The 49,485-nt window shown below is 60.5% G+C and carries 57 protein-coding genes and 2 pseudogenes (1 of these 59 running past the window's edge); 7 read left to right on the forward strand and 52 right to left on the reverse strand.

Annotated elements, in window-relative coordinates:
• The 42 genes from NKH16_RS20095 to NKH16_RS20300 form a co-directional block, all read right to left on the reverse strand.
• Positions 1-417 carry the 5' portion of an SGNH/GDSL hydrolase family protein gene (locus NKH16_RS20095; protein ID WP_352901388.1) on the reverse strand. 1,005 nt of this gene lie to the left of the window's left edge, so 417 of the gene's 1,422 nt are visible here — the first part of the coding sequence; the start codon lies at positions 415-417; the stop codon falls past the left edge of the window.
• Positions 418-494: 77 nt separating this feature from the next.
• A complete protein-coding gene (locus tag NKH16_RS20100; protein ID WP_352901391.1) occupies positions 495-752 on the reverse strand; it encodes a hypothetical protein in 258 nt (85 codons plus the stop codon).
• Entirely contained in the window at positions 753-1,019 is a 267-nt protein-coding gene (locus NKH16_RS20105) for a DNA packaging protein (protein ID WP_352901394.1), read from the reverse strand.
• Positions 1,016-1,192 carry a hypothetical protein gene (locus NKH16_RS20110; protein WP_352901397.1) on the reverse strand — a complete coding sequence of 59 codons (177 nt, stop codon included), beginning with the start codon at positions 1,190-1,192 and terminating at the stop codon, positions 1,016-1,018. Before NKH16_RS20110 ends, NKH16_RS20105 begins: the two co-directional genes overlap by 4 nt.
• Before the next feature lie 32 nt (positions 1,193-1,224).
• On the reverse strand, positions 1,225-1,650 hold the full coding sequence (locus NKH16_RS20115; protein WP_352901400.1) for a hypothetical protein: 426 nt from the start codon (positions 1,648-1,650) through the stop codon (positions 1,225-1,227).
• Entirely contained in the window at positions 1,650-2,996 is a 1,347-nt protein-coding gene (locus NKH16_RS20120; protein ID WP_352901403.1) for a phage tail fiber domain-containing protein, read from the reverse strand. Before NKH16_RS20120 ends, NKH16_RS20115 begins: the two co-directional genes overlap by 1 nt.
• Positions 2,997-3,066: 70 nt before the next feature.
• A complete protein-coding gene (locus tag NKH16_RS20125; protein ID WP_352901405.1) occupies positions 3,067-6,732 on the reverse strand; it encodes a phage tail tip lysozyme in 3,666 nt (1,221 codons plus the stop codon).
• A gap of 54 nt (positions 6,733-6,786) precedes the next feature.
• Positions 6,787-8,733 carry a hypothetical protein gene (locus NKH16_RS20130; protein ID WP_352901408.1) on the reverse strand — a complete coding sequence of 649 codons (1,947 nt, stop codon included), beginning with the start codon at positions 8,731-8,733 and terminating at the stop codon, positions 6,787-6,789.
• A gap of 216 nt (positions 8,734-8,949) precedes the next feature.
• The gene (locus tag NKH16_RS20135; RefSeq protein WP_352704384.1) at positions 8,950-9,465 is read right to left on the reverse strand and encodes a virion core protein, T7 gp14 family; all 516 of its coding nucleotides are present in this window, start codon (positions 9,463-9,465) and stop codon (positions 8,950-8,952) included.
• Positions 9,466-9,470: 5 nt separating this feature from the next.
• Entirely contained in the window at positions 9,471-9,929 is a 459-nt protein-coding gene (locus NKH16_RS20140; protein ID WP_352901411.1) for a phage protein Gp13 family protein, read from the reverse strand.
• Positions 9,929-12,412: a phage nozzle protein gene (locus tag NKH16_RS20145; RefSeq protein WP_352901414.1), complete on the reverse strand. Its 2,484-nt coding sequence runs from the start codon at positions 12,410-12,412 to the stop codon at positions 9,929-9,931. Before NKH16_RS20145 ends, NKH16_RS20140 begins: the two co-directional genes overlap by 1 nt.
• The gene (locus tag NKH16_RS20150) at positions 12,412-12,996 is read right to left on the reverse strand and encodes a phage tail tubular protein A (protein ID WP_352901417.1); all 585 of its coding nucleotides are present in this window, start codon (positions 12,994-12,996) and stop codon (positions 12,412-12,414) included. Before NKH16_RS20150 ends, NKH16_RS20145 begins: the two co-directional genes overlap by 1 nt.
• Positions 12,997-13,308: 312 nt before the next feature.
• Complete coding sequence (locus tag NKH16_RS20155) at positions 13,309-14,241, reverse strand: major capsid protein (RefSeq protein WP_352901419.1); 933 nt, start codon at positions 14,239-14,241, stop codon at positions 13,309-13,311.
• Between the two features lie 242 nt (positions 14,242-14,483).
• Positions 14,484-14,966, reverse strand: a complete 483-nt coding sequence (locus tag NKH16_RS20160) for a hypothetical protein (protein ID WP_352901422.1) — start codon at positions 14,964-14,966, stop codon at positions 14,484-14,486.
• 207 nt (positions 14,967-15,173) lie between these two features.
• The gene (locus NKH16_RS20165) at positions 15,174-15,500 is read right to left on the reverse strand and encodes a hypothetical protein (RefSeq protein WP_352901425.1); all 327 of its coding nucleotides are present in this window, start codon (positions 15,498-15,500) and stop codon (positions 15,174-15,176) included.
• A 204-nt stretch (positions 15,501-15,704) separates the two neighbouring features.
• Positions 15,705-16,091 (reverse strand): M15 family metallopeptidase, encoded by a 387-nt coding sequence (locus tag NKH16_RS20170; RefSeq protein WP_352901428.1) that lies wholly within the window; start codon positions 16,089-16,091, stop codon positions 15,705-15,707.
• 80 nt (positions 16,092-16,171) lie between these two features.
• Entirely contained in the window at positions 16,172-17,032 is an 861-nt protein-coding gene (locus NKH16_RS20175) for a capsid assembly protein (RefSeq protein WP_352901430.1), read from the reverse strand.
• Positions 17,032-17,166 carry a hypothetical protein gene (locus NKH16_RS20180; protein ID WP_352901433.1) on the reverse strand — a complete coding sequence of 45 codons (135 nt, stop codon included), beginning with the start codon at positions 17,164-17,166 and terminating at the stop codon, positions 17,032-17,034. The genes NKH16_RS20175 and NKH16_RS20180 overlap by 1 nt, the downstream gene beginning before the upstream one ends.
• Positions 17,159-18,736 (reverse strand): portal protein, encoded by a 1,578-nt coding sequence (locus tag NKH16_RS20185; RefSeq protein WP_352901435.1) that lies wholly within the window; start codon positions 18,734-18,736, stop codon positions 17,159-17,161. Before NKH16_RS20185 ends, NKH16_RS20180 begins: the two co-directional genes overlap by 8 nt.
• 416 nt (positions 18,737-19,152) lie before the next feature.
• A complete protein-coding gene (locus NKH16_RS20190; protein ID WP_352901437.1) occupies positions 19,153-19,674 on the reverse strand; it encodes a deoxynucleotide monophosphate kinase family protein in 522 nt (173 codons plus the stop codon).
• Positions 19,675-19,742: 68 nt separating this feature from the next.
• Positions 19,743-20,225: a hypothetical protein gene (locus NKH16_RS20195; RefSeq protein WP_352901440.1), complete on the reverse strand. Its 483-nt coding sequence runs from the start codon at positions 20,223-20,225 to the stop codon at positions 19,743-19,745.
• Positions 20,207-21,019 carry a hypothetical protein gene (locus NKH16_RS20200; protein ID WP_352901443.1) on the reverse strand — a complete coding sequence of 271 codons (813 nt, stop codon included), beginning with the start codon at positions 21,017-21,019 and terminating at the stop codon, positions 20,207-20,209. The genes NKH16_RS20195 and NKH16_RS20200 overlap by 19 nt, the downstream gene beginning before the upstream one ends.
• Positions 21,016-21,234 (reverse strand): hypothetical protein, encoded by a 219-nt coding sequence (locus NKH16_RS20205; protein ID WP_352704355.1) that lies wholly within the window; start codon positions 21,232-21,234, stop codon positions 21,016-21,018. Before NKH16_RS20205 ends, NKH16_RS20200 begins: the two co-directional genes overlap by 4 nt.
• Complete coding sequence (locus tag NKH16_RS20210; protein ID WP_352901445.1) at positions 21,234-21,572, reverse strand: MazG-like family protein; 339 nt, start codon at positions 21,570-21,572, stop codon at positions 21,234-21,236. Before NKH16_RS20210 ends, NKH16_RS20205 begins: the two co-directional genes overlap by 1 nt.
• A 21-nt stretch (positions 21,573-21,593) precedes the next feature.
• Entirely contained in the window at positions 21,594-22,001 is a 408-nt protein-coding gene (locus NKH16_RS20215) for a GIY-YIG nuclease family protein (RefSeq protein ID WP_352901446.1), read from the reverse strand.
• Positions 21,928-23,946, reverse strand: a complete 2,019-nt coding sequence (locus tag NKH16_RS20220; RefSeq protein WP_352901449.1) for a DNA polymerase — start codon at positions 23,944-23,946, stop codon at positions 21,928-21,930. Before NKH16_RS20220 ends, NKH16_RS20215 begins: the two co-directional genes overlap by 74 nt.
• Positions 23,943-24,164: a hypothetical protein gene (locus NKH16_RS20225; RefSeq protein ID WP_352901451.1), complete on the reverse strand. Its 222-nt coding sequence runs from the start codon at positions 24,162-24,164 to the stop codon at positions 23,943-23,945. The genes NKH16_RS20220 and NKH16_RS20225 overlap by 4 nt, the downstream gene beginning before the upstream one ends.
• 147 nt (positions 24,165-24,311) lie before the next feature.
• Positions 24,312-25,823, reverse strand: a complete 1,512-nt coding sequence (locus NKH16_RS20230; protein ID WP_352901452.1) for a toprim domain-containing protein — start codon at positions 25,821-25,823, stop codon at positions 24,312-24,314.
• A 121-nt stretch (positions 25,824-25,944) separates the two neighbouring features.
• Positions 25,945-26,127, reverse strand: coding sequence for a hypothetical protein (locus NKH16_RS20235; RefSeq protein ID WP_352901455.1), 183 nt, complete (start codon positions 26,125-26,127; stop codon positions 25,945-25,947).
• Positions 26,124-26,369, reverse strand: a complete 246-nt coding sequence (locus tag NKH16_RS20240) for a hypothetical protein (protein ID WP_352782134.1) — start codon at positions 26,367-26,369, stop codon at positions 26,124-26,126. The genes NKH16_RS20235 and NKH16_RS20240 overlap by 4 nt, the downstream gene beginning before the upstream one ends.
• A complete protein-coding gene (locus NKH16_RS20245; protein ID WP_352901458.1) occupies positions 26,369-26,629 on the reverse strand; it encodes a hypothetical protein in 261 nt (86 codons plus the stop codon). Before NKH16_RS20245 ends, NKH16_RS20240 begins: the two co-directional genes overlap by 1 nt.
• Positions 26,626-26,823 carry a hypothetical protein gene (locus tag NKH16_RS20250; RefSeq protein ID WP_352901461.1) on the reverse strand — a complete coding sequence of 66 codons (198 nt, stop codon included), beginning with the start codon at positions 26,821-26,823 and terminating at the stop codon, positions 26,626-26,628. Before NKH16_RS20250 ends, NKH16_RS20245 begins: the two co-directional genes overlap by 4 nt.
• A 58-nt stretch (positions 26,824-26,881) precedes the next feature.
• A complete protein-coding gene (locus NKH16_RS20255; RefSeq protein WP_352901464.1) occupies positions 26,882-27,151 on the reverse strand; it encodes a hypothetical protein in 270 nt (89 codons plus the stop codon).
• Positions 27,151-27,330: a hypothetical protein gene (locus NKH16_RS20260; protein WP_352704334.1), complete on the reverse strand. Its 180-nt coding sequence runs from the start codon at positions 27,328-27,330 to the stop codon at positions 27,151-27,153. The genes NKH16_RS20255 and NKH16_RS20260 overlap by 1 nt, the downstream gene beginning before the upstream one ends.
• A gap of 2 nt (positions 27,331-27,332) precedes the next feature.
• On the reverse strand, positions 27,333-27,566 hold the full coding sequence (locus NKH16_RS20265; RefSeq protein WP_352704332.1) for a hypothetical protein: 234 nt from the start codon (positions 27,564-27,566) through the stop codon (positions 27,333-27,335).
• A complete protein-coding gene (locus NKH16_RS20270; protein WP_352704330.1) occupies positions 27,563-28,024 on the reverse strand; it encodes a hypothetical protein in 462 nt (153 codons plus the stop codon). Before NKH16_RS20270 ends, NKH16_RS20265 begins: the two co-directional genes overlap by 4 nt.
• 30 nt (positions 28,025-28,054) lie before the next feature.
• Positions 28,055-28,870, reverse strand: a complete 816-nt coding sequence (locus tag NKH16_RS20275) for a hypothetical protein (RefSeq protein WP_352901468.1) — start codon at positions 28,868-28,870, stop codon at positions 28,055-28,057.
• A 163-nt stretch (positions 28,871-29,033) separates the two neighbouring features.
• Positions 29,034-29,711, reverse strand: coding sequence for a hypothetical protein (locus tag NKH16_RS20280; protein WP_352901471.1), 678 nt, complete (start codon positions 29,709-29,711; stop codon positions 29,034-29,036).
• Positions 29,708-29,974 carry a hypothetical protein gene (locus NKH16_RS20285; RefSeq protein WP_352901474.1) on the reverse strand — a complete coding sequence of 89 codons (267 nt, stop codon included), beginning with the start codon at positions 29,972-29,974 and terminating at the stop codon, positions 29,708-29,710. Before NKH16_RS20285 ends, NKH16_RS20280 begins: the two co-directional genes overlap by 4 nt.
• A gap of 69 nt (positions 29,975-30,043) precedes the next feature.
• A complete protein-coding gene (locus tag NKH16_RS20290; RefSeq protein ID WP_352704322.1) occupies positions 30,044-30,241 on the reverse strand; it encodes a hypothetical protein in 198 nt (65 codons plus the stop codon).
• 76 nt (positions 30,242-30,317) lie between these two features.
• Positions 30,318-32,840 (reverse strand): DNA-directed RNA polymerase, encoded by a 2,523-nt coding sequence (locus NKH16_RS20295; protein ID WP_352901476.1) that lies wholly within the window; start codon positions 32,838-32,840, stop codon positions 30,318-30,320.
• Between the two features lie 153 nt (positions 32,841-32,993).
• Positions 32,994-33,314 carry a hypothetical protein gene (locus NKH16_RS20300; protein WP_352901479.1) on the reverse strand — a complete coding sequence of 107 codons (321 nt, stop codon included), beginning with the start codon at positions 33,312-33,314 and terminating at the stop codon, positions 32,994-32,996.
• A gap of 558 nt (positions 33,315-33,872) precedes the next feature.
• Here NKH16_RS20300 and tig point away from each other — a divergent pair.
• The 5 genes from tig to NKH16_RS20325 all read left to right on the forward strand — a co-directional run bounded on the left by tig (position 33,873) and on the right by NKH16_RS20325 (position 38,805).
• A complete protein-coding gene (tig, locus tag NKH16_RS20305; RefSeq protein WP_352746113.1) occupies positions 33,873-35,348 on the forward strand; it encodes a trigger factor in 1,476 nt (491 codons plus the stop codon).
• Between the two features lie 160 nt (positions 35,349-35,508).
• Positions 35,509-36,030: a hypothetical protein gene (locus NKH16_RS20310; RefSeq protein WP_352746054.1), complete on the forward strand. Its 522-nt coding sequence runs from the start codon at positions 35,509-35,511 to the stop codon at positions 36,028-36,030.
• Between the two features lie 212 nt (positions 36,031-36,242).
• Positions 36,243-36,596 carry a c-type cytochrome gene (locus tag NKH16_RS20315; protein ID WP_502894937.1) on the forward strand — a complete coding sequence of 118 codons (354 nt, stop codon included), beginning with the start codon at positions 36,243-36,245 and terminating at the stop codon, positions 36,594-36,596.
• Positions 36,597-36,743: 147 nt separating this feature from the next.
• On the forward strand, positions 36,744-37,676 hold the full coding sequence (locus NKH16_RS20320) for a heme o synthase (protein ID WP_352451372.1): 933 nt from the start codon (positions 36,744-36,746) through the stop codon (positions 37,674-37,676).
• Positions 37,677-37,992: 316 nt separating this feature from the next.
• Positions 37,993-38,805 (forward strand): DUF2189 domain-containing protein, encoded by an 813-nt coding sequence (locus NKH16_RS20325; RefSeq protein ID WP_352746058.1) that lies wholly within the window; start codon positions 37,993-37,995, stop codon positions 38,803-38,805.
• A gap of 65 nt (positions 38,806-38,870) precedes the next feature.
• On the opposite strand, the gene NKH16_RS20330 is transcribed toward NKH16_RS20325, so the two are convergent.
• The 10 genes and pseudogenes from NKH16_RS20330 to NKH16_RS20375 all read right to left on the reverse strand — a co-directional run bounded on the left by NKH16_RS20330 (position 38,871) and on the right by NKH16_RS20375 (position 46,666).
• Complete coding sequence (locus tag NKH16_RS20330) at positions 38,871-39,344, reverse strand: aminoacyl-tRNA deacylase (protein ID WP_023678905.1); 474 nt, start codon at positions 39,342-39,344, stop codon at positions 38,871-38,873.
• Between the two features lie 144 nt (positions 39,345-39,488).
• The gene (locus tag NKH16_RS20335) at positions 39,489-39,893 is read right to left on the reverse strand and encodes a cytochrome C oxidase subunit IV family protein (protein WP_352451370.1); all 405 of its coding nucleotides are present in this window, start codon (positions 39,891-39,893) and stop codon (positions 39,489-39,491) included.
• Between the two features lie 10 nt (positions 39,894-39,903).
• Positions 39,904-40,626 carry a heme-copper oxidase subunit III family protein gene (locus tag NKH16_RS20340; RefSeq protein ID WP_352901483.1) on the reverse strand — a complete coding sequence of 241 codons (723 nt, stop codon included), beginning with the start codon at positions 40,624-40,626 and terminating at the stop codon, positions 39,904-39,906.
• Positions 40,627-40,639: 13 nt separating this feature from the next.
• Positions 40,640-41,344 carry a cytochrome c oxidase subunit 3 gene (locus NKH16_RS20345; protein WP_352746060.1) on the reverse strand — a complete coding sequence of 235 codons (705 nt, stop codon included), beginning with the start codon at positions 41,342-41,344 and terminating at the stop codon, positions 40,640-40,642.
• Positions 41,341-43,110, reverse strand: coding sequence for a cytochrome c oxidase subunit I (ctaD, locus tag NKH16_RS20350; RefSeq protein ID WP_023678901.1), 1,770 nt, complete (start codon positions 43,108-43,110; stop codon positions 41,341-41,343). Before ctaD ends, NKH16_RS20345 begins: the two co-directional genes overlap by 4 nt.
• Before the next feature lie 91 nt (positions 43,111-43,201).
• The gene (gene coxB, locus NKH16_RS20355) at positions 43,202-44,017 is read right to left on the reverse strand and encodes a cytochrome c oxidase subunit II (RefSeq protein ID WP_254818347.1); all 816 of its coding nucleotides are present in this window, start codon (positions 44,015-44,017) and stop codon (positions 43,202-43,204) included.
• Positions 44,018-44,185: 168 nt separating this feature from the next.
• A pseudogene (locus NKH16_RS20360) lies at positions 44,186-44,342 on the reverse strand (efflux RND transporter permease subunit); the annotation flags it as partial.
• Positions 44,343-44,384: 42 nt separating this feature from the next.
• A pseudogene (locus tag NKH16_RS20365) lies at positions 44,385-45,729 on the reverse strand (PQQ-dependent sugar dehydrogenase).
• Positions 45,729-46,178: a DUF2231 domain-containing protein gene (locus tag NKH16_RS20370; RefSeq protein ID WP_352451367.1), complete on the reverse strand. Its 450-nt coding sequence runs from the start codon at positions 46,176-46,178 to the stop codon at positions 45,729-45,731. Before NKH16_RS20370 ends, NKH16_RS20365 begins: the two are co-directional and overlap by 1 nt.
• Positions 46,179-46,309: 131 nt before the next feature.
• Positions 46,310-46,666 carry an SPW repeat protein gene (locus tag NKH16_RS20375; protein ID WP_352451366.1) on the reverse strand — a complete coding sequence of 119 codons (357 nt, stop codon included), beginning with the start codon at positions 46,664-46,666 and terminating at the stop codon, positions 46,310-46,312.
• A gap of 493 nt (positions 46,667-47,159) precedes the next feature.
• Here NKH16_RS20375 and NKH16_RS20380 point away from each other — a divergent pair, with 493 nt between their 5' ends.
• Together NKH16_RS20380 and NKH16_RS20385 are read left to right on the forward strand one after the other, a co-directional pair.
• Positions 47,160-48,254: a glycosyltransferase family 4 protein gene (locus NKH16_RS20380; protein WP_352746065.1), complete on the forward strand. Its 1,095-nt coding sequence runs from the start codon at positions 47,160-47,162 to the stop codon at positions 48,252-48,254.
• Between the two features lie 237 nt (positions 48,255-48,491).
• Positions 48,492-49,358 (forward strand): class I SAM-dependent methyltransferase, encoded by an 867-nt coding sequence (locus NKH16_RS20385; RefSeq protein ID WP_023678894.1) that lies wholly within the window; start codon positions 48,492-48,494, stop codon positions 49,356-49,358.
• The last annotated feature ends 127 nt before the right edge of the window (positions 49,359-49,485 follow it).

A 49,485-nucleotide genomic window follows, 5' to 3' on the forward strand; every position in this document is an offset into this window, starting at 1 on the left:
GGTGAAGTTCTCTTTGGCGACGGTCGGGCCGGTGGTGCAGGCCGTGAACTTCGAGCTTTGGTTCTGGACCAGTGCTGAGCTGTCGAACGAGATCGACGGTGCGCCATTGTAGAGGACCTCGGGGAAGACGCCCGGCTGGTTGACCTTGGTGGCCTGCTCCTGATGGAAGCCATTTCCAGTCTGATCGTACCACTTGCGAAGCCCCAGAGCGCTGGCACCACGGAACGATGTGGCGGCGGCGGTGTCAAAGTACTTCGAGCCGAAGCTGATGTCCTGCTCAACGTCGTCGACGGCGCGCTGCACCCGGATCGCTGGGCCTGAGTAGGCAGCGACAAGCCTCGTCGTTCCATAGACGACTGCTGGGGCTGTCGAGAGCGTCGGCAGATAGGTCGGATCGACAACGACCGGAGGTGTCACGGGCGGAGCTGCGACCGAGGTAGAGGACCACAGGACGTCGCTTAGGACGCCCCTGAAGAACATGTAAGGGACGCCCATTAGTATATTGCAGCCACGATGGTGCCCGAGGTGAACTCTCCGGTCTTCACGCCAACGCGGAAGTACCAAGCCGAGCCGGACACGCCCGTCTTCTCAGCGGCAGCCGTAAACTTGTCGAGGTCGAACCATGTAGCGGCGTCCTTGGACCGCTGGACGGTCACTGTTGCGACGAATGTGCCGCTGATCGAGACGTCAAAGATGTTGCCGGACTGGATCAGGACAGCGGGGGTGAAGGTGTTCTGTGCGGTGATGTTCACTTAGTGTCTCGCTTGCTCGTCATGTTCAGAGCCGTCGAACGGGAGGCTCGCGGCGATGTCGTTGACCACCTTGTTGGTGTTCGGGGCGACGGTCGTGTTGGTGTCCTTGAGGAACTGTCGGATCACGTTCAGGGAGGCGGCGTCAGGGCTTAGCCGAACGATCTCGCCTTCCTTGTCCATGACGGTCTTGCCCTCGGTGATGAGCTTGCTCAGCTCACCAGCGAAAGCATCGAACAGGGCGCTCAGGGCCTTGTTGTCGGTCTTCATTTGCTGTCCTTACGGAGGATGTCTTTGGTTCTTCCGATGATCTGAACAACGAGCCAGATCGTGCCCAGGATTGGGGCGATGATCGCGGCCCCGTCAGACACGGAGTGGAGCATGGGAAGCCAGACAGGGCTCGCGACAGCAGAGATCGCCACGCCTGCTGTGGTGTTGTCCAAGATTGTGTTTCCTACGATGAGATTGGGAGCCATTAGATGGCCTTAGCGAACACCCACAGGTCGTCTATCTGCTCGGGGGTGATCGAGAAGACGGCTCCCATGGTGTTGATGAGTGGGTGCTTGCGAGAGAATGTGGTTGCCCACTTCCACTCGATCTTTCCCTCAGGGTCGTTGACGACGACAGCTTCGATGGCATCCTCGGTGATCCCGATGGACTGGAGGGTCAGCCTAAGCTGCCTTGGCGTGATCGAGGGCATCGCCGCGCGGCGCTCCTCAATCGTCGGATCAGGGGGCGAAGCATACGGAGCTGCGATTGCCCTGGTGGAGGCGTAGAGCTGCCTGCCAAGAGCCTCATGGTCACTCGGGGATGCGGTGAATGGTATCCACCCATAAACCGAGTGATTGATCTCCATGTCGATAGAGCCGATGGCGTTGAGCTTCGGGGAGCGATAATCCATTAGGCAATCCTCATGAACAGAGTGAAGCGGGCGTAGTTAGTTCCGGCGGCGTAGTTGTTCCGACCCATAGCGCGCCATGTTCCAGACAGAGCTGACCCACCCTTCATCACCACGCGGTCCCCAGATGGGGCATTATCGTCAGCGAAGGCTGAGGTGGACCCACCCATACCAGCAGGCTGGATAGACGAGCCTGCGTAGGTCCCGTTCTCAACAATGCCGGCGTTGTAGATGTAGCCAAGCACGGGTGAGCCAACAGCGCCGTATGCAATGCCAGCGATGGCTAAGCCGACTGCGGCTGAGGTTATTGTAGCGTCTGTGCCGGCTGGGCCTTGCGGGCCAGTCGGACCAACGGGACCCTGCACACCCTGGATACCTTGGTCGCCCTTGGATGACACGAGGTTCCAGTAGGTCGCATTGGTCGGGAGGTTACCAGTCGAGGCCAGGATGTTGATGTAGGCCGCGCCGTTGTAGGCGACGACATCCTTCGGGGTGTAGGCCGTCGGGCCTGCGTAAGCGCCACGCCAGATCATCCCTGGGGTGCCAGCCGCTCCGGTTGCACCAGCCGCGCCCTGCGCACCAACTGGGCCTTGAATGCCTTGGATGCCCTGAGCGCCGGCACCAAAGGCGATCCCTGCGGACCAATCTCCTGAGGTTGCGCTGAGCTTCCAGTAGAGAGTGCCCGTTTGGATATCGAGATAGGAGAAGCCAATAGCCTGAGCGTTGAACGCAGATCGGCCTGCGGTCAGACCTTTGCCATCCGGGGAGTAGTTGTCGCCGGCTGGACCTTGTGGACCTTGAAGGCCCTGCGTACCCTGAGGACCAACTGGTCCCGGGGCGCCTACATCGCCCTTGTCACCGGTCTCACCCTTGGGCATGTCCGCCGGGGAGTAGGCGCGGAACTGGCCCTCTGCGTCGAAGCCGAGTGCGTTGTTCCTGCGGCTTTCGATTGATGGGAACTCCAACGCCACGCGGCCTGCGTCACTGTCGGGAGGCACGAGAGCGCTGGCCTTCACAAGGAGAGCTGCGTCGGCCGCTTCCTGCGCCACATACATGGCCTGGAGGGACTGACGATTGAGGTCCACCGAGCGGAGAGATGTGCCGTCGCCAATGGTGACCAGGGGGCTGTCGCCGGGTGTCTCGCGGGCGATCTTGATCTTACCGGCGAGCGTCGGAAGGGTGGTGTTGGTACGGATGGAGAAAGGTCCAACCCACGCGAAGTCGCCATAGCCGACACCATCAACATAGACTTTGACGTGGTCTCTGGAGAGGTACGGGAAGCTGAAGGTGAAGTCCCTCGTGACGCCATCGGCATCATAGAAAACGAAGGACTTGATTGGTGAGGTCATTGTGATCCTTGAATAGAAAATGGCCCCCAGGGGTTAGCCTGAGGGCCTGCTTAGGTGACCGTTGGTGGAGCTATTTGCTGTCGCGTGGAGCGAACCGTGGGAGGTTCCCAACCATGGCGCTGACGGCAGTGGTGACGGGCAGCGAGTTGCCGAATGGAAGGACCCGAGCGAGCGCCCGAGCTTCCTCTTGCGACCATGCGCGATCCTCGGCCAAACCGGCGATGCCACGGAAGGCCTGCGCTATGTCGTCCAAGCCACCCGTCGTAGGGTTGCCGAACATCATGTTGCTTGCCTGACCGGTGGTGCGGGTATGGCTGAAGAGTGCGTTCTGCCCGGTGAAGTAGGCTCCGGTGTCGATGAGCATAGGAATGATGGACGACGCGCCGGCCCTTGCGAACGCGGCCTCGCCGATCTTGTCCCAGCCCAGCCTCTCTTCAAGGTAGGCATCCCTGTCCGAACGCCCGATTGAGGCGATCTTGGATTGGATGACGTAGGAGAGGCCGGCGAAGCCCATGGACGCGGCGAGTGCCTTGGCGGCAACCGGATCACGCATGTGCATCGACTTGAGGGTGTTCTTCTCGTAGGCACCGACCATGAACGAGCGGAACTGCATGAGCAGCTTGGCGGCGGGATGAGACATCCACATAGCCATGTTGCCGATGTCGTTCTTCTGGATCACCGTCGTGCCCAGGCGATAGGCTGCCTGACGGAAGGCTTCGGCTGCCTCTTTGTCCTTCCACTTAGCGAAGTGTGCGCGGGCGACCTTCTTCTTGGTGAGCAGGCCAGTCTTGTACTCGAAGTTGCCTGGTTCCTTGAACGCCGCGAGGACGCGCTTGGTCATGGCCGGATCGAGACCGAGGTCGGCGAACCGAGCCCCGCTGAACAGCTTGCCACCGTGCGCCATGTCGGCGAAGCGCTGGACGATGGAGGCCGCCGCCCACCTGTTGAGGGCGACATTGGCCGTGGTCAGGCCTGAGGTCTCCGAAGTGAACCTTCCGGCCACGTTCAGGGCATGCTCAGCCTTGTCTCTCCAGTTGCCTGAGGGTGCATCGTGGATGCCCGTCAGGTCGTCGAAGCGGTACTCTGCGGACGGCGTCAGGCGCTCGCCACCAAACCCTGACCAGACTTCGATGTCGTCGGCCAAGCCAGACCTGAGAATGCTCTCACCGTCCATGTTAACGACGCGCCTGAAGGCTGGCATCTGGGAGAAGGAAGCCTTCACGCCGAGGTGAGCGATAGGCATTCCGACTTCAGAGACCTGAGCGAAGCCCACTTGGTTCATGATGCGAGCGAAGTTGAACTTGCGGATCAGTCGACCCCAGTGCCCAAAGGCGGTGTTCTCGGCGTCGTTGACTGGCCGGCCCATGATCGAGCTGTAGGCGAAGTTGAGCCGCTTGATGTCGGCCTTACCCTCTGCCTCGGTGATCTGCCCAGCCTTGATGAGGTCGGCGTTCTTCTGGATCGTCTTGTCGATGAGCTGACGCCACTCACCATCGCTGGTGATGCCGTTGACCAGCAGCTCGCCGGACACAGGGTCCTTGAAGCGGTATCGGGACAACGCCACGCGACCCGAGGTGGGACGGATGTAGCGGTTGAAGTTGCCGATTGCGTCCTGCGATAGGAGGTCCATGACGCTCAGGCCCTTCTCGTCGACGGTGCCCAGCTTGGTCATCGGCGCGTTTGCACCTTCCAGCTTGTAGGTCTCGTCGAGGAGCATGCGTCGCTTCAAAGGTGCATCGCGGCCGGCATCGCTCTTGGGCGTCTTGAAGGACTTGAGCAGTGCGTCGGCGTCTTCACGGGCGAGACCGCCATGGTTCATGAGGGTCTGGACCAGCTCCTCCATGTCTTCGAGACCGACGTTGCCGTGGGCCATTGCTTCGAGACCGTGGGCGCGGCCGATGATGGCCTTGGTGAAGCCAGCCGCGAGGCGGGTCGCTAGGCCCGGTTCAATGTCAGCCTGGGCCGACTTGATTGAGCCCTCAATGAGGCGCTCGATGGTCCCGTCAGCGTAGTCGCTGTGGGCCAGGATGAGGCGCTGATCGTCCCAGTATCGGGGACCAGACCAGTTGGCGTCAGCCTTGATGTCGAGAGCGCCGGCCACAGGACGACCGACCATTCCTTCGCGCTCGAAGGGGTTCTTCATGAGCCCGAGGGTTTCGTGATACAGCTCCTGCATCCGCTTGGCTGTGATGACCACAGACTTGGGATAGCGGGTCGCTCGGTCGGTGCCCTTGTCGAACAGGTACTTGTTGATCTCGACACCAAAGTCATGCTCTGCGCGGCCAGACAGCCGTGCCTTGGCTCCGATGCCCTTCTCCTTGATCCAAGCCTTGAGCTGGGGGTGAGCCACGCGGCCCAGGTTGGTCGAAAAGTAGGTGACCAGACGGTCCTTGTCCTCGGACGCGGCGATGGCATTGACCATGCCACCCTTCTTGCCCACGCCGTCCTGCACAAGACCAGCTAGGCCACGCGTCACGACATTCTTGGAGGTGTTCAGGTATGCCGAAAGGGACACTCGGGCTTTCCCGAAGGCGGTCTCCTGCATGTCCTTGATGTCGAGGAACTCGAACGCTCCATCCTTGAGGAAGGTGTCGTTGAGTGGGTTCTTGGCTGCACCGACGGAGCCGGCGTTGATTGCAGAGCCTGACACGCTGTCCTCGTAGGAGGCGACCTGACGCTGCGCGGCGCGCTGGATCATGGCACCTTCAGCGATAGTGTCAGCCTTGCGCATGAGGCCACCGGCCAGACCGCCGACGCCAATGCCCATGACTGCGCCATAGAAGACGTCAGCCTTGTGGTGGTTCGGGTTGAACTCTTCCTTGATGCCTTCCGACGCCACGGCACCCAAGCCACCACCAACGGCACCCGCCAGGACACGTCCAATGCGGTAGCCACGCTTGGCCAGGACCAGCTCGGGAAGGACTGAACCAACCGCGATGTCGGTGCCAAGGGCAATCGGATCGAGCATCTGAGCGGTGATCTGAAGGGCAGCACCGGTCATCCCGGCTTGGCTCAATCGGACGATCCTATCGTTGTTGACTGAGGCAGCCTGAAGGTTCTCCTGATAGTGAGCCTCGGAGTGGCTGGTGTCGATGTAGTCGGTGTTCGTCTCGTCGACCGGCAGGCCGCGAGCAGCGAAGTCAGCCTTGATGCGATCAGGCGTGAGGATGAAGCCGGGGTCTTCCTTGGTGTCCGTGCGGTTGGCGAAAGGGTTCGTTACCTCGGTCGCCACGGCGTCCTTGGTGGTCTGCCATAGCGAGGGAGCGACCGGGTCGGGCAACTGGACCTGCTTAGCGGGACCCTCAGGAATCTCCATGGCTGCCGAGCTGAGATCAGGAGCGGAGCCGCTGTTGTACTTGGCCGCACGTGCAGCACCGAGGTCAGCCCGAGGGCGCTCCCAGTGGTTCACGAAGGCGACCGCAGCGGTCTGAGCCGAGGGTGCCGCCATGACTTTCGCCCATGCTGCTGCCTCAGGGCCTGCGTTCTCCTTCATGAAGAAGTCGAGCTGCGTGTTTCCGTCGTCGACAGACTTGCCATGAGAGGCAGCGAAGCTCTCTAGGTTGGCCTTCCTCTGACCATTCCACTGAGCGAGCCCGATAGCGTTGCCGTTGTCGCCAACTATGCCCGTATCAAAGCCGCTCTCGTCGCGGAAGTTCATCGCAACGCCCTGGGCGACGTGGGTAGGTACGCCGCGCTTGATAAGGCCAGCGACGACTTGAGCTTCTGTCAGCCTCATGGGGCTCCTTTGGTGAATTGAGGACCCCCAGGGGTTAGCCTGAGGGTCTGGGGATTATCGATTGGAGAGTGGGGAAGAGATGCGTCTGCCGGTCGGCTTCCACACTGGAGCTGACGCCCCGTCAGGGAAGTCGAACTTCATGATCTCGCCAGTCTTGCTATTCAGCCACCCGGTCTCGCCGGATACTGCTGGCAGTCGGGTGTAGCCCTTGGAGGCCGCACCACTCTCCACGGCGCTGTCTCGCAGCACCTTGGTCTTACGCTCGTTCTCCTTGATCGCGCCGCGCTGGCGGACCTGACCCGTGGTAACGAACGACATGTTGCCCTGGTCGTCTAGGACAGGGCTGAGAGTGTCCTTCTCGACGACGATGAAGCGGCCACCTGAGGGTCCACTGGTGCCGCCGCCTGCGGGAAGAACTGCAAGGTCGCTCTGGGATAGGCCGTTGCGCTGCATCACGAGGGGACGGTTCTTGGCGTAGTCGCCGAGCTGCTCGTCCAAGACCTCAGAGAAGTTGTCAGGGACATGCATGCCCTGCAGATCGAGCAGGACACCGTTGTACGTTGTAGAGGTCGCCTTGACCGCCTCAGAGGCCATGGTGATCGCCTTGTCCATCGGGACGCCGTTGGCGTTCATGATGCCTAGAGCGAGCTGTGTGACCCGCTGCTCGGCCACCGCGGAATTGGCGGGCTTGGTGTCGTTGGTGCCCCAGAACCAACCCGGCTTGGAGCCCAGGCTGTTGACCGCCGCGCGGACCTGTTCGTGCTGCTTAGGCGATATGCCTGGCAGTCCCTCAGAGCTGATCTTGGTGGCCCTTGTGGCGAAGTTGATGGCTTCCGAGCTGTCCATGCCGAGGTACTGCTGACCAGCCAGATAGGTCTCGGCGAAGTCGCGGTCCTTCTCGTCCTTAGCGTGGGACAGAAGGGACTGGGTGCTTTCGTTGCGGAGCCACTTGTAGGCTTCGAGCTTGCTGACCAGCTTCTTCTCAGCTTCGGGGTCCTGGCTGATGCCGGCGTTCGCCATCTGGAAGATGCCAGAGACTTGCTTCTCCAGCTCGGGGTCGTTCTTGTTGCCCATTCGGAAGACGCGAAGCTCACGAGACATCCGTTCAGTCCCGGTCTCCCGGTTCTTCTCGGCGATCTGGGCACTGGTCTTCATGTAGCGGTAGATGACATCGTCGCGCTGGCTGTCGGCCGTGATGACCTTCTCCTCGCCAGTGATCGGTGAGGTGTAGCGCCGTTCCTCAATGCCATCGAGATTTCCAGTGGCCATGAGTTCAGCGTTCTGGGCTGCCACCCCGTCGAGGAAGACTCCCTCTGCCTTCTTGCCAATCGCCTTGCGGGCAACTTCCTGGATTTGCAGGATGCGGTCGCGCTGAGCTGGATCTTGGGCGAGCGAGGTAGTTGCGCCGCCACGGCCCTTACGGGTCGCAGAGATGAGCGCTAGGGCCACCTCAGGCTGCGTCTCGGCACGACGTGCGGCTGCGTTCAGGCGTTCCTGATCGAGCTTGTCGAAGTCGACACCAAGGACACCATCCTTGCCGAGTGAGGCATAGCTGCTCATGACATCCTTGGCGATGTCGTCAGGGTCTCGGCCGTTCTGGATGCCAGCGTTGATGACGGTGTCGAAGCCTGCGAAGGCTGCACCGAGCTGGTCCTTGTTGAAGGCGTCGACCTTGCGGTTCTCGACCACGCCCTGAGCCTGCTGACGGCCCTGGTCCATCTGACGGAGGTACTGTGCGACGAAGTTGGGATCGTTGCCGTACTTCTCCATGTCAGCCTTGATGGCCTCGGCGTACAGCTTGTCGGGATCGCCAGTCCAGTCGTGGGTCGTGTTGAGGGTGTTCTGCAGCTCAGCCGCGCGGCTCTGGCCATAGGACGAGCCCCACAGGGAACCCATGCCCTTCTGGACGAAGTCGTTGGCGTAGGCCGGCATCTGGCCACCCTCAACAGCCTTGCGCTGCTCCTCGATGGTCATGCCCGAGAACTTCTTCTGGGCCGCCATCAGCTCCAGCTCATTGGACTTTGACTTGTCCTGAGTGACCGCAGCGTAACGGCCGAGGGAGCCAGAGAAGGAACCAAGAGCGTCCACTAGGCGGGCTAGGTTCTGATCCTCCGGTGGGCGAGGTGGGGCGACGTATGTGTCGGTTATATTCTGGGCAGGCTGGAGCCGGATGTCAGACCGCAGCTCGTCAACTTGTACGCGGCCTTGAGCCATTGGTTATCCTTTGGATTTGAATTGGGTCCAGGCGTCTACGCCCGAGCCGAGGATGCGGATTGCCGCGTCGGCGAATGACGGCCTCTGGCCCTGGTCGACGGAATTGATGCGCCCCTCGGCTGTCGCCCTGGTGCTGTCCATCTGGTCCCTTAGGGCACTGGCGTTCATCTGAGCGTTGTTGGCTAGGGTTCGCTCGTATCGACCCTGCTGGCCATAGTAGTCGGCGATCAGGCCGTCGACGGAGAGACCCATGACGCCGGCTTCACCAGCCGCGACGGAGGCAGTTGCCCGACCCTTCATCGCTTCGATGTTTAGGTTCTGAAGCTCCTGGCCCGAGGCAGCATCATCTTGGAGCTGGCGGTTCTGGATCGAGGCGAAGCTATTCGCGGCTGCCTTGTTCGCGGCATCGCGGTTGTTGTGGTACATTTCCTGCTGAGCTTCGTACTGCTGCTGCTGGCCGGCGTATCCGAGGATCGATCCGAACGCAGAGACAGCCACGCTCAGGATAGCTGGGCACATGGGCTTTATCTCAGTCTTGCAAATTCGTGGAAGGGACGCTTCTCCACGCCGTACTCAGGATGGGTCCTCAGGAAGGAGAACCCCATTCGTTTGAGCCAGCGGATGTGCGTGGTGTTTCGCGCGTCTATGTGGTTGCCAAGCAGCGGCCGGACATGGTGAAGCCTATCGAGCCACTCAGGGGCCAGCTTCAGGAGGTCTCGGCGGTGCTTGAAGATGTCGGGGCTCGTGACCATCCAGACGATGCCTAGATGGTCCATGCCCTTGACTGGGTCGATCCCGAAGAGGCCAAAGACCTCACCGTGCTGGTCGACCCCAGCCCATACGCAGCCGCCCTGAACGAGGAGCGGCAGAACGATCCCAGGCTCCATGCCCAGGGCTGCCCTGCATTCGTCTCTGTCTGCTGACCGCAAACGCGGGGCCAAGGATATAGCGTCGGACACCTTGGCCCTGCGTATTGTGATCATCAAATCCTCTTCGATTTCGGGACGTAGTTGGCCACCCACTCAGCGGAGAGGAGGGAGCAGGGGAGATAGCTGTCGTTGACGATGCTGATCTTCACCCGGTCGTTCTTGCTCAGGATCGGGACGCGGATGTTCCCGTCGCTGAGATGGACCCGGTCAACACGGTTCTCAGGGTCACCCATAAGGCGACCGTTGGTGACATAGGTGCGGACATCCCCAGACATTGTTGTCACCTCGACCTTGAAGTAGGCGGTCTTGGAGAACAGGATCAGGAGCTGGAGGAGCTGTAGCCGTCCCTCGGTGATGACGCTCGTTCCGCCCTGCGCACTCTGCTGACGAAGGTAGATCGTCGAGAGGTCGTAGCGCATGGAGTAGAGGACGCCGAAATATAGCGGTATGCCCCTCAGATCGCCGCTTAGGGTGACCGAGGTTGGTGAGGTGGCGAGGATGGCAATCTGTAGGCCGGGGTTCAGGACCGAGGTCGAGGAGCCGGCAGTCACGCAGATGTAGTCGTTGGCCACGTCGAAGGGCACGAACACTGTCGTCGTGTTGGCGTACGCATCGAAGGAGTCATAGAGCCGGTCTGCTTCCACCTTGAAGCGTCGGTCGAGGTGACAGACGAAGGTGGCGAAATCGTCCACCCCACCGGGCTGAACATCCATCACCTCAAGGAACGCCTCTTCGCCCCGAAGGAGGACGAGGATGAGCTGGGAGCCAATGAAGCCCATGTCGAGGACCTTGTCCACGCCTGGGAACGTCCACTGAGACCACGAAGCCTGGAGCTTCTTGTTCTCGTTCCAGTAGTATTTGTAGACGTACAGAGTATCCAGTTGCCCATCGCACTGAGCCACAAGTATATCCTCGTGGGTTGAGGCTATGAGCTTGGTCACCGCACCTGGGAGGTATTGGGGCACATGGCCCGTGATGTCCTCTGCGGTGGCTGCTCCGGTGTTCTGATCGACGTTGAACTCGCGGACCATAGAGAACTGGCCACGGTCTACAGGGAAGAACACCACATCGCCGGCTTGCACCGGTCGGGCTGTGGAGGATGCCGAGTAAGAGGTGACCGGACGGATCGATGCTGTCTTGGGGGTCAGCAGCTCGTTGCCCTTGAGCGTGAACTGCATCTGGTCGGCGAACATGACGAGCATGTCGGCGTAGCTCAGTGCCGAGCGCAGGATCGACACACCGCTCTCGACCGCAGCGACGTCAATCGGATCGTCGTCGAGCAGAGCCGTGGCCGTGGCTCGCCAGTAGTTGTAGTAGCTGCCGTGGCGGGACAAAATGACGTTCTCTTCCGACAGGAAACCAAGGCGGTTCTTGAAGAAGAAGACATCGTTGATCGTCTTGCCGACGAAGGATGGGGACGGGCAGGTGTTCTCGTCGCCGGCCTTGCGCTGATCCCACACCGCCTTACGGAAGGTGAAGGTGCCATCGGCCTCACGAACGAGGACGTGGGGCATGGTTGACGCGTCGAAGGCAATCGACATGCCCGGCTTGGCAATCTCGCGCCAGACGCCCGGGGTGCTTATAGGGTCACTCGGAGACTGCTTGCCGAACCTGACGAAGTAGTCATCGTACTGGGTTCCAACGGAGCCTGTGACGTTGATCGCCATACCGCTCTCGCAGAAGGCCGGCAGATCGGTGAAGTCCTGCACGGTGTTCTGGACAGCCTTCATGGCGAAGCCGTTGTAGCCGTCCTCGATCCCGATGGAGAACGCAGTGCCGTCGTCCTTCTTGATGTAGAGGGTCCCTCGGGTGACCTTCACGGTCCAGCCGCCAGCGGCGTTGATGCCGTTCGCAGCGAGGTTGGTGTCAGTTGCCTTCCATTCCCAGCCGCCATTCTCTTGGTCGGCGTCAGTCCTCTCCAGAACCACAGTTTCGCCGGTAGCGAGCCTGCGGGCTACGAAGGCGGTGTCGACAGCGGGGGACTGGTGGGAGTTCGTGCCATCAGGGGTGCGATACCAAGCGACCACAGCACCATTGATCATGATCTTGTAGTTCTTGCCGTAATTGCCGGCCATGACGTGTACCAGGGCCTCGCTGGGCGAGACTGGCTCGATGATGGCTGCGTCCTTAGCGGTGACTATCGAGCTGTTCGTGATGAACGTGAAGTCGCCGTTGGTCACGGTCCTGTAGGGTGGCTTGAGGGGACCTGGGGCGTAGCTGAGGTAGCCGATGCCGTCAGGCGTGTTGACGATACGCTCAACGCCATCAGACAGCCCGAAGACCCGGATGCCGGCCGAGGACATGATGACCTCGTAGCGCTCAGAGGCGTCCCGGTTGATCATGTGGGTGTGGATGGGGCCGTCGAAGCCGCCACCCAGAGAGGCACGTCGCTGCGTCGGCGGGCGCTTCTTCAGGCCGTCCACAACGGTCGAGTAGGCGTTGAGCTGGAAATCGCCCTGTGAGGCGAGGCGAAGGGCAACAGCTTGCTGGCTGACCCCATTCGCGAAGTTGGGGATAGTCCCGGAAATCTTACCCATTAGACGCGGCTTTGGAGGTCCCGCGCGAACTGGCTGTTGAGCATGTTCGGGCCGGTCGAGCGCAGCTCTTCGTCCATCATCGTGGAGCGAGCTTCAGCCTCGTCGGCGGCAGAATAGGAGTGAGAGGAGGTGTCCCCGAAGTAGCGGTCTTGGTACTTCCGAGCGGCCCTGATGGTGATGTAGAGGCGGGCTGTGGAGGGCAACTCCTCGAACGCCAGGGCAACCACGAGGGTCACCGTGGGGGCAGCCGTCCAGACATAGGTCTTGTCGGTCTCGTTGTAGAGCCTAAGGCCGCGCTGGACCGCGTTGATGCTGGCCGTTTCGCCGACCGTATCGACCCCGAGGGTGTTCCTGGGGAGGACTACGGTGCCGTCTTGGTCGGGGGCTATGACGAGGTTGTTCTCGGTATTGAAGTTCCACCCGCGCGTCTGGACCTCGACTGAGGTGGCTCGGAGGGTGTTCATGGCGAGCGAGGCGTCGATCACGGTGTTCTCATCCAGCGTGGACACGGGGCTTTCGCTGCCGGTCGCCAGGATTTCGTTGATCGCCTCAAGCTCTGTGAATGGGGTTAGGCCAGTGGCCATCAGGTCTCCAGAGGTCGGGGTGGGAGTTGCTAAACGAAAAAAACCGGAGCCCCGTTAGGGACCCCGGCTGGGTAGTGTTGTGCGAGGTTAGGGGCTACATTCATGGTTCTCGCAAGGAGGACCTATGCCGAATTATCAGACCCAAGAGGCCGAAAGATTGGCCAAGCAAGCCGATAAACTGTACGAGCAAGCGTCCAAAGCGTCCGAACCCGAAAGGTCGGAACTTAGGGCACAGGCGAATGCCAAGCTGCGCGAGGCCGATGCAGCCGAGGACAGGGCTTCGCGTATGCCAACCCGACCTTCAAACGACGATTAGGCCGTCTTCAGTTCGAGGCCGCACTCAGGGCGCAGACCGCCGTGACCGACCGCGTACTTGGCGACGATCAGGGTGCCCTGACGCGAGACCATGTATTCGCTCTCGATTGCGACATCGAGCAGCTTCACGGTGCCCATCAGGCCCTTGTGCATGATCAGGCCAGCGGTGTTCGTGAACACGCCCTGGTACTTGGTCGGGCCGTCCGCGACGGTCGTGCCGTTCGGGAGGTTGATCGACTTGATCAGCGGAATGTCGGCGATCTTGATGACCGTGCCGTCCGAGTAGGAGCCCTTGCCGTCCCAGTCCTTATTGATGACCTTGGTGTTCTGAGCCAGGGCATAATACTGGACCGGCTTCAGGAAACCGTAGCGGTCGCCTGCGGGGATGTACTTGCCGTCGAGGATCGCAGCCGCGTCGAAGAATGCAGCGGCCATGACGTTGCTGTCCGTGAGGAGAGCTGCGTTGGTGATCGCGCCACCACCCGGAAGACCGTCGAGAACGGCAGCGCCGCGCGAGGTCAGGATAGCGGTACGAGCGACGTTGCGGTCGTAGGCCTGGGCCAGCTCTTCGCCGAGCTGCTTGGTCATCTCCGAACGCGTGTCGAAGTGGTTCATCGCCTCGTAAATGTTGGCGGTGAAGTAGTCGGTCAGAAGCAGATCGTCGATGGTGATGACGCGCTCGTTGAACTTGGCGACCGTGCCGAGGACTTCCGTGCCCGGGGTGTGATAGCGAGCGCCGCTCGTGCGACCCGTGACCGGGAACGAAGCGGACTTGCCGTTGGAGATGTTGCGGACCATGTGCTTGTCCGCGAACTCGACCGTCTGAGTGAAGGCGGTGAGGATTTCCCCGGTTGCGACCTTGACGAAGTTTGCGTCAAGAGCGCCAGCGCCATTGGCCTGACCGAGGTTAGAGACTACGCCGTTTGCCATAGTATAGGTATTTCCCGTGTTTGTTCTGAGGTTTGTGTGGGCCTCGGAGCAGCACTGGATGACTGTTGGGGATTATCCTGCTTCAATGACCTCAGTCACTGTTGGAGGGTCGCCAAGTAATCGTCTGGTGAGACTTCCTTGGTTCCTTGTTGTCACCGGCTAAAGAGCGGTGTGACATTCACAGAACTTGGAACGGGAGAGAGAGGTGTCCGAAGAATGGTACAAACTTCGGACACTTTAGGTTATCGGGCGGTGATGCGGAGACCCGAGCGGGCGTTGCCGCCAATGCTCTTCTTCTTGCTCGCCTCAATCCGGTCGAGCTGGGCGTTGATGCCAGCATTGCGGTCAGTGCCGAGGGCAGAGCGGACGGTCTTGATCAGGCCCGTCGACTTGGCGGTGCCCGTCGGGACGATGCCAAGGGACTTCTTAGCGGGAGCAGTAGGGGCCGCTGGGGCTGCCGGGGATGCGACCTTTGAGGTTCCCCGATACTGCGGGGACGGTGATGCGGCTGCCGCTGCGGGGGCAGCAGTCTTGGTGGCGGCGAGAGGCCGGGGCCTCTTCACAGCGGCAGCAGCAGGGGCAGCCTGGGCCGGCTTAGGCGTCGGCCTCGGGGCGGTCTTGGGGGTCGATGCGGCCAGCTTAGTGGTGTAGCGCTTGCCTTCCCATGTGAAGACCTTCTTGCCTGACTTGCGAGCGGCAGCGAAGGCGGATTTGAATGCGGACATTACGTTCCTGATCGAGTTGCGAGGTTGTCGTAGAAGGCGATGAGGCGCTTGCCACAGTCGGTCTTCTCGGTCTCTGAGGCCTTGAAGGCCCCGATCAGAAGCATGACGCGCTTCTTCGGCATGGGACCAACCGCAGGCGGGGCGACAATGGTGTTGAAGCAGATGCGGAGATCGGCCGGGAGTTCCGGGTAGTTAGGGGCGGCGAACCTACCAGAGGTCGCGCAGCCGCTCAGTGTCAGTGCCATCAAGGCACACAGCACCAGTGACTTCGAGCGTTTCCACATAGTCGTTGAGGTTGCCTATCTTGAGCTTGAGGACGTTCTGCCGTTTGGCAGCTTCGGTGGCGAGGATGGTGTCGTTCTGTCGGGCCACTTTCTCGGTGGCCAATGTCGACTTCGTCAGCTCCAATGTCTCGGTGAGCTGAGCGAGTTCATTCCGGTGGTTGGCGTCGATGGTCGCCTTGCCGTAGATGCCGCCCACGATGAGCAGGATCAGGACAATACCGGCGATCCAGCCGTAGACCTTAGGTATCATGAGGCTCCTCTGAGGTGTCGAGCATGGCCTGCCTGAGGTCCATGTGGCCGACACCAACGTAGGCTCCGTAGACTGCCGGGATCATCACTGTGATGCCAACAGCAGCCGTCTCAAGGCCCCTCCAGATGCAACTGAATAGGGCGATGAAGGACAGAGCCAGGGTGACGGCAAGCCAGAACTTAGAGGTCCTGCGCTTGCTGCGGTTTACGGATACTTTGCCCATGGCAACTGCCAGTGCGGGCCGTCCTTGAATGTCTTCCAGTCGCCACCCCATTCAACCGGGATTTTGACGTCGAGCGCCGCCTGCTTGATGATCTTGGCGAGCGGGTAATAGAGCTTCCAATCCCAGGAGCCTTTGCCGTCTGGGCCAATGGGCTGGATGTCAACCGCATGGCCATCGAGGTGACGGGAGCGCATGGTGGTCGAGACGCCCTTGGCGACGTTCCTGGCCTGCTGTTCCTTGGAGCGGAGACCCTCGCCAACAACGAAGTCGACCGGGGTGATTTCGATGGCGCGCATGACAACCTTCACTAGGTCGGGATGAACGCCCTTGAGGTGCGCGAGAGACAGCGCACTTAGCTTGAAGGTCATGTTGTCCTTGGATTGACGCGGAAGGGGAGCTATTCATTCCCCAATCACAGGCTCTACGAGTGAGCCCGACCCCGGTATGATTAGATCTTGTTGGAGCGACCGAGCTTGGCCGAGATGGCGGCACGGTAGGCGGGATCAGACTTGTACTTGGGGTCAGCCATTGCGGCAGTGACCTGAGCCCAGCTATCGAACGTGTCGACGGGATTGCCTGCGGGCTTTCCGCCTAGCAGGACAGGGTCCTTGCCGTTGGCGGCTTCGTACTTCGCCTTGAGCTGTTCCATTGCGATGACGCCAGCGTTGACGTCGGCATGCTGGAACTTCTCGTTGAAGGCATCGATCTCAGCGGGCGAAACTCCGGTGGTTGCCCACGCGAAGATACGGTCCATACCGTCCTTGCCACCGGCAGCTTCAGTGATCCGCTGAGTGGCGATCTGACCAAGAGCTTCCTGGCCGGCGATGTAGCCGTCAACGGTTGCCTTGTCGAAGCCCTTGGCGGCGAGCGTCTCGTAGCTGGCTTCCGACAGAGCGCCGGCTTCAGCGTACTCGGCGTCGAACACGGCGAGGCTGAACGGCTCTGCGTCTTCGGCTTCTTCCGTCTCCTGCAGGGCCGGGTCGAGATCGTCGAGGTCTGCGTCTTCATCACCCTCGACCTTAGGGGCGCCAACCTTCTTCTCCAGCTCGGCATACGATGCCAGGATGGCTTCATGGTTCACGACACCCTTGGCCGCGTCCCAGAACTTCTCGGGGACATTGTCAGGGCGAACCGCTACGGGCGGCGCGTTCTTGGCAGCTTCATCAGCCGCCTTCTTGGCCGCGATCTGGGCGCGAGCTTCTTCCTCGGTCGTCGGAGCGGTCTGAGCTGCAAGGGCCAGGGCCGCTGCGTCTTCTTCTACCGTCGATTCAGGGGCCTGGACGATTACGGACTGGATCACACCTGACATTAGTGAGCGGTGTAGACCGAGCCGCTATCAAGCAGCGTCTGCTTATCGGACAGCTTCGGGGCTTTCGCCACCTTGGCCTTGGGTTCGGCTTTCGCCTCAGCGACCACTTCGGCCACTTCTGTTTCGTCAGCCATTGGGTTCTCCTTCAGTGGCGTTTTGGTTCATTTGCTCTTTCGCCAAGCCGCCCATTTGGGTGATGGCCTGGGGACCGAGGTTCTGTGCGAGGGCCATCATCTGGGCCTGTTGGTCGGCTTCAGCGATCTCTTCGTCGGACTTGATCAGGCCACCCATGTCGATGCCAATGGCGGCACCACGGCGCTTGAAGTATTCCCCAACGTTGAGGTAGCGGCCGACCTGTTCGGGACCAACGACTTGGTTGGAGCCGGCGATCAGCGTGTCGAGCTTCTGGAGGTCAGACCCACGGCCGAGGGCGTCAATGCCAGTCACGATGGTCGTGCTGGTGATTTCCTTAGGCAGCGGCGGGACCTTGCGGACGAACTCCATGCGAGCGGAGTAGAGGACCGCGACGGGCTGCTGGAACTCTTCGGCGAGCAGCGAGTAAACGCCACCCAGGCCCTGGTCCAGCTCATTGGCAACGAACTTGATTTCCTCGGCTGTGACCCGCTCTCCGTCGCGTTGGCTGTGGAGAAGGAAGGCAAGCTGGAGGCGTTCGGTGATCGAGCCAATCATGCGCTCGGCAACGGCAAAGTCGGACTGCTTGTCCAGCCGAAGCGGGACTACAGCGTTGGCCTCAGCCTGCACGAAGCCACCGTTAGCGGCATCTGCGAGGGCCTTAGGCTTGACCGTGGAGTTGGGAGCGACCAGCCAGATGACCTTGGCCCCTTGGATGGTGCCGTCACGCAGAGCTGCAGTTAGGGAATCAAGGTTAGCGAGGTCTCCGATGTACTCGTCGATGAAGCCGCGACCATAGTCCTCGCCTTCGATGTAGGTGAAGCGCAGAGGTATCCAGGGCAGCTTGTCCTTGGGGTATGAGCCCGAGGTCTCGCCTTCGATTAGAACGCCCTCGATCTCCTGGCTTACGGTGTACTTCTGGCCGGTCTCGTCGAGGGTGATGTGCGTGTAGATGTCGACCTTGGCGTCCCGCTTGGCCTCAGCGGCGGTGGGGACGGTATTGATCTTGGCCATGATGTCGGCCGGGAGCGCAGTGCGGGCGATGGTCTCAAGCAGGACGATGTCGAGGATGGTGCCAGAGGCGTCACGCTGCACCACATAGGATGACAGTCGGTGGGCTCTTGGCTTCCCCTTCTTGGGAATGTGTAGGAGGCAGTTGCCGGCCAGCAAGAGCTGACGGAACACCTCGAACGACACCGGTCGGAACATCGAGCCGTTCATCTCGGACAGGACTGCCCGTTCGCGAGCGCTCAGTGCCTTCTCGATCTCGCCGCGCTTGTCATTGGCCTTGGCCAAGTTGGCGAGTGCCAGGTCGTCGATCTCATATTTGAAGAATGGGGCGTTGACCGGGAACAGGGAAACCTGGAGCTTTGAAGCCAGATGCCTAAGTCCACGAGCGCCAAGACTTTGGTTGGGCTCTACGAATGTGGTCGAACCTGTCGTCCCGACTTTGGGGAAGAGGTACGGGACCGTGAGTTCAGCAGCCCTGACGGCCCGCTTGATATACGGGTCTCGTTCAGTGGCCAGTGTTTCGTATAGAGCCTTCGCGGAAACTACTTCCGTATCGGGCAAAGATTACCTCGGGATGTTGACGCCAGTGGCACCAGCAGCCAGGGGGATCGTAAGGGAGGAGCGGCCTGTCCGTGCGCGAGCTGCCTTGCCGGCGTCGTTGTTAGCCGAGCGGGCGGTCTCGTTCAGGACCGGAGCCTTGGGTACGGCGAGCAGCGGCGGGGGCGGCTGAACCACATCCGGCTTCTCGATCTTAGGTTTGCTTAAGCACATTGGGGATTGCTTCGTCTTCCTGATTTTGGAGTGAGCCTTGAAGGAATTGAATGACCCTCTGCTCTCCGATCAAAGCCCCAAGCTCACGGTCGGAAATCTCTAGGTTCGTCGGGAGGGTGTTTGGAAAGATACGCTTTAGCGCATCGATAGCATCCCGAGAGACTACAGGAGCGGGAATGAACCCCTCCGTAGTGCCACTGTTCACCCTATTCACTTTTGAGGTCCCCAAAGGTGACGACGTGGATGGGCTCGATGATTTCCAACATCTTGTCCTGCAGGTCAGCGATGCTTCCGTCGTTGGTGACCACATGGTTGACCCAGGCGCTGCTGATGCCGGCCTCCGAAGCATGGCCAGAGGTGCCCCTTCGGTAGACCTTTGGGTGCAGCCTGACGACTTCACCACCAGCAGCCATGACGGCCTCGGCCTCATTCTCGAACCGGCAGTCATCGGTGACCACAGGCCCTTCCAGGCTGTCGACCTTCCGCTTCCAGCTCCTGATCCAGAAGTCGTCGCTCATAAGCCCACGGCCCCATTCGGAACCCAGGGTCTGCATTGCGTGGCGCGGCGTGGCACCGTTTAGGTACGGGTCAGGGACTTCCTTGAGGTCACCCTCGATCCGGCGCTCTATCTGATCCGGGTCGTCCAGGCCCACGCTCACATAGAATGCGCGGAGCATTGCCTTGAGCGGGCCTGAGAACTTCACTGTCTGGTAACCGTGGGCGTCCACGAGATACCGTCCAGCTTCCGACTTGCCGGACCCCGCAGGACCCGACAAGGCGATGACTTTGGATGCCATCAGAGGATGAAGCTGTAACGCTTGAGTGCCGCGAGCGAGGCCTTCGCACCATCGATGTGATGGACGAAGTGTCCACCGGCCTTCGCCCACCGGAGCTTGTTCAGCCAGCGGTCGTCGACCAGGGCGTCACCCGGTTCACAGTAGTTTGGCTTGTCCTCGGTGGCGCATGTGATGACCTTGACATCGGTGCCAAGTTCACGGGCCACCCAGGCGCGCTTCTGCCGGTCGATCTCCTCGCCACCCGTCTTCGGCAGCGCGGTCAGGATCACCGGGTTGAGGTGAGCCACGGCGTTCCACAGCTCAGCCGCATCGCGCATGAGGGGGAAGTTCTCGAAGAAGTCGGGGATCGAGTTGAGGCGGTCCCAGAGTTTGCGCGGGCCATAGATGAACTCGTAGCGATAGTGGTCGCCGCCGAGCGCACGATAGGCAGCCGTGTCGAAGTCAGCGAGGACGCCGTCGAGGTCTAGGTAGAGGGTTGCCATAAGATCGGTTCCTTCTTGACATGGTCGTAGTCGTCGTTGCGGAGGATGCGGGCGAGCCGGGCTTGCAGCAGGGCGTCGTCGAACGTCAGGCCGGCTCTCTCGAACTGGCTGACCACGGCTTCCCATTGGGTTGCCTTCTCGACCGTGCGCCACTTCAGCTCGGTCTCGCCTTTGCGTTTCCCTGAGGTGAACTCATGGGTGTATTGCTCCCACCCAAGGTTCTCGTTCAGGGCAGCCAGGGCGGTGACAGGGCCGAGGCCAGGGCAGCCTGGATAGCCGTCCGTGGTGTCCCCGGTCAGGGTCTGGAAGAGCCAGTTCTTGTCGGCCTCCTCGCGGCTGATCTTGGTGATCTCGCCGTTCTGGTAGAGCAGGCCTGGGATGGTCTTCATGTCCTTGTCGGCCGAGCAGATGATCTTCTCGCCCTTGATCAGCCGAGGGTTGGTGGCCAGGATGCCCATGACATCGTCGGCCTCGATCCCGGGCTTGAACTTCGCGCCCTTCTCTTCGATCAGCCAGCGCTTGACTTCGTTGGTTCCGACCGGCTTGCGTGACCGGCCGTGCTTGTATGCAGGGTAGATGTCGTGACGGAAGACCGAGCCCTTCGACAGGGTGATGACCGACGCATCGGCCTTCAGGTCTTTCTCCATGCGGGCGACAGTCGCCATGATGGTTGCTTTGACTTCACCCACGTCACAGGTGAGCGTCCAGACGTCGTCGCCCCAGTCGGTCTCGACCTCCAGGGCAGCTCCGGTTGACACGACGAGGATGTCCCCGTCGATCAGAAGTGTTCTCAAATGGTCTCCTCGGTGAGCTTGAGTGGGACGATGGTGAAGTCAGCCGGGAAGTGTTCCGGCCATTGTGCAGCGAGCCTCTGCCGCTGCCTTATGGAGGCCCTAGCGTTCTTCTCGGAGGTGTACAGGACAGCCTTGGACGGCTCGTCGGTCTCTATGGGTGAGCTGACGAATGCCATTAGGCGTCCGGTGGCGGTGTTGCGGAGGGCGTACAGCATCAGAGGAACAGCCGCGTCTTCAGCCCGACCTTCTCGGACGTGGCGTTGAACTTGTCGGCCACGGCGTTGTCGAGGTTGATGCCCACATCCATGGCGATCAGATCGCAGCAGATGATGACGTCAGCCAGCTCCTCAGCCAGATGCTCTAAGGTGTCTCGGGAACCCTTTAGGCCGAGGCGGGCGCGCTCCAGCTTCTTGAGGACGTTGCAGGCTTCGCCCACTTCGCCGGCCAGCTCGTTTCCACGAAAGGACAGGCTGAGGGGTGGTGTGCCGTCGAGCCACTCGATATTCCGAGCGACGTTGGCAGATCGGAGCGATAGGTGAACTTGGACGCTCACTCGCCGACGATCCCGTACTTGTTAGCCATCAGCTTGGCCATCGCCTTCCGGTCGATCTCCCGAAGACTGCCTGCGATGGAGCCCCCGTAACATGCCGGCCGCATCGTCAGGATGTAGCTCGAACCATTCGGTGCCGGGGATGCGATAGCCATCCAGCAGCTCGTGAAGAATTGCCTCAGCTTGCTTGCGATCATTGAATATCCTCGTTTCGTGGAAGCGATACGCCCGGTCTGGGTCGTTCGTGTTCATCTGCTGAAGGCGGTTCTTTAGGTCCTTCGCGAGGCCGACCTTGCACCGCCCCGGCCACGCTGCATTGACTGCGACGTAGACGTGACCGGGAGTGTTCTGGCTGGCTTTAGTGTGTCTCCGCCCAGTTCTGGCCGTACGAAGAGTTGCCGGCGAGGTGGCAGCGGAACTTGTAATATTCACCAGCGAGGCGGATTGCTTCAGCAGCAGTCTTTCCCACCAGCTCGGCCTTATCTTCATCGACCTCGATCTGCCATTCATCATGGACATTTGCGACGAACTCGTAGTGAACGCCGGGGACAAGCCCGAGGGCCTGTAGGTTGTTGTCAAGGATCACCAAAGCCCGCTTCATCTGGATCGCGCCGGCAGACTGCAGGAGCGTGTTGAGGCAGGAGTGAGGTGACCGTACGGAGAGGATGCGACCGTCGAGACCCTTGAGCTGCTTGGTAGCGAGGCACTTGGCCTTGACCGCTGAGATCAGCTTGTTGAGCGCCGGCAGCGCCGCGAGGAACTTGGCCCGCGAGAGCTTACCAACCGACATCTGCTTGGACGGAGCGGCACCGAGGATGGCACCGAGGTTGGCGTCACCGGAGCCGTAGATGAAGGCATAGAACCAGGTCTTGGCTTGCTCACGAGTACACCCAAGCGCCACAGCGTTGAGTGTGTGCATGTCAGTGCCGTTGGCCTTGTTGCCTTCGAGGACGGTCTTGATGTACGCGCCGCCGTCGTAGGCAGCCATGTAGCCGGCGAGATCGCGCAGCTCCAATGCATCGGCGTCACAGCCGACCAGCACCTTGCCCTTGGACACGGTGAACAGCTCACGACATTCCCGACCGTAGGGCATAAGCTCGCCGGTCTTCTTGTCGTGGATGCCTGGGACCTGACCGATGTTCGGCTTGCTGTGGGTCATGCGGCCGGTGACCGCGCCATTGGTGCTGATGCGACCATGGATGCGACCGTTGCGGACGTGACGCAGCCAGCCTTCCTTGCCGTCCGAGAGCTGCCCGATCCGCTTCTGAACCATCAGGTAGCGGGTGAGCAGCTTCGCCTCGGGCCATGGCAGCGCCTGCAGGGTCTCGTCGTCGACCTTGGGGCTGCCGTCCTTCGTAAACTCCGAGGGCTTCCACCCGTAGAGCAGCTTCAGGCGGTCAGCGATGTCATCTCTCGAGCCGGGGTTGAACGGCATGAGCTTGACGTCGGTGTAGAGGTCGCCGGCTCCCCACTGGCACTGGACGTAGATCGGCTTCTTCTCGCCGGTCTTCTTGACGATCTTGAAGTCGCCCTTCTTGTCCCGCTCGTAGCCGAGGATGGGGTGCTGCTTCTGGACCATCGTGCGGTCGAAGGTCGAGGAGCGTTGGCCTTTGTTCCGATACCAGGGCTTGAAGACCAGAGCTAACTCACGCTCAAGGTCGGCCTTAGCCTGGGCCAGGATGCCGTAGAGGACAGCGGCCTTGGCCTCGTCAAACGCGAAGCCGTACTTCTCCTGCCGGCTGACGATCCTGCGAACGTCATGCTCAAGGTTCCAGCTCTCTTCCGAGAAGCCTTTGCCCAGGCAGCGAGCCCAAAATTCCGCGGTGACCTCGACGTCTTGGACGCAGTAGTCCTGCATCCCTTGGGACCAGTTGCCCCACACGAACGCTGTGAGGGCATCACCCTTGAGACCTTGGGCGACACCAGCCGCCTTCATGATCGTGCCGTAGTCGCCCTTCCACTTGCCGAGGCGTTGGCCCCAGGCTTCGAGGGAGTGGCGGCCGAACATGAAGGGCTCGATCCACTTGAGGCCCTTGCGCTTCTGCATGTCGGAACGCCGGAAGTCGGCATCTGTCAGGTCGGCCCAGATGAGGCGCGACAGGATCAGGGTGTCCCGAACGATTCCCTTGGGGAGGAACCAAGGGTGCAGCTTCTGGATGGCCGGGACGTCGAACTCTTGGATGTTGTGGCCGACGATGGTCTCGGCTTCCATGAGCAGCTTGAGGCCGTACTCGATGCTGTATTTCGAGCCGGGTTGGTCGTGGCAGGACCACAACATTCCCGTCTCGTACTCTTTGATGACCAGTGAGTGGATCACTGTCATCTCTGGGATCAGTCCGTTCGTCTCGATATCGAAGACGAGGGTCCGAAGCCTCATGCGGTCAGCTTATCCACGGCGATGCCGAGGGCTTTGTCGAGCTGCTTGTTCTCGTCCTGAAGGACCCTGATCTGGTCCCTGAGGTTGTCGGCGTTCATGGCGCCAGAGGCGAAGTGATCGCGGCTGCGTTCGACTTCCTTCAGGCGATTGTAGAGCTGACGCTTCTCTTCCTTCTCAGCGAGCAGGAGGGTCGTCAGGTTGAGGATTGATTGGGACATCGTGGCAGACCTCTTGAATTGCGCACACGATCTCCCTCCACTTGTCAGCGAACAGGTGGACCGTGGCAGTTCTGAACTTGAGGGTGAGTTGGTTCCCCCGGCGCGAGATCGTCACGTCCGAGGGATAGGTGTCGTTGGTGTGGTCGTTCAAAACGGAAGGCTGTCGTCTGCCGCCGTCTCATCCACGAAGCCGGTCTTCTCGGCGAATGGGTCGTCCTCGCGCACGAACAGGCGGCCAGTCTCAGCATCGAAGCCGAGATTGATCGTCTTGCCGGTTGAGCGGCCCGTGTAGCGATCCTTGAGGATGCGGAAGACTGTGGTGGTGGCGATAATCGGATCTTCGTTCTGCTGGTCTCGTTCGAGGCCGAACATGAAGAAGGACCAGAAGCCGATTGCTCGGGAGCCCTTGAAGTGCCTGATCATGACTCGCCCGCCTTCTTCGTGGGGCTTGCCGTCTGGTGTGGTCAGGTGGGAGACGAAGTGGATGATGATGCCCAGCTCATTGGCGAGCCCGGCCATTTCCTTCATGATCTGCTCCAGGCTGCCACGCTCGTCGCCTGTGTCGGCCATAGCCGTCAGGTGGTCGATGTAGATCAGCTTGAGGCCCAGGGTGACCGCCATGTAGCGGACGTGACCCTTGACGATGTCCCAGTCGGTCTGGCCGAAGTTGTCGTAGAAGAACAGCTTGCCATCCAGCTCGGTCGCGGCGCGGACGAGTTCTTCCTCGGTCCACCCTGCGTCGGGCACATGGAACATCCGACCCGCCAGCTTCCCGGCGACCCGCTTGGCGGTCTCGACAGGCTTCTGTTCGAGGAAGATCGCGCCGACATTCATCTGGAGGTCAGTGATGTCGAAGGCGATCTGCTGCATCAGGAAGTCGGTCTTGCCGATGCCCGTGCCGGCTCCGAAGCCGTAGACCTCGCCCATGCGCCGCCCGTAGGTGTGCTGGGTCAGCTCCTCAATGCACCACTTCAGGCCCCACTCGACCGGCTTCATCAGGTCGCCCATGATGTCACTGACCCCTACGATGCCGTCCGGTCGGTAGACCTTGGCACCCCAGATCGCGTCGATGGTTTCCTTGATGCGACCCTCCATGAGCATCGCATTGGCGTCCTTGAGGGGCAGTGTGGCGACCTTGAGCTTGCCGGGGGTGAACCCGATCTGGCAGCACTCGGCCGTAGCCTTCTGGCCTGCGTCGTCCTGATCGAACATGAGGATGATCTCCTCGTAGTTCTCCAGCCACGCGAGGTTCTTCTTCAGCGCCCTGGCAGCGCCGTCACAGCCGTTGGGGATCGAGACGACAGGCCACTTGTGACCCTGCATCTGGCTAACAGAGATCGCGTCCAACTCGCCTTCGGTGATGACGATCTTCTTGCCGCCGTCGCGCCAAAGCCACATGCCATAGAGGCACATATCGTCCTTGTGGCCTTTGGACCTGAAGTCCTTGCCGGCGAACCTGATCTTCTGCCACACGAGTTGCTGTGCGGCGTTGCGGTAGTTGAACAGACGGACAGGATCACCGTTGAGCGTCGAGCGGGTGAAGCCCCACTTCTGCGCGCTCTCCAGATTGATCCCCCGGCTCTGCCAGTCAGCGGGTTCCCCGAGAGCAACAAAGTCCGTCGTCCGCTGCTCCGATGGAGCCTCGGTCTGTGTTTCCAATTCATGTTCTCCGGGTTCGTAGTGCCGACAGCCAAAGCAGTAAGCGTGGCCGTCCGTGTATCGGGCTAGGTTGTCCTTCGAGCCGCACTTTGGGCATGGCTCTTTGCGAAGGAACTCGCTCTCAGTCTCGTGCAACGTTCTGGAACTGCTGCCGCTGGCGCATGACGAAGCATTGGCGCTCGCCGGGCTTGTAGTTTCGCGCGTAGCTTTCGCCCTGGGCCTTGACCATGGCAGCTACCTCGGCCGGCGACATTGCTGCCACCAAGGCCTTGGACTGTTCGATCAGTTGGTCGAGCGTTCTCACCCGACCTCCTCGACCTTGATGTTGTTCGCGATCATGGTGAGGCGGGTGCTGGCGAGCAGGGTCTGATGGCCGATGAAGCGCATCATGTTGGCCAGCTCGTAGATGTTGAGTACGTTGGGCTCGACGGCGGCGAACTGAGTGATGTTGTCAGCGAGAGACTTGTCCATCATCTCGCGGATCGTCGTCATCAGACCGTCAGTCGCCTCGTCGGCCAGCTCGAAGGTTGACTTCGCTTTGGCCATCAGACGGACACCTTCACGAGGATGTCGTGATAGTACCAAGCCGTGGCGCTGACGCCGTCGACCGTCGTCGGGCGGCTATGGAACTCGATGGTGTGGAACTGCATCGCCTCGATTGGCGCGTTGTAGTCTTGGTATCGCGCCGAGGAGATCGAATGGACCGGCATGCGGATGCGGTGACCGTCACGATGGCCACGCACGTTGCTCGGGAGCCTTTCGGCGTACTGCTGGAGGTCGCTGATGGAGATTGAGGCGCGGCTCATCGGGTCACCTGCACGGTCACCAGCAGCTCCCGAGAGAGCCACTCGATCATGTCGGCGGCGTCTGTGAAGGCAGCCTGTGGCTCAGCGTAGAGCCCATCCTTGCGGGGGTCGGGTAGGATCAGCACCCAGCCACCATTCTCGGCGGGGGTGACGCGGAAGCCGTCTTCGACGGTCGGCGCGGGCAGTTGGCGCATGCTCTATTCCTTGAATTGGAGGGGGAGGTGGGGACCCCCCGAAGGAGCCCCCGAGGCGTCAGAGCGAGCTGATGCCTGCAGCGATGATCGAGGCGACCGAGGCCAACCACGAGACGACCGCGAAGAACGTGGCGACACGGAAGGTGCGGACAGACTGGATGACCCCGGCAGCGCCCATCATGTTGACCACATAGGCAACCGAGAGGGCGATGAGGCCGGCGATGACACCGAAGGCCGAGCCGTTAGCCGCCGACAGGGTAATGGCCACGACGACGACGACGATGCCGACGAGCAGGGTGAAGAACTGGTCGATGGTGCGGCCCGACATCAGAGCCAGCCCAGGATTGCGCCGAGGAAGCCCACCGGGATGCCGATGATGCGGATGATGCCGCTCGTCGTCAGGGGAGCGTCGGACGAGAACAGGTGGATCACGTCGATCAGGTTGACGACCCAGCCATAGATGAAGGCGACGATGAGAGCGATCTGGAAGAGTGCTGCGGCCTTCATGATCATGCCACCAGCTTGGTGAAGCGCTTGGCGATCTTGGCGGCTTCGTCACGGGCCACGTAGGCTTCGCCCTGGAGCTGTTCCAGAACTTCGATGCGGGCTTCGATCAGAAGGGCCTTGCGGTCCTCGTAGGCGACCACGGCGTTGAGCTGATCGATGGCCTTGGTGACTCCGGCAATGGCCTTGGCGGTCGAGGGACGCACTGCGCCCATGATGAGGTTCAGAAGGTTCTTCATTTGGTGGCTTTCGCTTTCTTTGGAGTGGCCGTTTTGAGGATGGTTGAATTGGCTTCCGAGCGCCCAGGAGTCGGGGCTTCGTCGATCCAGCATTGGGGGATGGACTTGTCGGCGTATTGGAAGCCGTGGGTGTCGCACCACATGGCGTAGGTGGTGGACGACTGCTTGGAGATGCGGGTGGCAGATCGGGAGAACACGAGCCGGATGTCGAGGCCGGGGTGCTGCTTCTTAATGTGCAGATGCTTCTGCCGGTCGGCCGTAACGAACTGGCCTTTGGTCTCTACGATGATGCCGTTGTCGAGGAGGAAGTCGGGGGTGTATTTCGCCTCCCGAGCGGGCACCTCATAGGTGATCTTGTGGGCCTCGTAGGTGTAGGTGATGCCGAGGGAGTTGAGGTCCCCCGACACCTTGTCTTCGAGCCCAGATCGGAAACCCTTGGCGATGGCGGCTTGCCGCACCGAGGGCTTCCAGCGTGGGTTGGCCAAGGCTTAGAAGTCGCTTTCGCCGGCCGACGAACCACCGGTCTCGGTGCCGCCGTCGCTGTCGTCCGAGGTGTCTTCGTTCTCGCTCTCGTCGTACTCGAAGCCGCCTTCTTCCTCGCCGAAGCCGTGGGAAGCGCCGGAGCGGGAGCCGTTGGAGACGAGGTCGATGAGCTGGACGCCTTCAAGCATCAGCTTCAGGCCACCGGCTGCAGTGCCAGGGATGAAGTAGCCGTCGCCGACTGCGAACGAAATCTTGCCTTCGGTGCCACCCCAGATGTTCGGGAACTTGAAGACCGGGTTGCCGGCCTTGTCCTTCACCTGATGGCCATTCTGCATGACCTTGGTGCCTTTGATCTTCTGGCCCTTAGCGTCATAGAGATCGGGGCGCGACGACCAGAGCTTGCCAGCGCGCGGGCCATTCTTGACTTCGCCCGAGGCCTTCTTGGCCATCTTGAAGGCGACGTTGCCGGTGTCTTCCTCGGTTTCCTTGTCGAAGACCGTCTCGAACAGAGCGTTCATTGCAGGGCCGGTGACGCCCTTCTTCTTGAACTTCTCGCGGGTGCCCTTGTCCAGCTCGGCGAATGCCTTCTCGGCGTTGCGTGTGGCAGCCTCGAACAGCTCGTTGAGCGACGGCTTGCCGCCGAACTTGGTGTCACAGAACGTCTCGGCGTCAGCCAGGGACATCATGACCTTGGTCGAGTATTCGCCATCCGGCTTCGGGAACTTCTCGTTGCCGTAGTCCGGTTCGCTGAGCTTCGGGTAGACGAAGACGACGCGAGGGGTGGTGAACTTCTGGTATTCAGTACGTGCTTCTTTTGCCATGTGCGGAGGAGGTCCTTTATGGGAGGTAATTAGACGAGATGACGGCGTTCAAGGGACGAGACGTCGAACCCTTGATTGGTGAGCTTGGCCCAGAGATCGACTGGGATGGGGTAGCCGCGCCTCCAAGTGAGGATGGCGGCGTGGAGGGCTGGTGTCGGGCGGATCATGCCTCGGCCTTCAGGACCAGATCGAAGGACTTCTCGAAGGAGGAGGTGATCTTGGTGACCTGGGCGTCGATCCCGAGGGTGCCCTTCACGTAGTCGGTGAGGAGCTTGAGGATCGCTTCCGGGGCGACCTTGACCGACTTGATGGGAGCCTGCTTGTTGACCTTCTTGGTTGGTGCGATGTCGTCCATGATGATGAAGTCAGCTCGCCGGCCAGTGATGGGGTAGAAGGGGCCAGAATGGCGGGCCTCGAACGCTGCCTTCTTGGCGCGGTCGAACGCTGCCTGATCCCGCAGATACTGCTTGGGGACGACGACGAAGTTGTCAGCATTGAGGGAGCAGCGATGGGTGCCAATCTTGATGTTGTAGGCGTAGGTCCCAGAGTTGAAGCCGGTGATCTCGCCGACCATGCCTGGCTTGATCCACCAGTGGGTCGGAACATCGGTGACCATGATGCTGTCACCGACCTGGGGAGCGGCTGGTGCTTGCCTGACCAGCGTGAAGTATTGAACGAGGCTGGAGGCTTGGCCTTTGTCGAAACCCTCGACCTCGATCATGTCCCTGACCTGTCGGACAACGGTCCATTCAGAGCCAACGAGCATCTTCTGGCCAGCAGCGTAGTCGTGGTTGGGGTAGGTGATGCGGCGAACGACGTCACCCTTGTTGAACTTCTTCATGCGATTTCTCCCTTGAGGTATGCGGTGATGCCGCGGAACTCGGCTCGCTTGCCGTCGTCGCCGTTGATGAGGTTCTTGGTCGCAGCGAAGGCTTCCTGAGCAGGAATGCCGAGATGTGCTGCCAGTTCGAGGAAGACCGCCGCCGCGCCCATGATCTGGATTTCGGGGCGGAAGTCCTGCAGTCGGTCGAGGACGGTGAGGGAGGCCATTGCCACTTCGCGTGGGCCAGCCATGTTGAGAACGTCGCGGTTAAGCCGGGGCATGTGGGCCTCCTGTCATGGCTCGGGTGATGAGGATCAGGACGATGGCGAGCAGCACTGCTGAGGTGATGCTCATGCGCGGCGCTCGCGGTGGATGGCCTTGCGCTGTTCCTTCTTGCCGAAGTAGCCGTCAGCCTTGAGGCTTTCGATCAGGGTTCGGCGAACCTCGTAGCGCTCCGTCTTCGAAGCTGCTGCAAGATCGATGGTCACAGAGCCGACGCTTATGTCGTGGCCGGCTGCGCCCATCCTTAGGGTTATATTCCTGCTCATAATGTTCCTTTCGGTTTCGTAGGGCCACTGTTCACCCTAACCTCCGGTTTGTCAGTCGCTCCGTTTGCGGAGACGATTAGGCGAAGAAGAAGTCGCTATTCATGATCTGCCAGAGGTTTAGGTCTCCTGTTTGTGGAAGTTCGGGAAGCTCGTCGATTAGTGACGGGCCGAGGTTCTCGACCAGCTCATCACGGAAGTGGGTGAGGGGACTGGTCTCATACATGCGGACGAAGACCTCGCGGAGCTTCGTCGCCAGTTTGGTTGTGTTGCAGGCGTGGGTGCCGTAGCTGTCGTGGATCATGGCGAAGGACTTGATGCCATCGCCGGCCAGTGCATCGACCGTGAGGATCATGGCCGAGGCGTCTAGGCTGTGGACGAAGTTGGGGCTGATCGAGGTGGCCTGCTTCGCTCGGTTGATGTCGTCCGTCTCCTCGTGATTGAGGAGCTGGAGTATCGAGCCGCTGATCTTCGTCTTGATCAGGCGGTGACGGGTGTCCATGTAGCTCTGGTAGCCGACGAAGCCTGATGGTGTCGTCCAGTGGACCGGGAGGTTCTTCTTGGCGATTATCCTCGCGACCTGTTGAAGCCACGCCATGGCCTCTTTGGCCGCGATGACAACGTCACCGATGCTGGACCAGATGATGCTGGACAAGAACCCAATGGCCCGAGGAAGGTCGTCCCCCAGGTTGTGTTCCTGGCCGGCATCGATCCTCTTCTTGATCTCCAGCTCGACGTACTTGACGCACGACCTAGGGGTTCCACCGTAGGGCAGAACCATGACCGGCCGCTTGGTGGTGCTTCTGTCGATCCCGAAGTGAAGCCACTCGTGAGCCCAACGTCGGCGCTCAGCCTCGGTCGGTCCACGCTTCTTCTTGTCGTCTGGGTCAGGTGTCTCCTCAATCGGAAGATCTCCGATTGCGGAGGCAATACGGCGCAGTGAGGCTGTCGCTTCCTGGGCGACAACAGCATAGATGTCCTGCGGCTCGTCGGATGGGATCAGGTTGACGGCTGCGCCACCAACACTGTCGAGTAGCATGGCCGAGAAGTGCTGGAGCCCGTTGCAGGACCCGTCGAGAGCGATGGGCAGGCGGTTCCGGTAGGTCGACTGGTTGGTGAGCATCTCCCGATACTCGAAGCAGAACGCGAGGAAGCACCACGGCTTGTCGGCCTCGGTCCACCACAGGTTCGCGAATGGGTCTTTGGCACAGTCACAGATCGCCCTGCCATTGTCGTTGACCCACTTGACGCGGTCGTCGAACTTGACCTTGTCGATGCCGAAGACGTTGGCACCGTGGATCATGAGCCAGCGCGGCCCATCTTCCTCGCCAAGCGGGAGACCCTCGTCGAACATGATGAGACCTTTGACGTTATCAGGTCCCTGTGGGTTGAGCCCGAGCGGGACCGGATAGGCGCGGCCACGGAAGTCGAGGTTGTGCGGGAAGAACAGCGGATCACCCTTGAACTTCTCGGCCAGTTCGATGAGCTGTTCTTGGGCGAGCCGATCCTGGGCGCGCTGGAGGTTGGCCTTGTAGACGTCCCGAGCCTTCCACTTCCATTCGCGGAGGATGGTGTGGTCGGTGTCAATGCCTTCTGGACGCTCAGGCATGTCGATGTCGCGCCTGGGGATGAGCCCTGCCACGTCTGAGCCGGCCGCGATGAACTGCTTCATCACGTCGAGAACCCTGTCGTTGATCGCCCAGCCCGTCTTCTGGATGGCGTTCAGGCCACCATATACGGCCCCCAGGTGTGCTTCCTTGAGCAAGGCAATCTGCCCAGGTCTAGCCCGACGAACGAGCTGGAGTGGGCGCACTGCCTCGGTATGGTAGCCGCCACCTGATAGGCTGTCCCAATCCTTCGGCGGGATCACGGTAGGCATGTAGTAGGGCTGCAGCAGCTCACCCTTCATGATGGACTTGCTGATCCAATCGGTGACCTTGGGCGTCATCGAGACCAGGTACTGCTCGCGGTAGGGTCCGCTGAAGGTGGCTTGTGTTAGCTCGATGGAGGCGAGGCCGGTCTGCTCACAGAAGACCTCGACCAGCTTGGAGCCGAGGAGGATCATTTCCTGCTTCGACCAGCGGTCCCAAGGGATGTCGTACTTGCCCATGGAATAGTTTAGGACCACCCGCTTGTGCTGCTCGGTAGCTCCGTCGTCGGACAGTCCCTTGGTGATCTTGGCGAACAGCTTTGGGTTCTGCTTGGCGAACTCCTCGAACCGGGCCTCGCCCTCGACCGCGATGGCCACGAGCCGAGCGACCCCGATCAGAGTGGCCGAGCTGCGGTGCATGAGGCGGCTGAGGATTGCCCGGGCTGCGAGGTAGGCGACGACCTGGGGGTCCATGTGGCGTATCAGCCTAGCGGCCACCGCCTTGGGGCCAGGACGGCCGGCGTAGACGTCATCCACGAAGGTGCGGATAGCGGTCGACATAGGGCCGACGACCTGCTGCATGAGGTGGGTGCCGGTCTTGATCTCGGAGCCACGCTCAGCCTCCACTTCCTTCTTAACGTAGGAGTGGTAGCGCGCTGTGCCGAGGCCGGTCATTTCGATCTCCAGCTCGGCTTGGCGGATCGACGGGTTCATTGAGACGTGCGCGTTCAATAGCTTCTCCTAATATGGCTGCGGCCAACGTTCGGGCAGCCCGCTCGGCGGCGGGTGCATCCATCATGAGTTGGTAGAGGATCAGCTTGACGTCCCTGTAGGACAGGCCGCTGATCTGGGCGAGGACGTGGACGCCTTTCCGGTTCTCGGCCATCAGGCAGCCACCGCAGGGAACACTACGCCGCGCAGGACGCGGGAGACGTGAGCTTGATCGATCCTGAAGATGGCGCTCATGTCGCGCTGGCGGGCCTCAGGGTTGTCCTGCTTGTAGGACCTAATCATCGTGGCCAGCTCCTGCGTTAGCTTCACGTTGTTGGTCTCGCTGCGTGGTGCCCGAGGCAGCATTGGGTTCGGTGTCAGGAAGTCAGCCAGGATGCCACGCAGGCGCTGAGACCATGCTGGGTGAAGGCCATACTCCCTCATGTCACGGGCCAGGACGTCGATGGCCTCACGGGCGTGTTTGATTTTGCTCACGGTTTGTTCTCCTGTCAGGTCACCATGCCACAACTTCCGTGCCACAAGAGCGCTGGGTCACCAAATCTACTCCGCAAACGGAGACGACCGGCTCAGGGCTCTAAAGCAAGGCTGAACGGCATGAATTACAAGGGTTTTGGGGGGTAGCTCCGGTAGCGGATTTGCTTAGGGGTGGAACCTAAATCCAGGGCGTCTACCAATTCCGCCACATCCGCATTGCCCGGCCAATCCCATGTAGCCATCATTCTGTCAATGTCAGAGCCCACATCGGCATCATTGGCCGGAATGCAAAGATGGTTGAAAATCGGCCGCGCCTGTGACAAAAGGCGTGTCGAATGTGACGGGACGCGACGATCCGCTTCTGCAGAATGTGATAAGAAGTAGGAAAAACAAAGACTTATTCACATTTTGGAGCGTATTTCTGGAGGATTTGTGCCGCGTTGAGCGGACAGATCGCCAAGTCCCGCACCAAAAGCCATTCCCGGCAAGATCATACCGGCAGGCTGTAAACGGCAGGGGCCGTTTGACGGCCTCATTGGTGGAAACAAAGGTTTTATGATGCAGGTCACCGAAACGCTCAACTCCGGTCTCAAGCGCGAGATCAAGATCACCGTCCCGGCCGGTGACATGGAAGCCAAGCTGATGGCGCGGCTCTCCGATGCCAGGAACAAGGTCCGCATCAATGGCTTCCGCCCCGGCAAGGTGCCGGTGCAGCATCTGCGCAAGGTCTACGGCAAATCATTCATGGCCGAAGTGGTCAACGAGATTCTCAATGATTCGACCCGTTCGATCATCACCGGGCGCGGCGAAAAGGCTGCCATGCAGCCTGAAGTGATCATGACCGAGGACGAGAAGGAAGCCGAGAAGATCCTGGCAGGCGGTGCCGATTTCGAGTTCCGCCTGAACTATGAGGTCATTCCGCCGATCGAGATCAAGGATTTCTCCGACATCAAGGTGACGCGCCACGTGTTCGACGTGCCGGATGAAGAGATCGACGAGCAGGTCAAGCGTGTCGCTGAATCCGCCCGCACTTACGAGCCGAAGACCGGCAAGGCCGCCGAGGGCGACCGTGTGACCATCGATTATGTCGGCAAGATCGACGGCGAAGCCTTCGGCGGCGGCGCCGGCACCGATCAGCCGCTGGTGCTCGGCTCGAAGGAATTCATCCCCGGCTTCGAGGACCAGCTGGTCGGCAGCAAGGCCGGCGACGAGAAGCAGGTCACGGTTACCTTCCCGGAAAACTACCAGGCGGCGCATCTGGCCGGCAAGGAAGCCACTTTTGACGTGACGATCAAGGAAGTGTCGAAGCCCGGCGCGCTTGAGATCAACGACGAGATGGCCAAAAATCTCGGCCTTGAATCGCTGGAGCGCCTGCGCGAGGTGGTGCGCGGTCAGATCGAGAACCAGTTCGGCTCGATAACGCGCCAGAAAGTCAAGCGGCAGTTGCTCGACCAGCTCGACGCTGCTTACTCGTTCGAGGCGCCGTCCAAGCTCGTCGAGGCCGAGTTCAACAACATCTGGAACCAGGTCAACCGCGACCTCGAAGCTGCCGGGCGCACCTTTGCCGACGAAGAGACGACTGAAGAAGAAGCGCGTGCAGAATACATGCGGCTTGCCGAGCGCCGCGTGCGTCTCGGCCTGGTTCTCGCCGAAATCGGCGAGAAGGCCGGCGTCACGGTGACGGACGAGGAATTGCAGCGCGGCCTGTTCGAGCAGGTGCGTCGCTATCCGGCCAACCAGCAGCAGGAAGCCTTCGAATTCTATCGCAACAATCCCGAAGCGCTGAACACGTTGCGCGCGCCGATGTTCGAAGAGAAGGTGGTCGACCATCTGCTCGGCCAGATTTCGGTCACCGATGTCAAGGTCAGCAAGGAAGAGCTGCTGGCCGACGACGAGGATACGGAGACAACCAAGGCCAAGCCGGCGAAGAAGGCGGCTGCGAAAAAAGCGGACACCAAGAAGGCCGACGACGACGCTGAAGAGCCGAAGAAAAAGGCCGCGCCGAAGAAGAAGGCCGCCAAGGACGCTGAATAACGTCCCTGCTGAATTCCGAAAGGCCGCCTTCTCGAGGCGGCCTTTTTCGTTGTGGCGCAGACGCAACGGTTTTCACGCATCTGGCGGTCGAGGTAGCGATATGAAGCTTTGATGATTATCTGCGCTGGGTTGCTGACCGCAGCGGTTGTTGGAGGCATCGTTGAGACAGTTCTTCGGTATCGGAAGCGTGGCGGCGGCGTTCCTGCTTGCGTCGGTCTGCGGCATTGCCCAGGCTGATACGGTTCTCGACAACTGGCGGTTCGACAAGAGCAGCGATGGCCTTGTCACCGCCTCGCTTTACGCGACCAACAAGCTCATCACCGGCGGCGGCGCATTGAGCTACAGCCCGGTTTTGACGATCGCGTGCCGGACCGCCGGCGAACCGCGTTGGAGCGAATGGCTGCAGCTGAGCGACACCGTTTCCGCCAGCCGAACCATCGCCATGTCGGTGACTGTCGGCCAATCCGGCAAGTTCAACGAAAGCTGGTCGGTCGGCCCGCGCAGCAGAATGCTGGTCCGCGACGGTGCCGACGGCATCAGGCGACTGATTTCCGCGGACCGGCTGCTGCTTTCCTGGCGGTTCGGGCTGCTGTCGGGGCGCGGCAAAGCCGAGTTTGACCTCACCGGAGTTGAAGAGGCGATCGGCCGGATCGCCGCCAGCTGCAACACCAAATTGCCTTGAGCAGATTGTCCGCAGTAAACCTTTGCATGGCCGAACTCTACCTGCCGGCCGGGTTCTGTGGTATGTAGGTGCCGCAACCCCAGGCAGTGGATATCCGTTCTGCCATTCAAGAGCGCATGCCAGCGGACTAAATGTCGGCCTGTGCAGGTCAGCCAGGGCAAATTGGCGATCAGGGAGGAAATGCCATGCGTGCCATTGTGTTTTTTATCATCATGTCCGTCGCCACCGTCATTGCCGGCCCCTCGCGGGCACAGGATGCCGCGGCGGGTGAGAAGGTCTTCGCCAAATGCAAGGTCTGCCACGTCGCAGACAAGGACCAGAACAAGGTGGGTCCGTCCTTGAACGGCGTTATCGGCCGAACGGCCGGGACGCATCCAGGGTTCAGCTATTCCAAGGCTATGACCGAGGCCGGAAAATCCGGCGTTAAATGGGACGAAGCCACGCTGACGACCTACCTTCACGATCCCAAGGCGATGGTCAAAGGAACGAAGATGGCATTCCCCGGCCTCAAGAAGGACGAGGACGTCGCCAATGTCATTGCTTATCTGAAGCAATTCTCCAAATAGACCGGCTCTTCCGCCGGATCTTGGTATAGCAAGCAGGTCGAGGCATAGCCTCGGCCGCAATCTGCCGGCAGTGTCGGTGGGGAGGGCGGCTCGTTGCAAAAAAGACATTGGCCGGCTAGGCTGCCATTCCCATCGGTGGTCGTCTGAATGTCGACTGAAGAAAGCCGTCTCAAGGATACCGGCATCCGCCTCTCGGAGGCGACGGCGGGTGATTTCTTTGCGCTTTTGAAACCACGCGTCATGGCGCTTGCCGTGTTTACTGCCTTCGTCGGCCTGATGATGGCGCCCGGCGTGATGAATCCAGTTATTGCCGTAATTGCCATCGGCGCAATCGCGGTTGGAGCGGGAGCCGCCGGCGCGCTCAATATGTGGTACGACGCAGACATAGACGTCTTGATGTCTCGCACGTCCAAGCGACCAATTCCGTCCGGTCGCGTCACGCCTGGCGAAGCTCTCAGCTTCGGTCTGGTGCTTTCCGCACTGTCGGTCATGACGCTCGGCGTACTGGTGGGGTGGCTCGCCGCATCGTTGTTGGCGTTCACCATCTTTTTCTATGTCGTCATCTACACGATGTGGCTGAAGCGCTCGACGCCACAGAATATCGTCATAGGTGGCGCGGCAGGCGCCCTTCCTCCGGTGATCGGGTGGGCTGCTGCAACCGGCGCAATCGGCATTGAAAGTCTCATCCTGTTTCTGATCATTTTCCTCTGGACGCCGCCTCATTTCTGGGCGCTGGCCCTTTTCAAGGTCGGTGACTATGCCGCGGCGGGGGTCCCGATGATGCCGAATGTGGCCGGCCAGCACTCGACCAGAAAACAAATCTTCGCCTATTCGCTGCTCTTGGCGCCAATCGGCGTGCTCCCTTGGGGCTTCGGCTTCGCGAGCGGATACTACGGCACTGCTTCAGCCGCGTTGGGTGCAGGTTTCATTTGGCAGGCCTGGAAGGTTCTCGTCGCCGACAAGGAGATGAAGCCGGCAAAGGCGCTGTTTGCGTATTCGATTGTCTATCTTTTCGCAATATTTGCGGCGTTGCTTGCCGACACCATTGTAATGCGAGTGATCGCTTCAGCCGACTATTGACCCCGGCTCAAAACATCACGTTGGCAGAGCACAAAATCCCAGCAACAGCAGAATAACGACGCCAAGGCCGAGTATGAGAACTGTCCTTCCGTCCATGACCTTCACCTTCGACTAGAAGAGCATATCGAAGAACGGCGTCCGTAGCTAGTCAGGCTACCCGGGACCTCCTGCTCCCGGGCCTTCCTACAAAGCGCGACAAGTCCCCCGCATGAGAGTATATTGATCATGGTGCAGGTCGCGGTTTGCGTGGGCCAATCATGCAGAACGGCAGCACCGTAAAACGCGACCTTACCGGACCTGGTCTGGAGGAATGGTCATGGCAAGCTTTCACGTGATAGCAGGCGCCAGCGAGACGCTGGAACACACCAGAATTCGAAAAATCGGTGTCTCCGATCTTTTTGATGCGCTCAGGCGTGGCGTCGATGATTTCATGGTCAAACCGTCGCACATCGTTTTTCTCTGCCTGATCTATCCGATTGCGGGAGTCGTGCTTGCTGTCTGGACATCAGGTAACAACACGCTGCCATTGCTGTTTCCGCTTGTATCCGGCTTTGCACTGATTGGTCCGTTCGCGGCGATCGGCCTCTATGAGATCAGCCGGCGACGGGAAGCCGGGCTCGACGCCTCGTGGAGGCACGCCTTTGAGGTCAGGAGTTCTCCGGCACTGCCGGCTATTGCAGCGGTCGGCGTCATGCTGCTTGCGATCTTTATCGCCTGGCTTTTGACGGCCCAGATATTCTACCAGACCCTGTTCGGCCCGGCGCCGCCGCAATCGCTGTCCAGCTTCATCAGTGAAATATTCGCCACGGGACGCGGCTGGACGCTCATCATCCTGGGTCACGCCATCGGCTTCGTGTTCGCCGCGGTTGTGTTGTGCACCACTGTCGTCGCATTCCCGTTGTTGCTCGACCGCGATGTCGGCGCCTACGAAGCCATCCACACCTCGGTGCGCGTTGTCCTGGCCAACCCGATCGTGATGGCCGTGTGGGGCCTTATCGTCGCCGTCGCCCTGATCGTCGGCTCGCTGCCAGTGTTCGCCGGGTTGGCAGTCGTGCTGCCGATCCTTGGTCATGCGACCTGGCATGTCTATCGGAAAGTTGTGGAATCAACGCCGGCCACCAGACCGTGAGCTGAAAAAACCTGCCCTGCGCGCACCGGTGAAAGTGCCGGTGCGGGCAGGGTGGGGCAGAGCTTTCAATAGGCCGGGTGGCTGAAACGGGCCTGGCGCGCGTCCTTTGTCAGGTCGCGGAAATCCTTGCCGCTCACATGCACCAGCGTCCTATGGTCACCGCCCTCGAAATAGACTTCGGGAGCGTCGCCGAGGCTTTCATCGAGGACCACTGGCACATCATAGGCAGCGCCGATCGGCGGCACAGCGCCGACATCGCAATCGCCGAACAACGAGACCACCTCGTCTTCGGAGGCAAGTCCAAGAGGCTTGTCCATGACATCCTGCAATGTCGCGAGTTCTATCCTGTGCGTGCTTGGAACCACGGCGAGCGCGTAGCCACGGTCGTGGTGAACGACCACCGATTTGGCCATTATGCTGCCAGGCACATGTGCCGCAATGGCAGATTGTCTGCTTGTCGCCGTGCGGTGATGCTCGACGGTGTCGTAGGAAATTCCTTTCCTATCGATGAAGTCCTTCAGTCTGTTTGCGATGGTCATCTTGGGCGCCCCTTGCTGGTGTTCGCGACGCATGTGGAAACGCCGGCATCGCCTGTCGTTTCCGATACCAACAGAAATGGACCAGCCGTGGATTGTTTCAAGGCGAAGGCTCCAGGACCGGACGGCCTGGATCCGGATTGCATGTCAGGGCCCGGCCCCGAAAAACGCCATTCGGGTGAGAAGCGTGTAGTCCGCTTCGAAGACCATCATCGTCACGAACACCAGCACCAGCACCGGCGGCAGGATAATTGCATATGCCAGCGCCAGCCGTTCCCAGGCCATGTGCATGAAGATGGCGACGATCAGCCCTGCCTTGAGGATCATGAAGATCAGGATCAGCGACCATCTGAGATAGCCGTGGAGACCGAAATAGTCGACCAGATAGGAGCAGGTGCTGAGGATGAACAACCACGCCCAGACCACCAGATAGAGCTTGATCGGGTGCTCTTGATGAACCTCCGCCGGGGTAAACCCGGTCGTCGTCGCATCATGGGTATGGGCGCTGTCCAGCGCATGCTGTCCCAGGCCGTTTGCGGTTGCTTCAGCCATGTCCTGCCTCTCACCAAAGATAGAAAAATGCGAAAATGAACACCCAGACCAGGTCGACGAAATGCCAGTAAAGCCCCATGATTTCGACGTCCTCGTAGCGGCCCCTCCGGCTGGTGAAGAAGCCGGGCCGTCCGACGTCGTAGTCTCCGCGCCAGACCTTTCGCGCCACGATGATCAGGAAGATCACCCCGATCGTCACGTGCGTGCCGTGGAAGCCGGTAATCATGAAAAAGGATGCGCCGAACTGGGCAGCGCCCCAGGGATTGCCCCAAGGCCGCACGCCCTCGGTGATCAGCTTGGTCCATTCGAAGGCCTGCATGCCGACGAATGTCGCGCCGAGTGCTGCGGTCAAGAGCATCAGCACTGCCGTCTTGCGGCGGTCGCGGCGGTAGCCGAAATTGACCGCCATGGCCATCGTTCCGCTGCTCGAGATCAGCACGAAGGTCATGATGGCGATAAGGATCAGTGGAATGTCGGAGCCGCCGATGCGCAGGGCGAAGACCTCGCTCGGATTGGGCCACGGCACGCGTGTTGAGATACGCGCGGTCATGTAGGAGAGCAGGAAGCAGCCGAAGATGAACGTGTCGCTGAGCAGGAAGATCCACATCATGGCCTTGCCCCAGGACACGTTTTTGAACGCCCGCTGATCCGAGGACCAGTCGGCGGCGATGCCTTGCCAGCCTGCGGGCCGCGGCTCTGTTCGGCCGATGTGGGCCAGTGTCGTCTCTGCCATCCGCCCGTTCCTCCTAGGTCAGCAACCCTCGGCAAATGTCGATTAAAGTCGAAGCCCAGCCGGCCAGAAGCGCAAAGATGGCGAGCCAGACGAAAAACAGGAAATGCCAGTACATGGCGCACAGCTCGACACTGAGGCGAAGCCGCTGCGGCTGCGCTCCGTTCCAGGCGCCGACGCTCGTTCTGCCCAGCCCGACCAGTCCTCCCAGTATATGCAGGCCATGCATTCCCGTTAGCAGGTAGAAGAAGCTGTTGGCCGGATTGGATGCCAGAAAATAGCCGTCCGCACTCAGTTCCCGCCATGCCACAAGCTGTCCAATCAGGAAGACGAGCGCCGTGAGTCCAGCGGTGGCGAGGCCAAGCCTGACCATGTCCACTTGACCCTTGCGCGCCGCGAACGAAGCGCACTGTATCGCAATGCTGCTCAAGACCAGTACGCCGGTGTTAAGCCAGAGCAGGGGCGGGATGGGCAGCGGCCGCCAATCCGACAGCGCCATGCGCATGAAGTAAGCACTGGTGAACAGCGCGAACAGGCAGCCGACGACGGCAAGGAAGACGCCGAGACCGATCTTTGCGGTCGGCAGCGCCGATCGGTCCAGAGCGACAAAATCCCCGATCATACCTTGCTCGAGCCACGGTTTCGTCATTAGCCGCTGATGGGAAAGCCACCACCCGGCAATACCGGCGATCACGAGCAGGAAGACCAGGATTACGCTCATGCCGGCTCCCTGGAGGGCGCGAAGGAGCCCGGAACGTTTTGCGGTATGAAGTCCTCCTTGGCTCCCGGTACGCTGTAGTCATAGGCCCAGCGATAGACGATCGGCAGATCCTTGCCGAAATTGCCGTGGGCGGGCGGTGTTTCGGGCGTCTGCCACTCGAGCGTCGTTGCCCGCCACGGATTGCCGCCAGCCTCACGGCCATGGCGGATGCTCCAGATGAGATTGAACAGAAACACAATCTGAGCAAAACCGACTATAAAAGCCATGATGCTGATAAACGAGTTCAGGTGGTGAGCCGATTCCGTCATGATCGTCATGTCGGTCAATTCGTTGTACCGCCGCGGCACGCCCATCAAGCCGAGATAGTGCATGGGAAAGAAGATCAGATAGGCGCCGAGGAAGGTGACCCAGAAATGGAACCGGCCCAGTGTCTCGTTCAGCATCCGGCCGGTGACCTTCGGATACCAGTGATAGATCGCGCCGAAGATTACGATGATCGGGGCAACCCCCATGACCATGTGGAAATGGGCGACGACGAACATCGTGTCCGACAGCGGAACGTCGACGACGACATTGCCGAGGAACAAGCCGGTCAACCCGCCATTGACGAAGGTGACGATGAAGGCCAGGGCAAAAAGCATCGGAATCGTGAGGTGGATGTCGCCGCGCCACAGCGTCAGCACCCAATTGTAGACCTTGATGGCTGTTGGGACGGCGATGATCAATGTCGTTGTGGCGAAGAAAAAGCCGAAATAGGGATGCATGCCACTGACATACATGTGGTGCGCCCAGACCACGAAGCTCAGCGCGCCGATGCCGACGATGGCCCAGACCATCATGCGGTAGCCGAAGATGTTCTTGCGCGCATGGGTGCTGATCAGGTCGGATACGATGCCGAAGGCCGGAAGCGCCACGATGTAGACCTCCGGATGGCCGAAGAACCAGAACAGATGCTGGAACAGGATCGGGCTGCCGCCGCCGTGCTGCAACTGTTCGCCCATCTCGACGATCGCCGGCATGAAGAAGCTGGTGCCGAGCGCCCGGTCGAGCAGCATCATCACGCAGGCGACGAACAGCGCCGGGAAGGCGAGCAGCGCCATGATGGTGGCGGTGAAAATACCCCAGACAGTAAGCGGAAGGCGCATCAGCGTCATGCCGCGCGTGCGCCCCTGCAGCACCGTCACGACATAGTTCAAGCCGCCCATGGTAAAGCCGACGATGAATAGGATCAGCGAGACAAGCATCAGGATGATGCCCCAGTCCTGGCCGCCTGGCGTACCGGTCATGATCGCCTGCGGCGGATAGAGCGTCCAGCCGGCACCCGTCGGTCCGCCGGGCGCAAAGAAGCTCGACACCAGGACCAGCACGGCAAGCAGATAGATCCAGTAGCTCAGCATGTTGACATAGGGAAAGACCATGTCGCGAGCACCAACCATCAACGGGATCAGATAGTTGCCGAAGCCGCCCAGGAAGAGTGCCGTGAGCAGGTAGATCACCATGATCATGCCGTGCATGGTGATGAACTGGTAGTAGGCTTCCGGGGTGATGAAGTCGAATGTGCCGGGGAAGCCGAGTTGCAGCCGCATCAGCCAGGATAGCACCAGCGCGACCATGCCGATCGCTGTCGCCGTCGCCGAATACTGGATGGCGATGACCTTGGCGTCCTGCGAGAAAACGTATTTCGTCCACCAGCTGTGCGGATGGTAGAGTTCCATTTCCGCGACTTCGGCCGGCGGTACCGCATCTGCAGGTGTGATATCGACCATAGGAACACCTCCGTGCCCTTTTCGGCCAGCCCGACAGTTCGGGCTTGCCACACTAATTTCAATCCCGACGGCGCGCCGTCGTTCCGGTTTCCTACTCTGCCGAGCCCATCTGCTGGGGGGCGGACAGCTGCGCAAAAGTCTGCTGCTGGCCAAGCCACGCCAGATAGTCTTCCTGAGTATCGACCATGACCACGCCATGCATCATCGGATGTCCCTGGCCGCAGAGTTCGGCACACAGGACCTGGAAGGTTCCGGTCTTGGTCGGAGTGAACCAGAAATAGGTGACCGAGCCCGGGATCATGTCCATCTTGGCGCGGAATTCCGGCACGTAGAAATCGTGCAGCACATCGATCGAGCGGAGCAGCATCTTGACCGGTTTGCCTACCGGGAGGTGCAGGTCGGCCGCTTCCACTACGACATCGTCCTGGCCGTTGGCATCGGTGGCGATGACGCCGAGTGGATTTTCAGCGTTGACGTCGCGAGTGTCGGATGTGCCGAGCTTGCCGTCCTTGCCGGGGAGGCGGAAACTCCATTGCCACTGCTGGCCGACGACTTCGACCTCGGTTGCGTCACTTGGAACGTTAACGAACCGGCTCCAGACGAACAGGCCTGGAACGAGCAAAGCGGTGACGCCAACCGCGGTGACGACCGTCAGCCAGGATTCGAGCCGCCTGTTCTCAGGTTCATATGCCGCCTGATTGCCTTCCCGATGACGGAAGCGGAAGACGCAATAGGCCATGAAAAGAACCACGGCGGCGAAGACGACACCGGTGATCCAGAAAGTTATGATGATGGTGTTGTCGATATAGTCCCAGTTCGAGGCAATCGGCGTCCACCACCATGGGCTCAGGAAGTGGAACAACACCGAGCCCACGACTATCAGAACGAGTACAAGCGCAACGGCCATGTCCCGGTTCCTCCCGGTATTCCAAGCGGCGCAAGCCGTCCCCGGGAAATACCAAGTGCATCATAACTTGATTTGCGATGAAAATTCTAGAGCCGGCTGTGGGAAGGGCAAAAATACCATTTCGGCGCTGGCGGTCCTTCGGTTCGGCGATGATCAGCGGCAGCGCGTGGCAAACATCGTCAGCGTCGAGTAACCGGCAAGGGCGGGCACGCCGAATGTGCCCGGCAGAGTCACCGGAACGGCGATCGTCGGGGATCGTCGCGCGCAGGTTCTGCAGGAACAGCAGCATGACGAAGAACGTCAGCACGATTGCTTCGAGCAGTGTCCGTTCACCTGCTCGACGCTCGACGAAGAGAGTGGAGCCACTTTATTGGCCGGCAGATGTCACCCGCCAAACTGTGTTGCCGACGTCGTCGGCGATGAGCAGGGCCCCGGTTTTATCGACAGCCAGGCCGACAGGCCGGCCGCGCGCCTTGTTGTCCTTGTCCAGGAAGTCAGTCACCATCGGTAGCGACGCCGCTCGGACGGCCGCCGCTGAATGGTACGAACACTACCTTGTAACCATTAAAACGCGTGCGGTTCCAGCTGCCATGCTCGCCAACGAAGGCGCCGCCGCGATATGCCTCGGGAAGGCTGGTTGCCGTATAGAAGGCCAGTCCCAGAGGGGCGACGTGGGAACTCAGTGCATAATCCGGAACGATCGCTTTTGCGACCAGGTCCGGACGTTGGGGCATGACGCGGGGATCGAGATGCTGGCCGTAATAGCTGTATGGCCATCCGTAGAAGCCGCCATCCTTTACCGAGGTCAGATAATCCGGCACGAGATTGGGGCCGAGCTCGTCGCGCTCATTGATCACTGCCCAGAGCGCCCCGGTCTGCGGCTCCCAGCTCAGGCCGTTTGGATTGCGCAAACCGCTGGCGAAAATGCGCGACCGGCCGGTGGCCCTGTCTACCTGCCAGATGGCGGCGCAGTTCTTCTCCGCCTCGATGCCGTTTTCGGCGACGTTGCTGTTCGAGCCGATGCCGACATAGAGCAGCGAGCCGTCGGGGCTTGCCACCAGGCTCTTCGTCCAATGGTGGTCGATCGGGCCGCCGGGCAGGGCGGTTAGCGGCGTCCCGGGCGCGGTGATCTTTGTGTCACCGGTGTTGTAGGGATAGCGGACGATGGATTCGGTATTGGCGACGTAGAGATCGCTTCCCACCAGCGCCACGCCAAAGGGGGAGCTCAGGTGGTCGAGGAATACGCTGGTCAGCTCCGGCTTGCCATCGCCATCGGTGTCGCGCAGCAGCGTAATGCGGTTGCTTGGGCCGCTGTCGCCGCCCGAGGTAACCCAGGATTCGATCCAGCCCATCACCAAATCCTTGGGCCGTTTGATCGGTTCGCCACCCGGCGCCTTGGACTCGACCACCAGGACGTCGCCATTGGGCAGCACGTAAAGCGACCGCGGATGCTGCAAGCCGTGGGCATAAGCCTGGATCTGCAGCCCCTGCGCGACGGTCGGCTTTTCGTCGTTCTTCCATCCGACCACGGAAGCGAGGTGCATGGGCGGGAAGAAATATTGGATCGGCTCCGGCAGGTTTGGATTCGGCCCTATCTGACTGCTGGGATCCGGGTCGTTGCCGCTGCACGCTGCAAGAGTGATCGCCGCAGTGCAAACGAGGACGGACACCGCGATGCGCCTGGTCTGACCGATGGAGCTTGCTATGCGCATCAATCCGCCACTCCGACGTGATGCCGGTACACCATGGACCAGCCCAGCCAACCAGTGAAGATGAGGATGAGCACGACAACCGCCGAGAGGATCAAGCCGGTAGGAACGATGGAGGTCCATGCATCGCGGGAGTGCACGAGCATGTTGATGATGGATAACGCCAGCGCCAGAAGATTGCCGAGCACGTGCGGCCAGGCGGGGGGCTGTGCCCTTATCAGCGGATTGGCCAGGAAATCGATCAGCCCCGCGATCGCTGCTAGGCAGCCCATGATCACGCCGACGGTAACCAGCCAAGCGGAGAAGTCAGCCCACATCATCTCCGCTGTTCGCCAATAGGCTAGATCCGTCAGCAGGGTGCCGGCGAAGCAGGCGATCGGAAATGGCACGAGCATCGGATGAATAGGATGTCCCGCAATCCTGGCCGTCGAACGCGGATTGTGACCGACCATAATGCGCCATCCTTCCTATTCTCGTCCAAACAAACGCCGCCTGCCCGGCCTCCGGCGGCTGTTGCCGAGAGACCGGCAGACGACCGATAGATCCGTCAGGCCCAAAAAAGGGCGCTGGCTGGCTGCGCCTGTTAGGCGGCGGACTGGGTCGGCGGGTTCTGATACATCATCCAGAGCTCGATCGCCGCCAGCACGGCGACCAGAATGCCGATCACGACATGCACGGTCATCGCCGTGGTCGCCTGGAATCCAAGCACCCAGGGCGATGCGAGAACCCACAGTCCGACGACCAGGTTCACCCACTCTTCCCACACGGCAAATGCTGCGAGGGCGGCAACCGAAAGCACGACAATCAAGATTCCGCTGCCGAGGGCGTTCTGCGTCTGCGGGCCTGCCGCAAAGGTGAAGATCCAGGGGGAGAAGAACAGAATTGCCCCAAGGATCAGGTTGGCTACGTCACAGAGCCTGGCGTTTGTCCACTGGTTCATGGCATCCTCCATAGGGAGCGTTTATGGCTCCCGAGTTCGGCAAGGTGGTGCCTGAGTTCGGCGAGATGCGCCCGAAGCCGCTCACTCCGTGTCACGGTAGTGCCCTGCCCGGCTGGAATTCCGCATCTGGCGGTACTCCAGCCAAATCCGGCTATCTAACTGAATTCCGGGCTTTATGTTCCATTCGGCACCGGCACGCCTGGATCACTTGGTGGTGATCGAGCGATCCAAAGCTGCCTGTCAGGGGGCGGCGGGGCGGCGGCGCGTAGCTCATTCTGTCTTTTTATCGAGCCGGTGAAACATTTCTCATGGATCGCAGTTCTTGGATGCAGAGGAGTTGAATAAGGGCAACCTGATTGCACGGGAGGAGCACGGACGGCACAACTATAAATATGCTCTGCATAGAATACTTCGCAACTGGAAGCTCTCGCTTGTCTTGGTTGCCGCCGAAGCTTGTTTGAAAGACGGCGGTCGCCGCCGAAAAGATTTCTAAATGAAAATAGCCCAGATCGCACCGCTAACCGAATCCGTGCCGCCCCGAACCTACGGTGGAACGGAGCGAATTGTTTCGTATCTGACCGAAGAACTTGTCCGACAGGGCCACGAGGTGACGCTGTTCGCCAGCGCCGATTCTCGTACCTCAGCCGAGCTGGTGCGGTGTTGCGACGTCGCGCTGCGCCTGAACCCCAGGGTCCAGGACGGTGGTCCGCACCATGTTATGATGCTTGAACGGGTGCGCCGGCGAGCCGATGAATTCGACGTTTTACATTTCCACGTCGATGTCCTGCACTTCCCCATAATTCGGGATTTTGCCAGACGAACGGTTACCACGCTTCACGGCAGGCTCGACCTGCCCGATCTGGCGCAGCTTTATGCGATGTTCGACGACGTTCCCCTGGTCTCGATCTCCTTCGACCAGCGCCGGCCCATGCCGCCCGTCAATTGGGTTGGAACCGTGCATCACGGCCTGCCCCGCGATCTTCTGCCATTCCACCCGAACACCTCTGGCTATCTTGCGTTTCTCGGTCGCATCTCGCCGGAAAAGGGGCCGGAAGCGGCCATAGAAATAGCAGCGCGGGCCGGGTTTCCCCTGAAGATCGCCGCCAAGATCGACAAGGTGGACCAGTCGTTCTGGAAGGAAAGGGTCGAGCCGCAAGTGCTGCGGCATTCGAACGTGGAGTTCATTGGCGAGATCGATGAGCGGCAAAAGGCGGATTTTCTGGGCAATGCGATAGCGCTTTTGTTTCCGATCGACTGGCCGGAACCCTTCGGGCTCGTAACGATCGAAGCAATGGCCTGCGGTACGCCGGTGGTTGCGTTCCGGCGTGGCGCCGTCCCGGAGATCATCGATGACGGTGTGTCCGGATGGATCGTGGATACGGTGGAGGAAGCCGTGGGCGCGCTCCGGCGCATAGACAGCCTCGATCGCGCACGAGTGCGGCAGACGTTCGAGAAGCGGTTCACGGTCGAGCGCATGTGCAGCGATTATGTGGCACTCTACCGAGCACTCACGAGCGGCACGGCAGACGCAGTTGCCCCCACAAACGAGCTCTCCAGAAATATCGCGATGGTGACTGTGCCGGGCTGAGGAACCGACTAATCCACATACAGACCACGACGGCGGAGTCCGGGAGCGCCTGCGGGGTCTTGTCGCCGGGCGCGGCGATCGCGCCAGAAGCCTTTGATCAGCAGCAAGCCTTCCCGGGGCTGATGCTTTCGCGAGCGGCGGCGCACTGCCGCCCGGTCCGGATTGACGCGCGCTACTTTCGCTGCAAAGGTGCTTTAACGACTTGTTTACCATGCGTCAGTCAGGGGTGGGGGGAATTTGGAACGCTTTCTGGGCGCGAACCGCCTTAATTGGGATGATCGGGCCGAACTGCACTCGACCGACACAACGGGCAGCTACCACATCGAGAATGTGCTGGCCGGCGGATCCAATCTCTATGAGCTGGAAACACGCGAGCTCGGCGATATCGCCGGCAAGGATATCGTCCACCTGCAGTGTCACATCGGTCTTGACACGATCAGCCTGAAGAATCTCGGCGCAGGCAGCGTGACCGGGCTCGACTTTTCTCCGACGGCGATCGTGGCGGCGCGGGATTTTGCTGCGAAGGCAGGCACCGACGTGCGCTTCGTGGAAGCGCCACTGTTCGAGGCGGTGGAAGCGCTCGGCCGGACCTTTGACATCGCTTACGTTACTTGGGGCTCGGTAAACTGGCTGGACGACGTGTTCCGTTGGGCGCGGGTGGTTGCCGATCTTCTGCGACCCGGCGGCCGCCTCTACATGGCCGAGGGCCATCCATTGATGTTTCAGTGCGATCGAAAGGCCGCGGCCCTGGAATTGAAGCACGACTGGCGAACGCCGATAGCTCGGCCGCTCGCCTGGAACGAGGAACTGACCTACACCGGCGATGATCGCATCTTGAAGCATCCTCGCTATTATGAATGGATCCACCCGATCAGTGACGTGGTGAATGCGCTGATTTCAGCTGGTCTGACGCTCGATTTTCTCAATGAGCATGATACGGTTTCGTGGCAGCACTTTTCATTTGCCGTGCGCGCCGGCAAGGATATGTACGGCCTACCCGAGAACTCTCCCAAGATACCGATGGCCTATTCCATTGGCGCGACGAAGCGCAGCGTCGGCAAGATACCATACCTTGTGTCTCCCAAGGCGATTGAGGGGCACTAGAGCGTCGGACGTTCAGTTTGAATCGCGAGGGATTCCAGTGAAGCGTGGTTCATGATTCACTTCCTGTAGGAGGTGATTTGCCATGCCCAAGCCCTATTCGCTCGATTTGCGTGAACGTGTTGTGCGG

Source organism: Mesorhizobium sp. M1307 (assembly GCF_040318155.1).
In the GTDB taxonomy this organism is placed as follows: Bacteria; Pseudomonadota; Alphaproteobacteria; order Rhizobiales; family Rhizobiaceae; genus Mesorhizobium.

Coding starts and splice junctions, on each gene's coding strand:
- NKH16_RS20105 (WP_352901394.1), bottom strand. CDS start 1,019: ATGAAGACCGACAACAAGGCCCTGAGCGCCCTGTTCGATGCTTTCGCT.
- NKH16_RS20115 (WP_352901400.1), bottom strand. CDS start 1,650: ATGGATTATCGCTCCCCGAAGCTCAACGCCATCGGCTCTATCGACATG.
- NKH16_RS20120 (WP_352901403.1), bottom strand. CDS start 2,996: ATGACCTCACCAATCAAGTCCTTCGTTTTCTATGATGCCGATGGCGTC.
- NKH16_RS20125 (WP_352901405.1), bottom strand. CDS start 6,732: ATGAGGCTGACAGAAGCTCAAGTCGTCGCTGGCCTTATCAAGCGCGGC.
- NKH16_RS20130 (WP_352901408.1), bottom strand. CDS start 8,733: ATGGCGGCCCAGAAGAAGTTCTCGGGCATGACCATCGAGGAGCAGCGC.
- NKH16_RS20135 (WP_352704384.1), bottom strand. CDS start 9,465: ATGTGCCCAGCTATCCTGAGCGTGGCTGTCTCTGCGTTCGGATCGATC.
- NKH16_RS20140 (WP_352901411.1), bottom strand. CDS start 9,929: ATGATCACAATACGCAGGGCCAAGGTGTCCGACGCTATATCCTTGGCC.
- NKH16_RS20145 (WP_352901414.1), bottom strand. CDS start 12,412: ATGGGTAAGATTTCCGGGACTATCCCCAACTTCGCGAATGGGGTCAGC.
- NKH16_RS20150 (WP_352901417.1), bottom strand. CDS start 12,996: ATGGCCACTGGCCTAACCCCATTCACAGAGCTTGAGGCGATCAACGAA.
- NKH16_RS20155 (WP_352901419.1), bottom strand. CDS start 14,241: ATGGCAAACGGCGTAGTCTCTAACCTCGGTCAGGCCAATGGCGCTGGC.
- NKH16_RS20160 (WP_352901422.1), bottom strand. CDS start 14,966: ATGTCCGCATTCAAATCCGCCTTCGCTGCCGCTCGCAAGTCAGGCAAG.
- NKH16_RS20165 (WP_352901425.1), bottom strand. CDS start 15,500: ATGATACCTAAGGTCTACGGCTGGATCGCCGGTATTGTCCTGATCCTG.
- NKH16_RS20170 (WP_352901428.1), bottom strand. CDS start 16,091: ATGACCTTCAAGCTAAGTGCGCTGTCTCTCGCGCACCTCAAGGGCGTT.
- NKH16_RS20175 (WP_352901430.1), bottom strand. CDS start 17,032: ATGTCAGGTGTGATCCAGTCCGTAATCGTCCAGGCCCCTGAATCGACG.
- NKH16_RS20180 (WP_352901433.1), bottom strand. CDS start 17,166: ATGGCTGACGAAACAGAAGTGGCCGAAGTGGTCGCTGAGGCGAAAGCC.
- NKH16_RS20195 (WP_352901440.1), bottom strand. CDS start 20,225: ATGGCAACCCTCTACCTAGACCTCGACGGCGTCCTCGCTGACTTCGAC.
- NKH16_RS20205 (WP_352704355.1), bottom strand. CDS start 21,234: ATGCTGTACGCCCTCCGCAACACCGCCACCGGACGCCTAATGGCATTC.
- NKH16_RS20220 (WP_352901449.1), bottom strand. CDS start 23,946: ATGAGGCTTCGGACCCTCGTCTTCGATATCGAGACGAACGGACTGATC.
- NKH16_RS20225 (WP_352901451.1), bottom strand. CDS start 24,164: ATGTCCCAATCAATCCTCAACCTGACGACCCTCCTGCTCGCTGAGAAG.
- NKH16_RS20240 (WP_352782134.1), bottom strand. CDS start 26,369: ATGGCCAAAGCGAAGTCAACCTTCGAGCTGGCCGACGAGGCGACTGAC.
- NKH16_RS20245 (WP_352901458.1), bottom strand. CDS start 26,629: ATGAGCCGCGCCTCAATCTCCATCAGCGACCTCCAGCAGTACGCCGAA.
- NKH16_RS20250 (WP_352901461.1), bottom strand. CDS start 26,823: ATGCGCCAACTGCCCGCGCCGACCGTCGAAGACGGCTTCCGCGTCACC.
- NKH16_RS20255 (WP_352901464.1), bottom strand. CDS start 27,151: ATGTCGGGCCGCACCATCGACCAGTTCTTCACCCTGCTCGTCGGCATC.
- NKH16_RS20260 (WP_352704334.1), bottom strand. CDS start 27,330: ATGAAGGCCGCAGCACTCTTCCAGATCGCTCTCATCGTCGCCTTCATC.
- NKH16_RS20265 (WP_352704332.1), bottom strand. CDS start 27,566: ATGAAGAACCTTCTGAACCTCATCATGGGCGCAGTGCGTCCCTCGACC.
- NKH16_RS20275 (WP_352901468.1), bottom strand. CDS start 28,870: ATGGCAAAAGAAGCACGTACTGAATACCAGAAGTTCACCACCCCTCGC.
- NKH16_RS20280 (WP_352901471.1), bottom strand. CDS start 29,711: ATGAAGAAGTTCAACAAGGGTGACGTCGTTCGCCGCATCACCTACCCC.
- NKH16_RS20285 (WP_352901474.1), bottom strand. CDS start 29,974: ATGCCCCGGCTTAACCGCGACGTTCTCAACATGGCTGGCCCACGCGAA.
- NKH16_RS20290 (WP_352704322.1), bottom strand. CDS start 30,241: ATGAGCAGGAATATAACCCTAAGGATGGGCGCAGCCGGCCACGACATA.
- tig (WP_352746113.1), top strand. CDS start 33,873: ATGCAGGTCACCGAAACGCTCAACTCCGGTCTCAAGCGCGAGATCAAG.
- NKH16_RS20315 (WP_502894937.1), top strand. CDS start 36,243: ATGTCCGTCGCCACCGTCATTGCCGGCCCCTCGCGGGCACAGGATGCC.
- NKH16_RS20320 (WP_352451372.1), top strand. CDS start 36,744: ATGTCGACTGAAGAAAGCCGTCTCAAGGATACCGGCATCCGCCTCTCG.
- NKH16_RS20325 (WP_352746058.1), top strand. CDS start 37,993: ATGGCAAGCTTTCACGTGATAGCAGGCGCCAGCGAGACGCTGGAACAC.
- NKH16_RS20330 (WP_023678905.1), bottom strand. CDS start 39,344: ATGACCATCGCAAACAGACTGAAGGACTTCATCGATAGGAAAGGAATT.
- NKH16_RS20335 (WP_352451370.1), bottom strand. CDS start 39,893: ATGGCTGAAGCAACCGCAAACGGCCTGGGACAGCATGCGCTGGACAGC.
- NKH16_RS20340 (WP_352901483.1), bottom strand. CDS start 40,626: ATGGCAGAGACGACACTGGCCCACATCGGCCGAACAGAGCCGCGGCCC.
- NKH16_RS20345 (WP_352746060.1), bottom strand. CDS start 41,344: ATGAGCGTAATCCTGGTCTTCCTGCTCGTGATCGCCGGTATTGCCGGG.
- ctaD (WP_023678901.1), bottom strand. CDS start 43,110: ATGGTCGATATCACACCTGCAGATGCGGTACCGCCGGCCGAAGTCGCG.
- coxB (WP_254818347.1), bottom strand. CDS start 44,017: ATGGCCGTTGCGCTTGTACTCGTTCTGATAGTCGTGGGCTCGGTGTTG.
- NKH16_RS20370 (WP_352451367.1), bottom strand. CDS start 46,178: ATGGTCGGTCACAATCCGCGTTCGACGGCCAGGATTGCGGGACATCCT.
- NKH16_RS20375 (WP_352451366.1), bottom strand. CDS start 46,666: ATGAACCAGTGGACAAACGCCAGGCTCTGTGACGTAGCCAACCTGATC.
- NKH16_RS20380 (WP_352746065.1), top strand. CDS start 47,160: ATGAAAATAGCCCAGATCGCACCGCTAACCGAATCCGTGCCGCCCCGA.